The organism is Alloalcanivorax balearicus MACL04 (assembly GCF_025532145.1).
In the GTDB taxonomy this organism is placed as follows: Bacteria; Pseudomonadota; Gammaproteobacteria; order Pseudomonadales; family Alcanivoracaceae; genus Alloalcanivorax; species Alloalcanivorax balearicus.
Genome location: NZ_ARXS01000010.1, coordinates 1 through 57,671, shown reverse-complemented (window position 1 = coordinate 57,671; position 57,671 = coordinate 1). Strand labels below are relative to the sequence as shown.

Below are 57,671 nucleotides of genomic sequence, written 5' to 3'. Positions count from 1 at the left end.
ATGCATACCCGTCAGTGCGCCGACAACCCGCAACTGAGCCCGTGTATTTTCGAGCACGTTTATCTGGCCCGACCGGATTCCATCATGGACGACATTTCCGTGTACAAGGCGCGCCTGCGCATGGGCGAAAAGCTGGCGGAGAAAGTCGAGCGGGAATGGCCGGATCATGACATCGACGTGGTCATCCCGATTCCCGATACCAGCCGTACTTCCGCCTTGCAAATGGCCAACCGGCTTAACGTGAAGTACCGGGAAGGCTTCATCAAGAACCGCTACATTGGCCGCACTTTCATCATGCCGGGCCAGCAGATGCGGCGGAAATCCGTGCGCCAGAAGCTGAACGCCATCGAACTGGAATTTTCCGGCAAGAATGTGCTGCTGGTGGATGATTCCATCGTGCGCGGCACCACCTGCCACGAGATTATCCAGATGGCGCGTGAAGCCGGTGCCCGCAAGGTCTACTTCGCCTCCGCCGCGCCGGCGGTGCAGTACCCGAACGTATACGGCATCGACATGCCCGCCGCCGATGAACTGATCGCCCACGACCGCAGTGTCGACGAGGTTTGCCGGATCATCGGCGCCGACCGTCTGATCTATCAGGATCTGGAAGACCTGGTGTCCGCCTGCAAGGAAGGCAACTCGCGGATCAAGGAATTCGATTGCTCCGTGTTCAACGGCGTCTATTTAGCCGGTAACATCGACCAGGACTATCTCCAGAATCTGGAGCAACGCCGCAACGACCTGGCCAAATCCGCTCGCGAACAGGCCCGGGCCCTGGCGGAAAACGAAGTCATCGACCTGCACAACTCCAATTGAGGTGAACCGAGAACATCATGAGTGATTTTTCTGATCCGAACGAACTGCATACCGATACGCTGGCGATTCGCTGGGCGCAGTTGCGTACCGATCAGATGTCGCACTCCGAGCCGTTGTTCCTGACTTCCAGCTTCGTCTATGACAGCGCCGCCCAGGCGGCGGCGCGGTTCTCCGGCGAGGAGCCGGGCAACGTCTATTCCCGTTTCACCAACCCCACGGTGGCGGCGTTCGAACAGCGCCTGGCCGCCATGGAAGGGGCGGAAAAGGGCGTGGCCCTGGCCTCCGGCATGGCCGCCATCAGCAGTACCTTTTTTGCGCTGCTGGCCCCTGGCGATCATATCGTCAGCTCCCGCAGTGTGTTCGGCACCACCAATGTGGTGTTTGATCGCTATCTGAAAAAATTCCAGGTCGAGACCACCATGGTGGACCTGGCGGACCTGGAGCAATGGCGCGCCGCGATCCGGCCGGAAACCAAAGTGCTGTTCCTGGAGACGCCGTCCAATCCGCTCTCCGAAGTCGGCGACATTCCTGCCCTGGCAAAACTGGCCCATGACAACGGCGCCATTCTTATCGTCGACAACTGCTTCTGTACGCCCGCGTTGCAGAAGCCGCTGGCGCTCGGCGCGGATCTGGTGATCCACAGCGCCACCAAGTACCTGGATGGACAGGGGCGCTGCCTGGGCGGCGCCGTGGTGGGCCCGGCCAAACTGGTGGACGAAGTGCACGGTTTCGTCCGCTCCGCCGGTCCGAGCATGAGCCCGTTCAATGCCTGGGTATTTCTCAAGGGGTTGGAGACCCTCGGCATTCGTATGGAAGCGCATTCCCGCAACACCCTGGTGCTGGCTGAATGGTTGGAACAACAGCCGGGCATCGCGCGCGTGCATTACGCCGGACTCAAATCCCACCCGCAGCATGAACTGGCGGCGCGTCAGCAAAGCGGATTCGGCGCGGTACTGGCGATCGAAGTGGAAGACAGCGATGGTAACCGGGACCGCCAAGCCGCCTGGCGTTTCATCGATGGTACCCGGCTGATCTCGATCACCGCCAATCTTGGCGATACCAAATCCACCATCACCCATCCGGGCAGCACCACCCATGGGCGGGTGGCGGAAGAAGACAAACAACGGGCCGGCATCACGGAAAATCTGATCCGTATTGCGGTAGGCTTGGAAGACTTGGCGGACCTGAAAGCGGATCTGTCCCTGGGGCTGAAAACGCTGGGATTTTGAGGGAAGAGGTCCGACATCGGGTGTAGCCAGCCTCTTTTGGGCTCCTGAATTGGGGGGAGCGCCGTTTTAAAAAACGACGACAAGGCCGTACCCATGCAGGCATTGGAAAAAGCCCTGGCCCAGGTGGGCCGGGTGGTATTGGGGAAACCGGAACAAATCAAACTGGCCCTGGCCTGCATGCTCGCCGGCGGCCATCTGCTGATCGAAGACCTGCCCGGCATGGGCAAGACCACCCTGGCACAGGCCCTGGCGCGGGTCTTCCGGCTCGATTACCGGCGGGTTCAGTTCACCAGCGACATGTTGCCGGCGGACATTCTCGGGGTCTCCGTATTCGATCCGGACAGCCGTGAATTCACACTCCGGGAGGGGCCGGTATTCACGCAACTGCTGCTGGCCGACGAGATCAACCGTGCCACGCCCAAAACCCAGGGGGCGTTGCTGGAGGCCATGGAAGAGCAGCAAGTGTCGCTGGATGGCCTGACCCGGCCGCTGCCTGAACCCTTCTTCGTGGTGGCCACGCAAAACCCGGTGACCCAGGCCGGCACCTTCGTCTTGCCGGAATCCCAACTGGACCGCTTCTTGATGCGTATTTCGCTCGGCTATCCGTCGCCGGAAGTGGAGCGGGATCTGCTCGCCGGCGGTGACCAGCGTGATCGGGTACGGCAACTGGAAGCGGCGATTGAACCTGCGGGGCTGCGGAAACTCTGCCGCTTCGTCGATCAACTGCGTGCCACCCGGGAGCTGATCGACTACGTACAGCGTTTGCTGGACGCCACCCGTGCCGACAGTCGTTTCGTCGCCGGCCTTTCGCCCCGTGCCGGTCTGGGTCTGCTGCGTGCCGCCCGTGCCTGGGCGTTGCTGCACGGTCGTGACTATGTGCTGCCGGAAGATGTGCAGTCGGTCTGGGCGGCGGTGGCGGAGCACCGGCTGCAGCCCCGCGAAGGCGGCAACGTGGCGGCGATGACCCAGTCTCTGTTGCAAACCGTGCCGGTGGTGCGCTGACCGGCGCGAGCGAGGGAGGGCGGCCATGGTAAAACGCGCCTGGCAAAACTGGTTGGCCCGACGTCTGCCGCGTGACCATCAGGTGCAACTGAACCAGCGCCGTATCTTCATACTGCCCAGCGGCTATGGTGTGCTGTATCTGGTGGTGGCGCTGCTGTTGTTTCTCGGTGGTGTCAATTACGAGAACAATCTGATTCTGGCACTGTGTTTCCTGATGGTGTCCTTGTTCGTGATGGGCATCCTGCATACTTTCCGCAATCTTTCCGGTCTGACCCTGCGCGCCGGCGCCGCCCGCAATGGCTTTGTCGGCGGGCATGGTGGTCTGGCAGTGGTGCTGGTGTCCCAGGGACAGCCGCACCGTAGTGTGTGGCTGAGCTGGCCGGGGCAGGATGCGCAGGAAGTCAGTCTGGAAACCGGAGAAGAAAAAGCCGTATGGCTGAATCTGGCGTTGCCGCGGCGCGGCCCGGTTCGGCCCCACCGGTTACGGGTGGAAAGCCGCTATCCGTTGGGCCTGTTGAGGGCCTGGTCACTGGTGGCGCTGGAGCACCATTGTCTGGCCTGGCCCAGGCCTCGGGAGGATGCTCCTTCGCCCTGGGATGGCAGCGGCGGTTCCGGTGGCACCGGCCGCCACGGCAGTGAAGCGTTCCAGGGGCTGCGCGCTTACGTGCTGGGGGATTCCCTTCGCCAGGTGGACTGGAAAGGTTATGCTCGCGGTCGCGGCATGAACACCAAACTGTTCGACGCCGAGGAGGGGGAACGGCTCTGGCTCGGCTACGACCGTCTGGAAGGCCTGCCCGAGGAGCAACGCCTGGCGTTGCTATGCCATTGGGTGTTGCTGCTGAGCGAGGCCGGGCAACCCTTTGGTTTGCGCTTGCCCGCCATGGAACTGGCGCCGGGCAGCGGCGATGAACATCGCCTGCGGGCTCTGGATCTGCTCGCGCTGCACGGCAACGAGGGAGGGCAGCGCTGATGGCCCGCCTTTATCAGGTACCCAGTCACGCCCGGCCCTGGCTGACCGCCGCCATTCTCGCCATTTCCCTGCCGCAGCTTCTGCGTGGACCGTTCTGGCAGGTGCTGTTGTTGCTGGCGATCCTGTTGTGGCGGGCACTGATGGATCGTCAGCGGGCGCCGCTGCCGGGCCGATGGATACGGGTGTTGCTGTTACTCGGCACCGTCGGCGGCATTTATCTGAGTTTCGGTCGCCTGATCGGGCCGGAAGCGGGCACCGCTCTGATCACCAGCCTGTTCGCCTTGAAGTATCTGGAGCTGGTGGGACGCCGCGACGCCTATGTGCTGATCATCATCGGTTATTTCGTCTGCGCCACCATCCTGCTGTTCCAGCAGGGGTTCTTCGTTTTTCTCTATGTCTGTCTGTGTCTGCTGCTGCTTACCGCCAGTCTGGTGGGGATTCACTACAACGATTCCCAGGCACGCTCGCGCCAGCATCTGGGCAAGGCGGCGGTGTTGTTACTGCAGGCGGTGCCGTTGGCGGTGGTGTTGTTCGTACTGGTGCCGCGGCTGCCACCATTGTGGAACGTGCATACCGATCAGAGCCAGGCGCGAACCGGTATGAGCGACACGATGGCGCCCGGGCAGGTCAGCAATCTGGCCGAGTCCAGCGCGATCGCCTTCCGCGTGCAGTTCGATGGCGAGGTGCCGCCTTACCGGCAACGCTATTGGCGTGGCCTGACCTACAGCTGGTTCGATGGCCGTACCTGGAGCCAGGCGCGGCCGGACGACTGGGGTGATGAACTGACCTTCTACAGCGGCCGGGGGACACCGCCGTTGTGGTACCGGGACCTGCTGGAGCGTGCCTCGGATCGCCCTTACTGGGGCTACCAGGTGATCATGGCGCCGAGCCAGCGGCGTTGGTTGTACGCCCTCAATACCCCGGTGCCGGAGTTCGATGGTCTGGTGCTGGCCCGTGACCGGCACCTGGTGGCCACCGAACCGGTCACCGGTAATTTCCGCTATCGGGTACGCAGTTACACCGGGGTGCCACTGACCGAACCGCTGGCGTCGGATCAGCGTGCGTTGATGCTGAGTTTGCCGGAACAGGGTTTCCCGCGTGCCCGCGAACTGGCCGGCCAATGGCGCCGGCAATATCAGGACGATAGCGCCCTGGTGAGCGCCGCCTTGGACTGGTTTGGCAACGAGCCGTTTCATTACACCCTCAGCCCGCCCGCCGTCGGCCCGGATGTGGTGGACGGCTTTCTGTTCAATACCCGCCGGGGGTTTTGTGAGCATTACGCCAGCAGTTTCGTGGTGCTGATGCGCGCCGCCGGTATTCCCGCCCGGGTGGTGGGGGGCTATCAGGGCGGTGAAGCCAACCCCATGGGCCGGCACCTGTTGATCCGTCAATACGATGCCCACGCCTGGGCCGAGGTGTGGCTGCCCGGGCGCGGCTGGGTGGAAGTGGACCCCACTGCCGCGGTGGCGCCGGAAAGGGTGGAGCTGGGCTTGCGTGGCTCCCTCAGCCAGGCCGGCGAGGCCCGGCTTCCCGGCGATGGGATCGGACGTTTGCCGGTGCTGTTTCAATTGCGGCAATGGGCGGACCTGCTCGAATTCCGCTGGCAGAGCTGGGTGCTGGGCTATGACCTGGAGCGCCAGAACCAATGGTTGTCCCGCTGGCTAGGCGCGGTGACGCCCTGGCGGCTCGCCATGCTGTTGCTGACCCTGGCGGCGCTGCTGGTGCTGGTCACGGCGCTAGTGATGTTCCGGGGGCGTGGCCCCCGCTCCGCCACGCCGCTGACCCGTGAATACCGGCGGTTGGCTCGGGGGCTGAGCAGACGGGGAGTGCGGGGGGCGGAGCGCCTGTCCGCCGCCCAATTGTGCGAGCGGATCGCGCGCCGCTGGCCGGCGGCTGAAACGCCGGCACGGACCTGGCGGGAGGCCTTCGAACGGCTGGCCTATCAACAGGACACGGCGCCTTCCATCGGCGCATTGCGAACTTTGCGCCGGCAACGACGGCGGTTGTTGAAGGCGTGTCGTTGACTCTTATCGGGCATCCAGGGGCATTCGCTTGCAGGCAAGCTCCCACAGCGGCTTCGTAGGGTAATCTGTGGGAGCCAGCCTGCTGGCGAATGCGGTCTCTGGTGTGAGGTATTCGCCTGCAGCGGCCCGCCGCCCGGACAAAGCTCCCACAGCGACCTTGTAGCAACCTTCTGAATTCATCTCTCCGGGATCCCGGCATCCACTGGCACAAGCAACAAGAGCGCAGTAGTCTTTATGCCTCGATGATCATAGGAACGGATCAGACAAAAAGGGGAAACCATGTCTGTCGCGCGTTATAAGGAAGCTCTGCAACTCACCGATCACGAACCCTGGGCACACCGCTTTTGGGAAGCGCTGGTGCCCTACAAGGACCGGGTGGTTGAGCATCCGTTGTTTGTGGAAATGGGTGAGGGGACACTGGCGCCGGAGCGGTTTCGTGACGCGCTGCTGCACTTCTACCCCTTGGTGGAAAATTTCCCCAAATACATGGGCCTGGCGTTGGCCAAAACCCGGCCGGGCATTTTTCCCGGCCACGAGGAAAGCAAGAACTGGCTGATCGGTAACATCAAGGTGGAGCAGCGGCACGCCTATTGGTATCAGGACTGGGCCGCCGGCTTCGGCATGGATCAATCCATCCTGGAGAACACCGTGCCGCCCGCCGCCATGGACGCGGTGAACCATTACCTCTGGTCCGTCGGCGAGCGCGGCACACTGGAAGAGAGCATCGCCGCCACCAACCTGGCCATCGAATGGGCCACCGGCGAATGGAGCCAGCGCGTGGTGAAAGGCATGACCCATTACGCGGAGCAGGGGGTGGCGGAGATCAACCGGCACACCATGGCGTGGCTACGCGCCCACGCCAGCTACGACGACGCCCACCCCCATGAAGCAATGGAATTGATCAAACGCGTGGCGATCGACCCGGAATCCCGCCGCCGCGCCTTCACCGCCGCCCGCCGCGGGCTGGAATACTACCTGCTGGCGCTGGACGATTGTTATCGGATGGGCGGGGAAAGAGCGGAAGAGCAGACACCGGAATTCAATGAATAGTTAAGAGTGAATAGTTAACAGCGAAAACCAAAAAGATGGCGCGGCCTCTTCACTCTCAGCACAAACTGTCCGTTCTCGCGCAGCTATTCACTATTAACTGTTAACTATTCGCTGTCTGAAAGTGCAGCACCAGTTCTTCCAGCAGGTCCGGCAGGCCGGTGGCCATTTGTCGGACCACGGCGGAGTTTTCCCACAGCTCGTCCAGGGATGGGTCCTCGTCCACGCCGGAGATCAACACCACCGGCAGCAGCCAGTTGGCCATGGTGTCTTCGTGATCCTGATACCAGTCTTCCTCGCGCAGGAACACGCCGGCGAGGAAGCCCGCGCACCAACTGGCCAGATCATTGCCGTCCTCTTCCCGGTACGGATCCAGCAGGCACGGCAGGGTGGTGCGTTCACCGTTGTACAGGCCGGTCAACAGACGGCCGCGCAGCGACACCAAGGCATCCAGCACCGGCTCCGGCAGCTCGCTCTCCAAGGCGGTGACGAAATCCTCCGGCCCCCCGTAGGGGCCCACCGCCAGGGCGCAGGTCAGGCCATGAATTTCCACCCAGGTAGGAGCGTCCTCGCCCTCACTGGCGAAATGCCCTTCGATGGTTTGCTTGAGACTCGGGTTGCTGACATCGCTCATAGATTCCTCCACATGCGGGCAAGGATACCGGTTTGCGCGGAGGAAGGCAGTATCCTCGTCATGGTGGTGGGACTGAGCCCTGGTTCTCGGTCAGTATGTGAGGCAGTGCGGCTTTCCCCAGTATCGAAAGGCGCGCGGGGAAACCGATGCCGGTGCGCGCACTCGAAGCGGATAAGAGGCCAGGGATTCGAATATGACGAGGAAGAGAGAGCAGGCGGTGATCGCCGTCAATCGATTCGGCCTGGGTGCGCGGCCCGGAGAGTTGGAGGAGGTCGCCAGGGATCCGCGCGAGTGGGTGTTGGCGCAATTGGAGAAACCGGCGTCCGCGGGTAAGGCGCTGGGCGGTTTACCGGACAGTAGGACCTACCAGAAACGGTTCATTGAGTGGCGCCAACGTTATGTTCAGGCGCGTAAGGCGGCGGAAAAGAACGATGGCAAAATCGACGAACCCGGCTTTGGCCAGACCTTTCGCCAGGAGCTGCTAGATGAAGTCAATCTGCGCGCGGCCTGGCAGTGCGAGACGCCGTCGCCGGTGATGGAACGGCTGGTGATGTTCTGGAGCAATCACTTCACGGTGTCGGCGGAAAAGCAGATGTTACGTTTGCTGGCCGGCTCAATGGAACGTGAAGTGATTCGTCCCGGAATGAGTGGCGATTTCGCCAGTATGCTGCTGGCGGTGGAGCAGCATCCGGCGATGCTGTTGTATCTTGACAACATACAGTCCATTGGTCCGGATTCGCCGGCGGGCCGCCGGCAAAATCAGATGGCGGAGAAAAAGGGCAAGCCAAAACGCGGGCTCAATGAAAACCTGGGACGCGAGATCCTTGAGTTGCATACCCTCGGCGTCGATGGCGGGTATCAACAGCAGGATGTGGAGGAACTGGCGCGCGGCATCACCGGCTGGCGGCCCTGGTTCGCATCACGCAAAGCGCCGAAGCTGGGTGAGCACGGCAGTGTTTTCGTGAACAGCCTGCATCAGCCGGGCGAACGGGTTTTGTTGGGGCGGAACTTCGAGCAAAAGGGCGCCGTCCAGGGGCGGTCCATGTTGCGACATCTGGCTTCCCGGCCGGAGACCGCCGGTTTCGTTGCCCACAAACTGGCGCGGCACTTTGTCGCCGATGAGCCTCCCAAAGCATTGGTGAAAAAGCTCGCGACCACTTACCAGAGCCATCAGGGCAAGTTGCTGCCGGTGTACCGGGCGCTGTTTACCTCGGAAGAAGCCTGGCAACCCGGCGCGCCCAAGTTTCGCCGCCCGGACGAATACCTGATCGCCGTGCATCGGGCTCTGAATCATCAGCCCGATGTGAAACGAGGACGTTGGCGCGCGGAGATGAAGTTGTTGGGACAACTGCCATTCCAGCCCGGTGCGCCCGCCGGCTGGGGCGACCGGGCCAGCGACTGGATCGGTGCCGACGGATTATGGAAACGGGTGTGGATGGCGCTGCGCTACGGGCGTTATCTGGACAAGGACATCGATCCCATGGAGCTGGCGCTGGCCAGCATCGGGCCCGCTCTCAGTGAGGAAACCTCACTGGCCATCAGCACCGCCGCCAATCATCGTCAGGGCGCGGCCCTGGTGCTGGCCAGTCCGGAATTTCAATGGAGATGACATGGCAGTAACCCGGCGACAACTTCTTGGTGCCGCGCTGGCCGGCTCCGCCAGTCTGATGGTGTGGCCTTCCCTGACTCTGGCGGCCTCACCGGCGCCGCCGCAACGTCTGGTGGTGGTGCTGTTGCGAGGCGCGGTGGATGGGTTATCCGCAGTGCCGGCTCCCGGCGAGAAACGTTTCGCGGAATTGCGTGGCAGCCTGGACCTGGGGGCGCCGGGCGGCAAGGACGCACCTTTGCCAATGAGTGAAGGCTTTGCCTTGCATCCCAGCCTTGGTTTTGCTCACGGCCTGTTCAAGCAGCGCCAGTTCGCGGTGGTTCACGCCTGCGCTTTGCCCTATCGGGGGCGCTCCCATTTCGACGCTCAGGATTGTCTGGAAAACGGCAGTGACAAACCCCATGGCAGCCGCTCGGGTTGGCTCAATCGGGTAGTGGAGCAATGGCATCAAGGCCAGGGCCTGGCGATAGCCTCCGCGCAACCCCTGCTGGTGCGTGGCCCGGCGCCGTTCATGACCTGGTCGCCGACGCCGGGAAAACTGTCGCCCGCCAATCTGGCGCAGCGGCTGGCGCACAGCTATGGCCGGGACAAGCGGCTCAGCGGCGCCTTCGAGCAGGCCCTGGAAGCACAAAACGTGGCGCCGGAGAAGCAGGGTGGCGCCGGTAATCTGCTCGCCATGATGAAGGCGGCCGGCAACTTTCTGGTGGAGCCGGACGGCCCCCGGGTGGCCATGGTGCAAGACACCGGTTGGGACACGCACGCCAATCAGAACGCCGTGCTGGCGCGCAAACTGCGGCTGCTGGACAACGGCCTGAAAGTGCTAAGGGAAAGTCTCGGCAAGCAGTGGAATCATACCGTGGTGCTGGTGGCCACGGAGTTTGGCCGTACCGTGGCGGTGAATGGCACAAGGGGCACCGACCACGGTACCGGTAGCACGGTAATGTTGGCCGGCGGCGGCCTTAAAAGCGCCGGCGTGGTGGGTGACTGGCCGGGACTGAACAAGCTGCGTGACGACCGTGACCTGATGCCCGCCAATGACACCCGGGCGGTGTTCAAGGGTGTACTGCGTGATCACCTTGGATTGGACAAGAAGGCGCTGGATAACGATATCTTTCCGGGCAGTGCCCGGGTGGCGGCTTTGTCCGGGCTGGTTTGACCCGGCCAATATTCGCGAGTTCACTCGCGAATGGGATCCATGCTGACCCTGTTGCGGCCTTCGGATTTCGCCCGGTACAGGGCCTGGTCGGCCCGTTCCAGCAAGATGCGGGCGGTGTCGCCGGGCTGGTAGGCGGCGAGGCCGCAGGAGAGGGTCACCCGTAGATCCGGGGCGAAGGCGTAGCGCGCCTCGGCGAACCGTTCGCGCAGTCGGGTGATGGCCGCCAGGCAGGCCTCATGGTGGCTGCGTGGAAACAGAATGGCGAATTCCTCGCCGCCATAACGGGCCAGCACATCGGTGCGTCGCAGACAGTGGCTGGCGACGTTGGCGAAGCGCTGCAGCACCGCGTCGCCGGCCTGATGCCCGTAGGTATCGTTGACCGGCTTGAAATGGTCCAGATCCACCAGTGCCAGATACAGCGGTGCCGGCTCCCGGCTGACCCGGCTCAGCTCTTCATCAAACCGTTCGAGAAAATGGCGGCGGTTATAAAGACCGGTGAGTTCGTCGCGCACGGCGATGCGCGCGAGCCGGTCATGGGCTTGCAGCAGCGACTCGCGCTGGGCCCGGAAACGCTGTTGCAGGCTTTGAATGTGGCCGCCCATGGAAACGAACCAGGTCAGGGTAAGCGCCAGAATACCCCAGTGACTGAACATCAGAGTGAACTGCCGTTGAGCCGGCTGGTGCAGCCATTCGTAGATCAGCAGCAAGGTGAAGGCGCTTTGCGCCACCAGCGCCATGGCGATCTGCCGGCGCCGGTGAATCGAGAACACACCGAAGGTCATCAGCATCAGATACAGGCACAGCAGGGCGCCGCGCAGTTCCCGTGCGTAGTGCAGAATCAGCGTGATCATGGCGATACCCACCAGCATTTGCGCCACGGTCAGACTGGGGTCCTTGAAACGCTCGCTGTAACCGCTGCGGATGATCACGAAAAACACCGCGTTGACCGCCAGCAGGACCAATAATAAAGGCAGATGAGGCAGATCCGACGCCACCGCGCCCAGTCTGGTGCCGATCGCCAGCCCGCCCCACATCAGCAAATAGGAATACACCGCCATCAGCAGGCGGCGCAGGCGCAGGGCCCGATCCGGGTGATCCCGGGGTAGCAAACGAAAACCGGGTTCCAATGAATGTCGACTCAAAGACAGCGGCCAGCGGTCACCCAGGGCGAAAAGGCCGGGATGCCGAGGCATGTTAGTAGTTATATAAGCGCCACCCTACACGGAGCGGGGCAGGCGGGGAAGCGGAAAAGGAGGGGGGAGGTATGTGCTATTCGCCGGCAAGCCGGCTTCCCACAGCGGCTTTGTTGCCCTTCTGTGGGAAGCTGGCTTGCCAGCGAATGATGTGTCGGTAAAGACTGCTTTAACCGTAGCGCTTGTCGCTCAGCGCCTGGATCCGATCATCCAGCGGCGGGTGTGAGCGGAACAGGGCGGAGAGTCCCCGGCGCACGCCGCTGTTGATACCGAACGCCACCAGGCTGTCGGGCATCTGGTTCGGCACTTCGGATTCCGCTTTCAGCCGTTGCAGCGCGGCGATCATGTCGCGGCGGTCCGCCAACTGGGCACCGGAGGCATCGGCGCGGTACTCACGGAAGCGGGAGAACCACATGACGATGACGCTGGCGGCGATACCGAAGATGATTTCCGCCACGAACACCACGATGTAGTAGCCGAAGCCCAGGCCGCCCTGGCCGTCGCGGCGCAGGAAGCTGTCGATCACGTAGCCCACCACCCGGGCGGCGAAGATGACGAAGGTGTTGACCACGCCCTGGATCAGGCTGAGGGTGATCATGTCGCCATTGGCCACGTGGCCGATTTCATGGGCCAGCACCGCGCGGGCTTCCTCGGGACGGAAGCGCTGCAGCAGCCCCTGAGACACCGCCACCAGAGCGGCGTTCTTGTTCCAGCCAGTGGCGAAGGCGTTGGATTGCTGGGCGGGAAAGATACCCACTTCCGGCATCTTGATGCCCGCTTTCCGGGACAGCTCATCGACGGTGGCCAGCAGCCAGCGCTCGGCTTCGTTGCTGGGCTGCTCAATCACTTGCACCTTGGCGGACCATTTCGCCATTGGCTTGGAAATGAGCAGGGAAATGAGTGAGCCGGCGAAGCCAAAGACAGCACTGAAAATCAGCAAATTGGTCAGATCCAACCCGGTGCCACTTTGTGCCAGGTAGGAATTCACCCCCAACAGGCTCAAAGTAATGCTGGCGACCACGATAACCGCCAGGTTAGTGAGCAGGAAAAGCGCAATGCGCATCATCGGTATGTTTCTCCACTGACTGATGTTGTTGGCCCTGATGGGTCCGATGTCCGGACACCAGCGTACCCGACGTGGAGGGCCCCCACATCGAGCAAACTTCAATGGAAAATGGGGGCAGGGCGGTTGCCTTCAAGGTCCGGCAGCGGAATACTCCCGCTTTTCCCGGCGTGACTGCGAATGCCCAGGCTATGACCCACTCCTTTTCCATTGACCAGCTCGATCCCTATTTGGTTCCCCCGAAGGACCACCGGCACCGCCTCTTTCATGGGCGGGGCAAAACCCTGCCTGGCTGGGAGGGACTGACTCTCGACCGCTTCCCGCCGGTGTTGATGGCGACCCTGTTCGACGATTACGACGCCGCCACTCTGGAGGCGCTGGAACAGCGGCTGCGGGCGGCCCTGCCGGAACTGGATTGTGACACCCTGGTGTTTCAGCATCGTCATCGCCGGCCGGCCCTGACCCGGGTGATCACCGGCGCTGTGCCGGAACCGCACTGGGCCCATGAAGCGGGCCTGCGCTACCGGCTGGATTTCGAACGGGGCCAGAATCTGGGGTTCTTCGCCGATATGGCGCCCGGGCGGAGTTGGCTGCGGGAACGGGCGGCGGACAAGAAAGTGCTGAATCTGTTCAGTTTCACCTGCGCCTTCTCACTGGCGGCGCTGGCCGGGGGCGCCGAATCGGTGGTGAACATTGATCTGTCCGCCCCGGCGCTGGCCCTGGGGCGCGAGAACCAGGTCGCCAACGGCTTCGCCGACGCCCGGGTGCACTATTTGCCGCACAATATCTTCCGTAGCTGGAAAAAGCTGCATAGCCTGGGCCGCTATGACCTGATCGTGGTGGACCCGCCCAGCGCCCAGCGCGGCAGTTTCATGGTGGAGAAGGACTACCCCAAGGTATTGGAACGGCTATCCAAGCTGCTGGCGCCGGAGGCGGAATTGCTGGTGTGCCTGAACGCGCCCTGGCTGGGACGGGACTGGATCGAGGCGCAGGTGGAGGAACGATTGCCGGGCGCCGTTCTGGAGGCGGTACTGCCGGGAGCGCCGGGCTTCGATGAGGCCGCGGAGCCGGCATTGAAGGCGCTGCATTATCGTTATCGGCGGCCGGCGGTGGAGTGAGCGGCTGGCGGGGCCGAATTCGCTGGCGAGCCAGCTTCCCACAGCGGGGGGCCACGAAGCCGCTGTGGGAAGCTGCCTTGGCAGCGAATGCGTTGTAAGAAAGAACCTACTTTTTGCGAATGCGATCCAGGTAGCGGGCGATGCGGCCGATGGAGTCTTCGAGGTCGTCCACTCGGGGCAGGAACACCACCCGGAAGTGGTCCGGGTCCGGCCAGTTGAAGGCCGTGCCCTGAACGATCAGCACGTGCTCTTCGCGCAGCAGATCCAGGGCAAAAGCCTCGTCGTCCTGGAACGGGAACACCTTCGGGTCCAGCCGTGGGAACAGGTAAAGGGCGGACTTGGGCTTGACGCAACTGACTCCGGGAATGGCACTGAGCATTTCCCAGGCAATGTCCCGCTGCCGGCACAGCCGCCCGCCCGGTGCCACCAGATCATCAATGCTCTGGTAGCCACCCAGCGCCGCCTGGATCGCGTTCTGGCTGGGCACATTGGCGCACAGGCGCATGCTGGCCAGCATCTCCAGACCCTCGATGTAGCTGTCCGCCAGATGCTTGGCGCCGGAGATGATCATCCAGCCGGAGCGGAAGCCGGCGGCGCGGTAGTTCTTGGACAGGCCGTTGAAGGTAATGAACAGCAGGTCGTCCGCCAGAGAGGCAATGGAGGTGTGTTTCTCTTCGTCGTAGAGAATCTTGTCGTAGATCTCGTCGGCGAACACGATCAGGTTGTGTTCGCGGGCGATCTGCAGCATGTCTTCCAGCAGCGCGCGATCATAGTTGGCGCCGGTGGGGTTGTTCGGATTGATGATCACCAGGGCACGGGTGCGGTCGGTGATTTTCGAGCGCAGATCGTCCAGGGCCGGGTGCCAGTCCTGCTTTTCGTCGCACAGGTAATGCACCGGGTTGCCGCCGGAGAGCCGCACCGCGGCGGTCCACAGCGGATAGTCCGGCGCCGGCAGCAGCACCTCGTCGCCGTTATTGAGCAGGGCCTGCATGGCCATCACGATCAGCTCGGAGACACCGTTGCCGATAATGATGTCGTCCACCGAGACATCCTGAATGCCCTTGGTCTGGCTGTACTGCATCACCGCCTTGCGGGCCGGGAACAGGCCTTTGGAGTGGCAATAGCCGGTGGCGTCGGGCAGATTATGGATCACATCCTGGAGCAGTTCTTCCGGTGCCTCGAAACTGAACGGCGCGGGGTTGCCGATGTTCAGTTTGATCACCCGGTGGCCTTCATCCTCGAGCCGATGCGCTTCACGCAGCACCGGACCGCGAATGTCATAGCAAACACCTTTGAGTTTGTCCGACTTACCGATCCTGAAAGGATAACCGCTCATGGAGATCTCTCGCCCTGATCCGCGAAACAGAAGAATGGGAACCGATTCTACATGGGCGTGGAAATGCTGTATATGAAGGGGCGGCCCGCTCACGGGCCGTATTCGCTGCCAAGGCCACTTCCCACAAGGGGGCACGGAGCCGCTGTGGGAAGCAGCCTTGGCAGCGAATACGGCCCCAATAGAGGAGAAGCAATACCATGATCAAGTTCGAGGAACTGATGGCCCTGGCGGTCAACCGCAAGGGCGGCCTCAAAGCGGTGGAGGCGGCGCTGCCGGAAGTGAAAACGCCGGCGCAATTGCGTAAACCGGACGATGCCTTTTACTTCTCCGCCATGACCCGCCGTGTGTTCCGGGCCGGTCTTACTCACCGTCTGGTGGACGCCAAATGGCCGGCGTTCGAGCAGGCCTTCTTCGGCTTCGATCCGGAGAAACTGGTGCTGATGCCCGACACCATGCTGGAAGAGCGCATGCAGGACACCCGTCTGATCCGGCACTGGGGCAAAATGAAAGCGATTCGCCATAACGCGCAACTGGTGCTGGACCTGCGCAAGGAATACGGCGGAGTAGGGCGCTGGCTGGCCGGCTGGCCCGAGGAGGACACCGTCGGCATGTGGCAGTTGCTGAAGAAGCGCGGCAAACAGCTTGGCGGCAATTCCGGTGCCGCCTTTCTGCGCATGGTCGGCCGCGATACCTGGTATCCCACCAACGATGTCATCGCCGTGCTCAAGTCCCACCGCATCATCGACAAGCCGCCGGTCAGTCAGCGCGATCAGGCCGCCGCCCAGGCCGCGTTCAATCAGTGGCAAAAGGAATCCGGCCGCCCCCAGGCGCACATCAGCAAGATTCTGGCCTTCACCGTGGGATAAGCCAAAGTAAAGATCGCAAACCAGAGAAGAACACTTTGACTTTTGCGCATCGGAGCGCGACCATAAATGAGAATAATTCTGCTTTCTTTCGGGCTCCTTATCTCATGACCAGAACCCTTCAGCGCTGGCTGAGCGCTTTCGTTGTACTGTTTTTGCTGTCATCCCTGGCTCAGGCCGCCTCCCAGACCGCTTTGGTGCAATTGGTGGAGTACGTCGGCGCCGACTACATCAATGCCGTGCAGGACGGCACCATCGTCAGCGACGAAGAATACGCGGAGATGGAAGAGTTCTCCCGACTGCTGCATGAAGGGATCGGTCAACTGGACGACGTGGAAGGCCGGGACACCCTGCTGGAGCAGGCCGCCGCCCTGCAACAGGCGGTGGCGGGCAAGGCGCCGGAAGCCGAGGTGAAAGCCCTGGCCCAGTCCATACGCGGTACCCTGGTGGACGTCTACGGCATCCCGGTGATGCCCAAGGCGGCGCCGGATATGGCGCGGGCCGCGGAGGTCTATCAAAGCACCTGTGCCCTGTGTCACGGCGCCGAAGGGCGCGGTGATGGCCCCGCCGGTGCCGCGCTGGAGCCGGCGCCCACCGATTTCCATGAACTGGCCCGTTACGAAGGCCGTTCCCTGCTGGGGCTGTACACCACCATCACCGGCGGTGTGGAAGGCACCGGCATGGCCGCCTATGAAGAGACCCTGAGTGAAGCCGACCGCTGGGCGCTGGCCTTCTATGTCGGCAGCATGGCGGTGACCCCGGACATGGCCGCCAGCGGCAAGACCGCCATCAACAACGAACAGGAACTGAAAACCGCACTGACCTTGGACGCGGTGATCGCCAAGGCGCCGGAAGACGTGCGCAATCAGCTTGGTGACGAAGCCTATGACGCCGCCGGTTACCTGCGTACCGAGCCCCAGGCGCTGTTCAGCCAGAACCGCTTCATCGAGATCAGTGACGGCAAGCTGTCGGAAGCCGAGCAGGCCTATGCCGCCGGCGATACCGGCGCCGCCCGCGCCGCCGCGCTGTCCGCCTACCTGGACGGCTTTGAAATGATCGAGCAGCAGCTCTCCGCCGTGGACCCGGCCGTCATGCGGGGCATTGAACGCCGCTTCATGGCCGTGCGCGAAGGCATCGAGCGTGGCCTGCCGCAAGCGGAAGTCAGTGACCGGGTGGCCCAGGCCCGCGCCGGTCTGCAGGAAGCGGAGGACATCCTCAGTGGTGATGGCCTGAGCGCCACCGCCACCTTCTCCGCCAGTTTCTTCATCCTGTTCCGGGAAGGGCTGGAGGCGCTGCTGATCATCGCCGCGTTGCTGACCTTCACCCGCAAGGCCGACGCCAAAACCGCCACCCGTTACATTCATTACGGCTGGATACTGGCTCTGGCGGCCGGTATTGCCACCTGGTACGTGGCTTCCACCCTGATCAACCTGAGCGGCGCCACCCGGGAAATCACCGAGGGCGTGGCCGGCATTGCCGCCGCCGTGATTCTGTTCTACGTCGGTTTCTGGATGCACAACAACAGCCAGAGCCAGAAGTGGCTGGGTTACATCAAGAACAAGGTCGACAGTGCTCTGGATGGCGGCACGGTATGGGCCCTGGCGGTGGTGTCGTTCATCTCCGTGTACCGCGAGATGTTCGAAACCATCCTGTTCTACCAGGCGCTGTGGACCCAGGTGACCGCGGCGACCCAGTCCTACCTGTTCTATGGCTTCGGCGCCGCCGTGGTGGCCCTGGCCGTGGTCTGTGTGTTGATCTTCCGCATCGGCATGAAGCTGCCGCTGGGGCTGTTCTTCAAGGCCACCAGTCTGGTGCTGCTGGTATTGTCGGTGATCCTGCTCGGCAAGGGCGTGGCCGCGCTGCAGGAAGCCGGTATCCTGAATGCCCGCTATCTGCCGTTGCCAACCATTGAATGGCTGGGCTTCTTCCCAACCATTCAGGGGGCCTTGGCTCAGGCCGCGGCGATCGTGCTGGCGGTGCTGATGTGGCTGCGTAGCCGGGGGCAGGTGAAAAGCAGCTAGAAGAGCAGTTGATAGTTGACAGTGGACAGTTGACAGCGAAAAACAAAAAGACAAAAGGCCTGATCTTTAGCCGCTGTGGGAGCTTGCTTGCAAGCGAATGGGATTCTCTCAAGCGCTTGGCAATATTCGCTTGAAAGCAAGCTTCCCACAGAAGTCCGGTCCACACGGGCCGCGATTTGTTTGTGCGGCGGAACGGATCGAGCCGCTGTGGGAAGCTGGCTTGCCAGCGAATCGGCGTGCAAGCGGGTGGTTCAACAACTGAGGGGCGCGATTGTATTTTAGGCCCGGAACGGATCGGGTAACCTATGGCGGCGCTTTGGTCTGGGAATTCCCGCATGCCCCGTTTCGCCGCCAATCTGACCCTGCTATTCACTGAATACCCCTTTCTGGAACGCTACGCCGCCGCCGCCCGGGCCGGTTTCAAGGGCATGGAGTGTCTGTTCCCCTATGAATGGTCCGCGAAGGTGCTGGCGGAGTGTCTGCGCGAGCACGATCTGCGGCAGGTGCTGTTCAATCTGCCGGCCGGGGATTGGGATGCCGGCGACCGTGGTCTGGCCGCGTTGCCCGGCCGGGAAGCGGAATTCCGCGATGGCGTGGCGCGGGCCCTGACCTATGCCGAAGCGCTGGACTGTCCCCGGGTCAATTGTCTGGCCGGTATTCCTTCTCCGGACGCCGATCCGGAACATTGCTTCGAAACGCTGGTCCACAATCTGCGTTACGCCGCCGATCAATTGGCGGAGCAGGGCAGGGAAGTGACCGTGGAGCCGATCAACACCCGAGTGGATATGCCCGGTTTCTTTCTCGCCACCAGCGACCAGGCGCTGGCCGCGATCACGGCGGCGGACCGGCCTAATCTGCGTTTGCAGTACGATCTTTACCACGCCTGGGTGATGGGCGAGGCGGTGGCGGCTTCCCTTTCCCGCTTGCGGCCCCATATAGGGCATGTACAGTTCGCCGATGCCCCCGGCCGCCATCAGCCGGGCAGCGGCGAGATTCCGCTGGCGGAGCTGTTCGCGCGGCTGGACCAGATCGGTTATCAGGGTTGGGTCAGTGCCGAATACCGGCCCCTGGGACACACCCGGGACAGCCTCGGCTGGCTGCCGGTTTAACCCGCGGGCACTACTAAGGACAGGAGCAAGCGAGTCTTTATGAGAAGTTGGGGTGGCAAGATCATTGTCGGTCTGCTCGGTATGCTGGTGGGCGGCCCCATCGGTCTGGCGGTGGGAGTGTTGATCGGACACTTTCTGGATCGCGGCGTGGAACGGGTGCAGTCGTTCAACCCATTCCGGCCGTACCGGCCCGGTGAGAAGGAAGAGGTACAGGACGCGCTGATGTCGGCGGTGTTTTCGATCATGGGACATCTGGCCAAGGCCGATGGCCAGGTCAGCCGCACCGAGATCCAGCACGCCGAGGCGGTGATGGCGCGCATGCAGTTGAACCCGGAACAGCGCCGTCACGCCATCGACTGCTTCAACCGGGGCAAGGCGCCGGACTTTCCCCTGGACGCCACCGTGGTGGAGTTCCGGCAGCGTATCCGTCACCGCCGCCATCTGGTGCTGGTGTTCCTGGAAATCCTGCTCCAGACCTGCCTGGCGGACGGAGAACTGAAACCGGAGGAAGAACGGATTCTGATCCGGGTGGCCAACGGGCTCGGGGTGCCGCCGGACCAGTTCCGCCAGATCCTCAATATGCTGCTGGCCCAGGCCCGTTTCGCCGGAGCCGGCGGCGGCGCCGGAGGTGCCGGGAGCGGCCAGCCTGGCGCCAGCCGCCCCTCCATCAATGAGGCCTACGGCGTGCTGGGGGTAGAACCTTCCGCCTCCAATCAGGAAATCAAACGGGCCTACCGCAAGCTGATGAGCCAGCATCACCCGGATAAGCTGGCGGCCCGCGGCGTGCCGGAGGAAATGATTCGCATGGCCACGGAAAAGACCGCGGAAATCAGCAAAGCCTATGAAATGATCAAGACCGCGAGGGGCTTCTAGACCCCTCGACAGTACCCGGGCCCTGGGTTAGCGTTGGAGAGACCCGCCCGTCCTTGCGACCGCCCGTTGATGAGGGATCGACATGCTTGGCGAGATACACAGCATTCACCACGAATTTCCCGAACACCACGCCCGGATCGACGACCTGGCCCGCAACGATCCGGGGTTCCGCTCCCAAATCCAGGAACACGATAAACTCGATAAGCAGATCCGTGGCCTGGAGCTACGCGAAAGCCCCATCGGCGATGAAGAAATGGAAGCACTGAAACGCCATCGACTGCAACTCAAGGACCAGATCCTGAAACGCCTGCTCAACGGCGCCTGACCCCGGGCCGGGATTCGCCAGCGGGCTGACTCCCACAGATTGTGCTACGAAGCCGCTGTGGGAGCGGCCTTGGCCGCGAATGGTTTTCCCTGCCGTTGGCAATTCGCTGGCAAGCCAGCTTCCCACAGTGGCTTCGTAGTCTTTTCCGTGACGAGGCGGCTTGCGACTTCATCGCCGATCCCCGCTCACTCCCTCCCGCGTTGGCTGTTCTCACCAACGACACTGGTTTCGCTACTCGTTTCCGCTACCCCCACGCTCAATTTTCCTGCGCCGGACTGTGCGGCTAAGTGAAGGGGCTTGACTTATTTTGTATTTTATATAAAAAATACAAAATAGATTTTTATGTAAAAAAGACGGATAAGACAAACAACAACCGACACAACAATAAAGGAGCGGGCGATGCAGCCGGATCTTGCGTTCTCACGTTTGTTGGCGGAAGGCGACATGGTGTTGGACAGGCTGGATGCCTGTGTCGAGAGACATCCGGACAAGACCTTTATCTATTACGGTGAGGACGATATCTCGCTGTCCTTCACGGCGTTCAAGGAAAAGAGCGATGCCCTGGCCGCCGGGCTGGCCAGCCTGGGAGTGACCGCCGACGACCGGGTATCGGTATTGACGCGCAACTCCCTGATGGCGGCCCTGAGCATGTTTGCCATCTGGCGCGCCGGCGCGGTCTATGCACCGGTGAACTTCAACTATAAAGGGCGGCTGCTTAGCTATCAGTTACGGGACACCGCGCCCAAGGTGCTCATCGTTGATGTCAATCTGGCCCCGGCGGTGGAAGAAGTGCTCGCTGACATCGCCATTCCCCATTATGTGGTCTATCACCCCGGCGCCGGTGATCACGATGATCAGGACGCGAGCCTGCCGGCCGGGCTGTCGCGGGAAAGCGTGCAGGATTTTCATGCCCTGATATCGTCCCGCATGGAGCCGGTGGCCGTGCCGCGTTGCTGTGACGATGTCGCCAACATCATCTATACCTCCGGTACAACCGGCCCTTCGAAAGGGGTGGTGCAAAGCTTCCGCTGGATGAACCAGTACAATTTTCTGCCACGTGCGTTCAACAACGGCGACGACGTGCTGTACTGCGATCTGCCGCTCTATCATGTCGGCGGCGCCTTTTCCCAATTCGTCCGGGCGGTCTGGCACGGCAACACCGTCGGGTTGTGGGACCGATTCAGCCCCTCCCAATTCTGGCAGCGGATCGAACGCTGCCAGGCCACTGCCTGTGTCCTGCTGGATGTCATGGTGCCCTGGCTCATGAGCGCGCCCGAGCGACCCGATGACCGCGACAACACCCTCAACAAAGTCCATATGCAACCGTTGCCACCCTCCAACCGGGAGGTGGCGAGGCGTTTCGGTTTCGATTTCGTCACCGCCGGCTTTGGCCAGACCGAAACCGGTGCCGGATTTCTGGTGGTGATCGATCAGTTCGGTGATCAGGCCGGCACCCCCAAACCGCTCTACAAAGGGCTGTCCAAGCAAGGCGTCAGAGCCGCCGCCGCTGAACTGGATGCATTGATTATCGACGGCGCCAAGGACATTCCCAAGGGGCTAATGGGGCGGCCATCTCCCTTGCTGGAGGCCGCCATCCTGGACGAAAACGACCAACCCTGTGTGCCAGGCAAGGTTGGGCAGCTGTCATTTCGGCCCCGATTTCCCTCGCTGATCATCCGGGAGTACTTCAACAAACCGGAGAAAACCCTGGAGGCGTTCCGCAATCTTTGGTTCCACACCGGAGACGCCTGCTACCGCGATGAACAGGGCTGTTATTTCTTCGTGGATCGCATGGGCGGTTATCTGCGTGTGCGTGGAGAAAACGTCTCCTCCTATGAAGTAGAAGATCTGATCAATACCCACCCACGAATTCAAGTATCCGCGGCCATTCCGGTGCCGGCCAGGGAAGGCCATGAGGAAGACATTGGTGTGTTCATAGAGGCGGTCGAGGGTCAGGATCTGGAGATCGATTCGATACGGGAACATTGCCAAAAGGTCATGCCGAAATACATGGTCCCCCGGCATATCCGTATCGTGCCGAGCATGCCGTTGACGCCCACCGGAAAGATCGAGAAATACAAGTTGCGTCAGCAACTGCTGGAGGAACTGAACCGAGAAAATCATCCCCGCTGATACGCACTTTCCGTATCCCGGGTACCCGATAAGGAGAACAGAAATGGGTATAAGAAGACGTCAATTGTTAGCCGGCGCGACAGGCCTCGGTGCCCTGGCCGCGCTCAATCCCGCCCTGGTATGGGCCAAGGACAGTAAACCAATACGTATTGGTGCCATCTTTCCCATGTCCGGTATCGGCGCGGAAGCCGGCGCCGCCTGGTTACAGGGCTCTCGGCTGGCGGTGGAGCACTGGAATCGTAATGGCGGTGTGCTCGGGCGCCCAATCGAACTGGTGGTCCGGGATGACAAGTACTCCAGCAGTGGTGCCGTTACCGCCGGCAGGGAACTGGCCACCAGTGGCGTCAATCTGATCGTCGGTGCCTGTCAGTCGCCGATGGCGTTGGGGCTGGCGCCTTTGCTGGAAGAATTGAATGCGTTGTGCGTGGCACCCACGCCGGCGGCCATGTCGCTGACCCATGAGAACTACAGCCGCAATCTGTTTCGCCTTTGTCCCAACGCTTACATGCTCTACGCGGGGCTGGGCCGCATGCTCGCGCAAAAGCATCCGGACATTGATCACTGGGCCACCATCGTTTTTGACAGCGAGTATGGCCATGACGCCATCCGCTATTTCGAGTATGGCGTGCGCAGCGCATCAGGAAGCCGGGAGGTAACGTTCGATCGGCCTATCTACACACCGGTTCAGAAGACGGATTTCCAGGTCGAAATCAACCAGTTGATGAACTCACCGGCGAAAGGGCTGTTCTGTGGTTTGATCGCGGCGCCCATTATCAGCTTCCTGCAGCAGGGGCGCAGTATCGGGCTGAATAGAAAGTTCGAAGTGATGGGAGAGTCGGGCACTGACCTGTTGATCGCCAAGGCATTGAAGACCGCCATGCCCGACAATCTCTGGTCGGTCAGCTATTGGCATCCGGAGAATCCCTTCTTCTCGAAAAACGCCCTGAGCCAGCAGTTATTCAAGGATTATGTCGAAGCCACCGATGATCGCTACCCGGTCGGCCTGTTAACCAGCAGTCATCGCGCTACCCAAGCCTTGCTCAGCGGCATCGAAAAGGCAGGTGATACCGACACTCGGGCTGTGGTGGGGGCGATGGAAGGACTTACCTTCGACACCATCACTGGCCCCTATCATATCCGCAAGGAAGACCATCAAGGTTATGGCACCAGCGTTTACGCCCGGGTCGGCCCCAAAGAAGACGAGCCGTACTACGGACTGAATGAGCTGGAAGTGGTGAACGACGAACAGACCATGGAGCCGCCCTCCCCGGGCGAGGCCTTCACATTGCCGGCATGAACGGCGCCATGCCCCGGCGGTTCGGTGCGCTGTTCCGCTTCGGAGCCGTGGACTAACGCATCTCTATGCAGGAGGTCGCAGTGGCTACGCAGATGATTTTGGCGGTATTGAATGCCCTTTCCATGGGTATGGCGATTTTTCTGGTCGCCGCGGGTATCACTCTGATTTTTGGTCTGCTCAAGATTCTCAACATGGCGCAAGGCGCCTTCTTTATGATCGGCGCCTATCTGGCTTTCAGTATTATCGGACATCAACAGCTTTCGCTGCCGGCTTTCATTGGCGTGGCCCTGTTGGCGGGACTGGCGGTGGGGCTGTTGGGCCTGCTCACGGATCGATTGATTTTGTCCAGACTGCGGCATGTGGATTATCACTACATGCTGATCGCCACCTTTGCCCTGATGATGATCTGCCACGGCGTGGTCAAGGTGATCTGGGGCGTGAATTTCTTTTCCGTTTTGCCACCGAAAGGGCTGGATCAGCCCCTGCAACTGGGCACAATTTATCTGTCGCGCTATTCCGTTTTCGTAATCGCCGCGGGCCTGGTGATTTACGCGATTCTGGAAATCGCCATCCACCGGTTATGGGTGGGTAAACTGATGCAGTCCCTGGCCAGTAAACCGTGGATGTGCGCGCTGTTGGGGATCAATGTGTCGCTGGGGCTGACGCTCAGCGTGATGTTCGCGTTCTTCCTGGCCGGCCTCGCCGGTGGTCTGATGTTGCCGCTGCAAAGTCTCTCTCCGCAGTTGGGTGATGCCTATCTCCTGTACGGATTTTTCGCCATCATCATCGGCGGCCTGGGCAACATCCGGGGCGCCATGCTGGGGGCCATTCTGCTGGGGCTGGTCAACAGCCTTAATACCATACTGTTACCGCAGTGGCCGGGGATCGCCATTTATGTGGTGCTGGCGGTTTTCCTGTTCTTCCGCCCGGAAGGGTTGTTCCCAAGCCTTGCCGCCCAGCCGGAGGACAGTAGCGATCAGAACGAAGCCTCCATGTCCGGTCCCGCATCCCATCGCAAGAACTGGTTCCGGGTCGGCTCGCTGCTCTTCATGGTGGCACTCAGCTTACCGTTCTGGGCCGATGGCGGTTTGCTGTACGTCGCCGGCAGCGCGGTGGTCTATGCGTTGTTCGCGTTGTCCTGGAACATTTTGTTCGGTTATACCGGACTGGCGTCTTTCGGCCACGCGGCCTTCTTCGCCATCGGCGCTTATTTTACCGGTGTGATATTGCGAGATTGGCCGCAGGTGCCGTTCCTGCTGATTCTGCTGGGCTGTGGTGTGGCCGGGGCGATGGTCGCCGGCCTGCTGGGTGCTCTGGCGCTACGTCGTTTGGCTGGCATCTTTCTGGCGGTGTTGACCATTGCTTTGGCGGAGGTGACCCGCCTGCTGATCAGCTACAGCGATTTCCTTGGCCGGGAAGATGGTCTGGTGGGTATTCCGCGACCGGTACTGGACGGCCTGGGTATCGATCTGAGTCAATCCGCCGCCTATTACTGGTTCCTGCTGGTGGCAGTGGCCCTGCTGATCGGCGCGTTGTGGTGGATCCTGCATGGGCGATTCGGCCGCGTGTTGCTGATTACCCGTCAGGATCCCGACCGTGCCGCTTTTCTGGGCGTGAATGTGATCCGGGTGCGCACTATGTCCTTCATGTTGTCCGGAGCGGTGGCCGCCATCGCCGGCGGCCTGTACGCGCCCTGGGCACGTATCGTGACACTGGAGCAAGTGAGCTTCCTGGCCTCCACGCAACCTGTGCTGAACGCCATGCTCGGTGGTGTCCATTCGTTCTGGGGGCCGTTGATCGGTGCTGGCATTTTTGCCGCCCTGGAGTATGGGACCCGCACTTTTGTCGGTCTTTCCGAAATGATGATGGGCGCGCTGCTGCTGTTGATCATTCTCGCCGCGCCTAACGGCGTGATAGGGCTGTGGCGTGCCTACGCCTTGGCAAGGCGAGGCGGCGCCGAAGGCCGGAAAGAGGGCGGTGTGAAGCCGGCGGAAAAATCATCGAGGAGACTGGTTGATGGACATTCTCAAAGTTGATCGCGTGTGTAAAAGCTATGGGGCTTTGCAAGTGCTCAAGCAGGTTTCCTTGTCGGTTTCTCAAGGCAGCATCTTCGCCATCATCGGCCCCAACGGTGCCGGTAAGACCACGTTGTTCAAGGTCATGACCGGCGAGAGTCCCGCTAATGGCGGTTCGGTCTGGTTTCACGGCGAGGATATAACTTCCGCGCCGGCCCATCGCCGCGCCCGCGCGGGCATCGGACGAACCTTCCAGGTGGCCAGGGTGTTCAATGACTTTTCCGTGCGTGAGAACGTGATCGCGGCGGTGGAAGCCCGGCGCCGTAATCAGCGTCAATCCCTGGGTCGTTGGTGGGCGATCAAACCGGATTCGGCGGTGGTGTCGGAGGCGGAGGCGTTGATCGATGAGATTGGTCTGGGCGGATCGGAAGAGGTGGCCGCGCGTTTTCTGTCCCATGGGGACCGAAAACGTCTCGAGTTCGTCATCGCCCTGGCTTTGCAGCCCAGGCTGTTGATGCTGGATGAACCCACCGCCGGCATGTCTCCCGCCGACCGGCTGGGAATCGCCGAGCTGATTGTACGGATTCGTGATCGCCTGGGCGTCACCGTGGTGATGACCGAGCACGACATGGACATTGTTTTCAAGTTGGCCGACCGCGTGCTGGTGCTCAACTACGGTGAGGTGGTGGTAACCGGCACGGTCGAGGAAATCCGGGGCAATCCCGCGGTTCAGGAAGTCTATCTCGGCAAGGAGGTGCTGCATGCTTGAAGTGCGAGATCTGAACGCTTTCTACGGCGATGCGCACATTCTTCACGATGTTGCTCTGCAAGTGGAAGCCGGGCAGCGCGTGGCGTTGTTGGGGCGTAACGGCGCGGGTAAGTCCACTTTCCTCAAGAGTGTCATGAACGCCGGGCCCGGCGTGAACGGTTCAGTCCGGTTTGAAGGAAAAAACCTGGGCAATCTGCCGTCGTATCAGCGCGCCCGGCTGGGTATTGCTCTGGTACCGGAGGATCGTCAGATCATCCCCCATCTCAGTGTGCTGGAAAACATCGCCATGGCCAGTCACGCCCGGGCCGGCCGCCCGGCGCTGACGCCGCGCCAGATCGTAGAGCACTTTTCCATGCTGGAGCCCTTGGTGAAACGTTACGGAGGTCAGCTTAGCGGTGGTCAACAACAGCTGCTGGCCATCGCCCGCGCCTTTGCCGGAGGGCCGAAACTGTTGTTTCTGGACGAGCCCACGGAGGGACTGGCGCCAATCATCGTGCAAGGCATGGTGGATGAGATCCTGGACATCTGCGCCAACAATGGCACGGCGCTGTTGCTGTGTGAGCAGAACATCTGGTTTTCCAGAGCCTGCACCGATTATGTCTACATCATTGATACCGGCAAACTGGTGTTTCACGGTGACTGGCGGGCTTTCGACGCCAATCCCGAGATTACCCAACGGTATCTTTCGGTATGACCGGCCAACGGTATCGAAGGAGAGTGGCACCATGAAAGGCGCTTTGAACGGTATACGAGTGCTTGATCTGTCCCGGTTCGTGGCCGGTCCCTATTGCGCGATGATGCTTGCGGACATGGGCGCGGAGGTGATCAAGATCGAACGGCCGGGCCCTGGCGAGGTGGCGCGGGGCATTGAGCCGGGAGTGGATGGCCAGAGTTATTACTCCTTTGTCGTCAATCGCAACAAACTCGGCCTCACTCTGGACTATCGGCAACCCGACGGCCGTGATTTGTTGCGTGAGCTGGTGGCCGAAGCGGATGTATTGGTGGAGAACTTCCGCCCCGGTGTGATGGAAGCCATGGGTTGTGGCTGGGATGTTCTCAGTGCCATCAACCCGCGCCTGGTGATGGCGCGTATCTCCGGCTTTGGTCAAAGCGGACCGCTGGCCAACAAACAGTGTTTCGATGCCGTGGCTCAGGCAATGAGCGGGCTGATGGACATGACCGGCGATCCCGCCGGTCCACCCATGCTCACTGGAACCACGGTGATTGATTACACCACCGGTATGTACGCCGCCATGGGCGTCCTCGCCGCCATTAATGCCCGCCATCAAACCGGGCAGGGGCAGGTGGTGGACGTCGCCTTGCTCGACAGCGCCGTATCCCTGCTGCTCAGTGCCATACCCGAGCGCGCCCACAGTGATACAGCGATTACTCGTCGGGGCAATCGGGATCGCTTCTGCGCGCCTTCCAATACCTTCCAGACCCGGGACCGGCGCTGGGTGCTGATCAACTGTGCCGATGATCCCATGTTCGAACGTCTTGCCGTCGCCATGGGTTGGCCGGATCTGGTCTCGGATCCCCGCTTTGAAAGCCGTCCCCGCCGTGTGGAGAACCGCGACCGGATCGAGGCGATGACCGGACAGTGGGTGGCTGGTCTGACCGCGCGGGAAGTGGAGGCGATATTGGAACAAGCCAACGTGCCCTGTGCCGTGGTGGCCACCATCGATGACGTGCTGGAGAACGAGCAACTGCGGCACCGGGGGCAGATCACCGAAGTCGCTCATCAGAGCGGCGAGAAAGTCGTCACTCAAGGAGTGACGATGCAACTGTCGGACACGCCGTTGAGCATTCGCTCGGCGCTGCCCTACGTGGGTGAACATTCCAGCCAGGTGTTGTCCTCCTGGCTGGGCTATTCGGAGCAGCGCATTGGCGCGCTGGCCGAACAAGGCATCATTTCCGTGACTCGTTCGGAGAAACATTATGCGTCTTAGATTACGACAACTGTGCCTGGTGGCGGACAAACTCGAGCCCGTGGTGGAGGATCTGAAAGCGGTATTCGGCCTTGACGTCTGTTTCAGGGATCCTGGTGTCGGCAAATTCGGGCTGCACAATGCCCTGCTGGCGGTGGGGCCGACTTTCATCGAGATCGTGGCGCCGGTTCAGGAAAACACCACCGCCGGTCGCTACCTGCAAAAGCGCGGCGGTGACGGCGGCTATATGGTGATCCATGACACCGACGATCTGGATGGCTGGGCGGTGCATCTATCCGAGTCAGACATTCGCATCGCCGCGGCCCTGGAACACGGCGATTATCGGGGCCTGCAACTGCACCCCGGCGACACCGGCGGCGCCTTGTTGGAAATCAACACCACCAAGGGAGGCAATCAACTCGACGACGCTTACGGTCCCGCCGGTCCGGATTGGCAATCCCATGTTCGGCAGGAACGGGTTCAGGGCATCGCCGCCGCTGAATTACAGAGCGCGGATCCGGAGCGGCTTGCTCGCCGTTGGGCGGAAGTGCTGCGGCGACCTTGCTCGGAGGTGCCGGGCGGCTTCGAAGTGACACTGGATCACGGCTGTCTCCGGTTCGTGCAAGCCCGCGATGGTCGTGGCGAAGGTCTGGGCGGTCTGGACATTCAAGTGCATGACGTGCGGGCGGTACGGGAGCAGGCTCGCGCCCGTGATTTGCCGGTCAGCGATGACACCGTGGTGATTGGCGGTATGCGCTTTTATCTCGTTTCCCCCTGACCACGGAAAAGCGCTATTGCCGGGAGGCTTTTATGGATCTGAATTACAGCGAAGAACAAAACATGTTGCGGGAAAGCGTGGCCCGCTTCGTCCGCGACCGTTACGACTTCGGCCAGCGGCAGCAACGTCTGAGCGCGGGGGAGGGCGCCGCGTTCTGGCCACGGTTCGCTGAGTTGGGCTGGCTGGCGATACCGTTCAGCGAGGATCATGGCGGCATTGGCGGCGGCACCGTGGAGGTGGGTATTGTCATGGAAGGCCTGGGACGGGCCCTGGCCCTGGAACCCTATCTGGCGCATATGGTGGCCACCCAATTGCTCGCCAGGGTGGCGGAGGAATCAGTGAAAGCACGCTATTTGCCGGCGGCGTTGGGCGGCGAAAGCCGTCTTGCACTGGCCTTTTCTGAAACGGGAGGCCGGTACCATCCTGCCTTTTGTGCCACCACTGCCTCCCCCAAGGGGGACGGCTATGTAATTCAAGGTAGCAAAAATGTGGTCCTGGGCGGACAGCATGCCGACCTCTATCTGGTGGTGGCGCGCACCGCCGGCCAGACCAGGGAAGAACAAGGCCTGACTTTCTTTTTGCTGGAGCGCGATCATCCCGCCCTGCGGGTGCGTGAGTATCAGACTAACGATGGCACTGGTGCCGCGGACCTGACTTTCGACCAGCTTGAGGTGAGCGGCGACGCCCGCATTGGTGACCTCCACGGCGCCTTTGCCGAACTGGAATGGGCGTTGGATCTGGGGGTGGCCTATCAGGGCTGGGAAGCAGTGGGCGCCATGTCGGCGCTGTCCGACGCCACCTTGGAATACCTCAACACCCGCAAGCAATTCGGTAAACCCCTGGGCGCCAATCAAGCTTTGACGCATCGCATGGTGGATCTGTTCATTGCCGTGGAAGAAAGCCGTTCCAGCGTACTGCGCGCCGCCCTGGCCATGGATGCGGAATCACCCTCCCAGCGGCGGCGCGATCTGTCGCTGAGTAAAATCGCCGTTGATCGTTGCGCCCGTTTTGTTGGCCAGACCGCGGTGCAGTTGCACGGCGCCATGGGGGTCACCAACGAACTGGCGGTGGGGCATTACTTCAAACGTCTCACCGCCATCACCGCCACCTTTGGCGACAGCGAATGGCACGCCCGGCGCATCCACCGATTGGATGGCGCCTCCTCCCGTGAAGCAGGAGTGGAACATGGACATTAATCTTTCCCCGGAACAGCAGCGGTTCGCCGAGCAGGTGCGGGAGTTCATCAGCCGGAACCTGCCCCGGGATATCGCTGAAAAAGTGCGCCGCGACCAACATCTGGACCGGGACGATCATATGCGTTGGCAGCGGATCCTCGGCAAACAGGGTTGGCATGCTTTTACCTGGCCGGAGCAATATGGCGGCCCGGGCTGGTCGGTGATACAGCGGTATTTGTTTGAAGTGATCAGCGCGGAAATGGACTGTCCGATTATCCAGCCCTTCGGGCCGCGCATGGCCGGTCCGGTGATCTATACCTTTGGCACGGAGCAGCAAAAAGAGCGGTTTCTGCCCGGTATTCGCGACTCCAGTGTCTGGTGGTGCCAGGGGTATTCCGAACCTCAGGCGGGTTCCGACCTGGCGTCACTGTCCACCTGGGCGGAGGATAAGGGCGATCATTACCTGGTGAACGGCCAAAAAATCTGGACCTCCTATGCCCACCACGCGGACTGGATGTTCTGCCTGGTGCGCACCTCGAAAGGCGAACGGCCACAACAGGGCATCTCCTTTGTGTTGATCGACATGCGCACTCCGGGCGTGGATGTGCAGCCCATTCTAATGCTTGAAGGCACTCATTCGTTCAACACCGTGTTTTTGGAAAACGTCAAAGTGCCCAAGGAAAATCTCATTGGCGAACAGGACAAGGGCTGGACCTACGCCAAATTCCTGCTCGAACACGAACGGGTGGACAACGCCGCCATCGGCGTTACCAAAGCGGCGCTGCGCCGGCTCAAACGTATCGCCAGCGAAGAGGTGGCCGATGACGGGGGACCTCTGATCCGGGATCCGCTATTTCACCGGAAACTGGTGGAGGTGGAAGCGCAACTGCAGTCTCTGGAAGTCACCGCGTTAAGAGTCCTGTCCCAGGTGGCCAGTGGCGAGGCGCCGGGACCGGTGGCATCGCTGTTGAAGATACGCGGTACGGAGATCGCTCAGCGTATCAGCGAGCTGGCTTCCGAGGCGGTGGGTGCGTTTTGTTTGCCTTACCAGCCGGACTATCTTCACGATGCTGGCGCCGAGCAGCCGGTGGGCCCGGCGCATGCCGCCACGGCCGCCAACAACTATCTGTGGCGCCGCTGCATGTCCATCTATGGCGGTACCAATGAGATTCAACGGGAGATCATCGCCAAGCGGGTGCTGGAATTATAGATAGTGTGACGGGCGGGTGACCTGGTGCGGCTCAATCGCGTCCCTGTTCCTCGGAAAGACGTTCCTCGAGATAGCTCAGGATAAGATTGGAACTGGCGAGAATGTCCTCCTGGATACTGTTCCTGGCCTGTTCGCCGTCGCGCTTGCGCAGGGCCTGGAGCACGGCGAGGTGGGGGTGAGTTTCGCGGGGTTGGCAGGGAGGATGGGAGGTGAAGGCGTTAACCGTCGGACCGCATTGCAGCCACAGATTGCGGACAATGCGGGAGAGAAACGGCATGTCCGCCAGGTCGCACAGGCTTTGATGGAAATGCACGTTTTCGCTCATCATCGCCAGGTAATCCTTTGCTTCCTTGGCGTTGCACAACTGGTTATGGATTTGTTCCAGTTGATCGATATCCGTGCCTCTGGCCAATTGGGCGGCACGCCAGGCCGCTTCGCCTTCCAGCATGACGCGCAGGTCGCGGATCTCTTTGTAGCGTTCCGGCGGCAGGATCGCCACCCGCACCGAGCGTCTGTCTACTTGTGAGAGCACTCCGGAAGACACCAGCCGGGCCAGTGCTTCCCGCACCGGTGTCTGGCTAATGCCCAACTCCTCGGAGATTTCCTTCAACTTGATCTTCTCGCCGGGCTGGAAGCGTCCGCTCATCAGTGCCTGCCGGAGATAGCGGTGCGCCTGAGCGCTGAGGCTGTCCTTGGTCAGACCCACCGGGGCCTCGGGCGGGCGAGGCGTCTGTGAAGACATGAAGGCACTCACTTTTATATTTGACAGAAAATTAAGGGCGCGAATCTAGTATGGCGCCCCCGATCCGTCAAGGCACAAACCGGGAAGAGCAGGGCTTGACGGTCAGAAATCGATGGTTTTATATATTGTATAAAATATACAAAATTATCCAGCAACATGCTTCACCCAATGCGGATACCAACAACAAACCCGGCTCCGCAACGGAGCCGCTGGCAACGAGCGAGTACAGTAATGAGTGATCCACAACTTCTTGAACGGCTGGAGCAGGGCGTCCTGTGGCTGACCCTGAATCGTCCGGAGAGCCGTAATGCCCTGACACCGGAGATGATCAGCCAGTTGCGCGAGACCCTGGAAAAGGCAGCGGTGGATCCAGCGGTGCGCGTGGTGGTGCTAGGCGGCGCGGGCAAGGGCTTTTGCGCCGGCGGTGACGTCAAGGCCATGGCAAAAAGGGGCGACCCCGGCCCTATGGAACAGCGCGTGACCGAACTGCGCCAGTCCATGGAAAGCGCGCGGCTGCTCCACGAAATGCCCAAACCCACCATCGCCATGGCCCGCGGTGCGGTGGCCGGAGCCGGCCTGTCACTGGCCTTGGCCTGCGATTTCCTGATTGTTTCCGATCGCCTCAAGCTGACTTCCGCCTTTGTTAACGTCGGGCTTTCCGGTGACTTTGGCAGCACCTACTTCCTGACCCATCGGTTGGGGCATCGTGCCCGGGAACTGGCGCTGCTGTCTCCACTGCTGGATGCCGCCGAAGCGGAACGCCTGGGGCTGGTGAACCGGGTCGTGGCGGATGCCGAGTTGGAAAACGTCACCGCCGATCTGGCCGCCCAACTGGCCGCCGGCCCGGGACTCACCCAGGGCCATATCAAAGCCAACCTCAACGCCGCCGAGCAGGGTGCCACCCTGGCACAACTGCTGGATCAGGAAGCCTGGCGGCACATTCGCTGCAGCCTGACCGAGGATCATCAAGAGGCGGCCAGCGCCTTCGTGGAAAAACGCACGCCCCAATTCCGCAATCGCTGAAAGCACCGCATTGTGGCCCGCCCAATGCCGGGCAGTGGGCATCCGCACTGAACAGGAGAGCACCATGTCTTATCAGGACATTGAATACGGCGTGAGCGGCCATATCGCCACCATTACTCTTAACCGTCCAGACCGCTTGAACGCCTGGACTCATCTGATGGAAAACGAAATGCGTTCCGCCCTTGCCGCGGCCGAGGCGGACGATCAGGTGCGCGCGGTGGTGATTACAGGTGCCGGGCGGGGCTTTTGCGCGGGCGCTGACATGAGCCTGCTCAACAGCGCCGCCAGTGGTGAACGTGATAGCAACGATAAGGAAGACGCACAGAGCACAAGCGCTGATGATCCGGAAGGCAACTTCAGCCGTAAGTTCAGCTATCTGCTGCGGGTGTCGAAGCCCATCATCGCCGCCATCAACGGACCGGTGGCGGGCATTGGTCTGTGCATGACCCTGTTTTGCGATTTCCGCTTCATGGCCGACAACGCCAAGCTCACCACCGCCTTTTCCCGTCGTGGTCTGATCGCCGAGCACGGCGCCTCCTGGATGCTGCCCCGGCTGGTGGGCACCATGAACGCCCTGGACCTGCTTTATTCCGGGCGCCTGGTACAAGCGGACGAAGCACAGAGCATGGGGCTGGTGAAGACCTTTCCGGCGGAAGGCTTTCTGGCGACGGTGGAGAGCATCGTGGAGGAAATGGTGACGCTGTCCTCGCCGCGCTCCATCGGAGTGATGAAACGCCAGGTCTTCGACGGCCTGTTCCAGTCCTTGTCGCAGGCCTGGGACGTGGCGGATCGGGAGATGGTGGCGTCCTTCGACAGTAACGATTTCAAGGAAGGCGTCGCTCATTTCATGGAAAAACGCGCGCCGAACTTCACCGGCTCCTGAATCGCGCCCTTCGATCATGAGGACCCTGCGTTATGGATACTCTCGATTCCACGGAGATGCGCGCTTTTCGCCGGGAAGTGCGTGATTTCGTCGCCGCGAATCTGCCCAAGCCGCTGGAACAACGCTGTCGGCAGGGGTTCCACCCCAGCAAGGAGGACATGCGCGAGTGGACCGCCATTCTCCATGGCAAGGGGTGGTCGGCGCCACACTGGCCGACCCGCTACGGCGGCACCGGCTGGTCACCGCTCAAGCGGATGGTGTTCGATATCGAGCTGGCGGAAGCCTGGGCGCCGGCGCCGAGCCCGTTCGGCTTGCACTTGATCGGACCGGTGATTTACACCTTTGGCACCGAACAGCAAAAAGAGCGCTATTTACCGCGCATCCTGGACGGCTCCGAATTCTGGTGCCAGGGCTATTCCGAGCCTAATGCGGGCTCCGACCTGGCTTCGCTGCGCACCGCCGCGAAACGGGAAGGGGATTGCTATCGGGTCAATGGCCAGAAAATCTGGACCAGCCAGGCGCAATTCGCCGACTGGATCTTCTGCCTGGTGCGTACCGATAACAGCGGCAAAAAGCAAAACGGCATCAGCATGCTGCTGATCGACATGCACAGCCCAGGCGTGACGGTGAAACCCATCATCACCCAGGACATGGATCATTACGTCAATGAAGTGTTCTTCGAGGATGTGCGGGTGCCGGCGGAGAACCTCATCGGCGAGGAAAACGCCGGCTGGCGTTACGCCAAATTCCTGCTGGAAAACGAACGCACCAGCAGTGCCTACCTGCCGCAGGCGAAACAGGATATGAAGCGGTTGCGCGAACTTATCGATCGCATGCGTGATGAGCACAGCGAGGGCATCGACGACGAGGCGCTGGATACGGAATGCGCGGCTCTGGAAATCGAAGTCGCCGCCCACGAGCTGGCCATTTATCGCATCCTCACCGACAACGCCAGCAGCCAGGCCGATACCGCCGCTTCCATGGTCAAGATTCAGGGGGCGCGGCTGCAGCAACGCCTTAGCGCCTTGTGGGTGGAAGTCCTGGGCATGCACGGACTCCCTCTTTTCCAACCGCATCGGGAGCATGACTTTGGTGACCCGGCGGCGATGGGGGCCATGTCCCAGTTCCTGATTCGCCGGGCGGTATCCATCTATGGCGGCACCAATGAAATCCAGCACGGCATCATCGCCAAACGGGGGCTGCATTTATGAGCGACGCAATGGCACAACGGCGGCCGTTGGCACTGGGGCTCAGTGATGACGAACGCCAGCTCCAGGACAGTATCGAGCGCTTCATCGACCACGAATACGATTTGATGCGCCGTCGCGCGGCGCTTGCTGAAGGCGGGGACGACCCCGCCTTATGGCGGCAGATCGCTGAACTGGGTTGGCTGGGTGCCTGCCTGCCGGAAACCGACGGCGGCTACGCCCAGTCTCCCAAGGAAGCCCTGATCCTGCTGGAACAGTTTGGCCGTGGTCTGGTGTTGGCGCCTGTGCTGGATGCCATGCTGGTGCCATCGGCAATTTTACGGGCGGCCGGGCAGGGCGAACGCGAGGCTGGACTGTTGATGGCGATGATGAGCGGGGAACGCCGTCTGGCCCTGGCGTGGGCCGAACCGGGGCGACGCTACGATTTGCGGCCGCTCACCACCCAGGCACGGCACGATGGACACCAATGGCGGCTCCAGGGCACCAAGGCCACGGTATTGGGGGCTCCACAGGCGGACACGCTGTTGGTCTCCGCCGCCACCGAGCAGGGGTCGGTGTTGATGCGGGTGCCGGCGGATGCGCCAGGATTGTCGATGACGTCCTATCTTACCATCGGCGGGCAATCGGCGGCGGACTTGTTTTTCGCTGATGTGCGCGTCGCCGACGACGCCCTGGTGGCCAGCGCGGAAAGCGCCGGTGCGGCGTTGCAGGCAGGGTGGGATTGGGGGGCGGCGGGAGCCTGCGCGGAAGCATTGGGCGCCATGCGAGCGGCCTTGACGTTGACCCTGAAATACGTCGACACCCGCGAGCAGTTCAGCCAGCGGTTGTCGCGATTCCAGGTGATCCAGCATCGTCTGGCCGCCATGGCCCTGGAGTTGGAATACAGCCAGGCGCTGTTGCCCTTACTGACAGCGCACCTGGATCAGCGCGGCCAGCGTTCGTCAGCGGTTATCGCCGGCGTCCGCTCGCGCATCAGCGCGGCGGCACGCATGGTGACCGGCGACGCGGTCCAATTGCACGGCGGCATCGGTGTCACCGACGAGGCGGCGGTGAGTCATTACTTCCGCCGCGTGGTGGCTTTGGATCAAGCCTGGGGAGGGCACCGCTTCCATCTGCAACGCTACCGCCAGCAGCGTCGCGACCACGACTTGATTCACGCCTAGCGGTGGTGCCACAACCGCTAAGCATGCATCAACCCAGGCTACGAAGCCGCTGTAGGAGCTTGCCTTGCAAGCGAATCTTTTCGCAGGAAGCCGAATTCGCTTGCAGGGCAAGCTCCTACAGGGGCTGAGGTTCAGGGGCTGGCGACGGCTTGCGATTTCATCGCCAATCCTTGCCCATTCCTATGCCTGGCGCCCGCCGTACCTGGCTTTTCTTTGACTTTTGCCGCCAACTGCCCCATCTCTTTGCCCATCGTTTGTTCGTTCGGGAGTTTATATGACGGCCTATTCCGTTCTGGATCTCTGTCCCATCCTGCGTGGCGGGGATCCCACCCAATCGTTTCGCCATTCCCTGGATCTGGCCCGCCACGCCGAGCAGTGGGGCTACACCCGCTACTGGGTGGCGGAGCATCACAACATGCCCGGCGTGGCCAGCTCCGCCACCGCCGTGGTGATCGCCCACATCGCCGCTGGCACTCAACGCATCCGGGTCGGTTCCGGCGGTATCATGTTGCCCAACCACGCGCCGCTGGTGGTGGCGGAGCAGTTCGGCACCCTCGCGTCCCTGCACCCTGGCCGCATCGACCTGGGACTGGGGCGGGCACCGGGCACCGACATGGAAACCGCCCGCGCCTTGCGTCGCGACCTGCAATCCAGCGCCATGGAATTTCCCCAGGACGTGCAGGAACTGATGGCCTATCTGGATGACCCGGACCCGGAACAGCGGGTCAAGGCGATCCCCGGCGTGGGCACCAAGGTGCCGGTGTGGCTGCTGGGTTCCAGTTTGTTCAGCGCGCAATTGGCGGCCCGTCTCGGCCTGCCATTCGCGTTCGCCTCCCACTTCGCGCCGGAAGCGCTGCACGACGCCCTGGCGATCTACCGCGACCGCTTCGAGCCGTCACGCTACCTGGACAAGCCCTACGCCGCGGCGGGTATCGGCGTCTACGGCGCTGATGACAACCGTGAAGCTCAGCGGCTGTTTACCTCGGTGCAGCAGCAGTTCACCAACCTGCGCCGCGGCCGCCCGGGGCCGCTGCCGCCGCCGCTGGAAAACATGGATGAATTCTGGTCGCCGCTGGAACGGGCCGGCGTGGAGCAGGCGCTGCGTTGTTCCATGGTCGGCGATAAAACCACGGTCACCGAAGGGCTGCGGGAGTTTCTCGACAAAACCCAAGTGGATGAGGTCATTATTACCTCAGGCATATTCGACCACGACGCCCGTTTGCGTTCATACAAAATGGCGTCGGAGATATTAAGCGAATTGCCATGATGGCGGATTGATATCGCCGATTTGAAGGGTAACCACCATGGATGGCAGGTTACAAACAAATCGTCGGGAACGATTTTTGACGTTGCCTTGGCAACGGCCCGAAGGGTAACCACCATGGACGGTGGTTACAAAAAAGGGGACAGAAACCCTGGACAAAATCAATCGGTCGTTTCAAAGTGAATGACTGCACCGGCGGGTTAAAATCCGCCGGCCTCGGAAAAAAATAACAGCGAAAAAGGGGACGACCATGCCACGGAGCGGGCGGTTGATTCTTCCAGGGTATCCACATCACGTCATGCAGCAGGGATTCCGTGGTCAAACGGTATTCCACACCGATGGGGATTTCCGCAAATACCTGCGCGACATGCGCGAACTAAGAGAGGAACTGGGCGTGCGTATCTATGCCTGGTGTCTGCTCAGCAATCAGGTGCATCTGTTGCTGGACCCGGGCCCCGACCCCGAGGCCCTGCCGGAATTCATGAAGGCACTCTCCCTGCGCACCACACGCTACCGTAACCGGCGGCGCCAACAGAACGGCAGCCTGTGGGAAGGGCGTTACCGTTCCTCCCCGGTACAAACCGGCTATTGGTTTCTCGCCGCCCTGCGTGGCATTGAGCTGCAAGCCGTGGTGCACGGTGAAGCGGCCCACGTGGGCAGCTACCGCTGGTCCAGCTACCGCGAACGAATGGGCAGAGCGGAACCCTATTGCCTCGACCTCCATGCTGATTACCTGGCGCTTGGCCGCACCGATGAAGAACGGCAGGAGAGTTACCGCCTGCTGATACGGCAAGGGCAGAGTGAGCAGGAGTGGCGCCATATTGAGCTGGCGCTGCGTCGCAGCCAGCCCATTGGTGATGATATGTTCACCCAATCCGCCGCCATCAAGGCGTCCAGGACGGTTACATCACGTAACCGAACCCGCCCCCGAAGCCGGAAATCCTGAGCCTTTCAGCTCTCCCCCCGCTCTATGAGCGGGGGCACTGCCTCTCCCGTCCCTTGTTCGCAAACTTCTGACGCTTCGCGGGCCTTTTCCTTGGTCCGCGTTTCGGAACTTTATTTCAGATTTCCATAAAAAACAGCAAGTTAAAGAGATGAAGATGTTTCGAGAGCGAGTAAACCTTTACAGCATAAATGTATCTTTTTTGCCCTGACCTTGGCCCTTTCGGGCCTTTCAGGGAAACAAAAGGGGGACAGGTAACTGAGGCTAAGTGATTGATTTAAGAGCGCCTTTAAAATGTAACTGAACGATAAATGGCGGATTTTGAAAGATCAACTTAAGACACAACTGTGCACCGTTGTAACCTCATAGTCAGTCGGTACGGGGGGCAACACAGCGACCGGTACCGGCCACGGCAAGCCAAGGAAGCAGTAACGACTTGCCACCAACCCAAAATATGGACTTATGAGGAATTTGATCATGAAGAATATGAAGAAAGCTTTGATCATGGCGATCGGCGGTGCGGCTCTGATGGGGGCTGCTAGTGCTCACGCAATTGATGTTCAATATCCGGGTACTTACACCTTCAAAGGTGAAACTACTCTTTCCGCCAGCTTTATCACGGCAACCTGTGATTTGAGCCTGACTGGGGATGTTGACGCCGCCGGTAACGTAACTGTTACTACCGGTTCTGTATCCGGTTCTGCATCTGTTTGCTCGAATATTGTGCTGCAAAACTTCCCTTGGACGGGTACTGCGAACACTAGTAATTACACCTTGCCCCTGTCCGGTATTGAAGTATCCATTTTGGGAGGGTTGGTGACCTGTAGCGGTAATATCGTTGCTGGTTTCTCTAACGGGAGCCCTACCGATGCTGATCCGTCATTCTTTGCTTTGAACAATGCTCAGTTCGGCATCTGTTCCGTGACCGGTGATCTGGTTGTGCAAGGTGGCGCGGATATTAACATCTATCCGTAACTCGAATTGCTAACCTAATGTCTGGGGCCGAATACTTATTCGGCCCCTTTTTTTTGTGCGTGACCCGTCCTGAATAGAGTTGACACGTTCCGGCCCTGACTTTGGGAGAACGTGATGAATCAACGAGTTAAGCGAACACAGCGGGATTACACCCTGGCCTTTAAACAGGCGGTGGTGGATCAGGTGGAAGGCGGTGAGCTGACCTATAAGCAAGCTCAGGCCCGCTACGGTATCCAAGGCCGCTCGACGGTACTAAGGTGGTTACGTCGATATGGCCGCCAGGACTGGAGCCCTGGTGCCTCCCACGGTACGACCCGGAGTGCCACCATGCCGAAGTCACCGCCCACCCCGGAGCAGCGGATCAAGGAGCTTGAGGAGAAGCTGTGGCTGGCCGAACAGAAGGCCGAGTTCTTCGAAGCCGTTGTCGATGTCATGGAGAAGGACTACGGGGTGACCGTAAAAAAGCGGCCTGGCAAGTCCTCACGCAAGACCGCGTTGCCGGATTGACCGTCAGCAGGGCCTGTCGCCTCCTGGGCATCAGTCGCCAAGCCTGGTATCAGGCGGAGCGAGCACAGCAAGCCAGGGAGGATCGGGAACAGCGGGTGGTGGACTTTGTCCGGACCATCCGTCGCCGCCAGCCTCGGATCGGCGCTCGCGAGCTCCAACATCTTCTCCATGGACAACCGGATCACACCCTTCATCTGGGCCGGGATCAACTGCTCCAGGTTAGGTGTCAACCTATTTCAGGACTAGACACCTTTGCCAGGAAGGTAGAGGGAGAGTCTCTTCAAACATGAAGTAGAAGGGGAGCTTGCCGGATCCATAAAAAGGAAATCAGGCAAGTGGTGGAAAGGGGCGGGTTTTCCGGGTGGTGAAACTATGGGGTGGTAGAGATATGGAGGGAGGAAAGGAGGCGGAATCCGCCTCCTTAATCGGGGTTTATTTGATCGGGTCAGTCACGTAACTTAAATGGCTCCCCATTTCGGGAATGAGAAGGTCCAGAAATCCAGCTTGGAATCCCACTGGCGCATAGAATTTCATGTCGATGGGGACGGGCTTGCTGTTGAATTGATGGATGGTCATGCGTCCATCATCAAGAAACTCTATGGGGCCTGTCAGATTCATCGACACAGGGTAGCTGTAGATATTGTGATGGGCGGTAAGACCAAAAAGATTGCCTTCCAGATATGGGGCATCTATATACAAGTCCACATCGGCATTCAGTTCCAGATTACCTAAGCCATCATCCGTTATCCAGCCTTCGACAAGTCGATTCCGGACACCCTGACTGTCTTCCGCGTACCGTATCCTCATCACCTGTGGCCCGGATGGAACAGGGACCATCTGTTCCAGTAGGATTTGATATACCTGGAAGCTGGAACTCATGATCCGGCCGGGATGGATAAGAACTTTAAGCCCTCTGCCTTCCACATACTCACTGGTTACCTCGGCATTGATGCCGCCGCTGATGTAGGTGAACTTTTCTTTTGGACAAACCAAAGGATCCCCGGTGCTATCGTTTGTCAGCTCAGCGCCTTGGGGGTAGTTAAAGCCACAGCCGATTGTTCCGCTGTTCAGAAGCATCCTTTCGGCCTGAGCCTGGCCAAAGGGCTTACCTCCCGGGGTTCTGGTTAAGATCTTGGCGCTGTTGGGAAGAGGACGTACACCGTCAGGGTCCAAAAGGGGATCTGTATAAGGGTCGGGCTCATCGCTCGGTATGGGCTCTTCCAAGGCATACTCAAATGGAACATAGCCAGTGGAGTTGGGGCCGGTTTCCGCCACGGTATGATTCATCTCGTGAAACAGGTTTGCGTTGGTATCCGCGGTAGGCAGGTTGACCAGTGACAACAGCACGCTTCCAGACTCCGCTGTCCCTTTGAAAATCTGACTGAACGGGGCGCCACCGCCGTTCGGTAAAGCGGTCGCTGATGTGGTTATGTAAGTGCCACGGTCCTGACCTGGAACCAAGGCTTGGTTGATTTTCGATTCAGGAAGCTGCCTGGTTTGCAGAGGAAAACCGTCAACCCCACATATCGCTTGCTGGTCGCAGGTATTGGATTGCCAGTCTCCATTGGATACCAGCGTATAGCGGTAAAGCTGGCCGTCTTTCCATTTTTCATCCGGCCAGAATTTGATTACACGACTATTTAGCTCGAGTGCACCGGAAACTTCGGAAGAGGCTGTCCCCTCAGTGTCGATTTCTTCAACGATAAAGTTACGTCCGAGCTCTACGCTTTCAGGGTCGATATCTTTTGAAAAGCGAACAATGATCGGGCGATTCGGAGGTATTGTCGATACCGGTAGGTAATCATCCTCGGGCTGAAGATCGTCTTCCGTTAAGGGGATGCCTGGGAAGTCTTCTTGATATACGCCGGAAAAGCCGCCAGCACAACGACCTGCTATATCGTTGGGCAAGTCTGCAAGAGAGAAGTCGATCAGGCATGCATAACCGGGATATGTACTCAATACGAAAGGAGCCCATTGAGTAAGTACGGGTGGGTTTCCGAAGTTGTCAGCCCCTCCAATAACTTGTTGTACCTGTACTGGTAATTCGATGGTGCGATCAAGAACGCCATTGAATGGGTTGCCCGCGAAATCGGTGATACCACTTTGCAAGCTGATATTGTAGGAGATTCGATCTAGTTCCTTACTTTGTTCTAATGGCTGGTCTGGTTTAATAACCAGGGCACTACCATCTATGTGGAGTGCTACAGGGACATCGCTTTGAGTGCCGCCTTCGTTCTTAACCAATCGAACCCGACCTTGCAGAGATACTGTGTCCAGCGGCTCACTGAAGTTAAGTACTATCGGGTCCCCAGGTTTAGCGAGGGTAATTTTATCCACACCTCCCGTGCTTGAATTATCTCCCAATGTCCAACTTTGCAGAACCGGCGGCTCGTTATCTTCCATCTCAGCCACCGCATCCACCGGCGGATTCTGTTGGTCTTTGTAAGACTGCAGCTGGAAGCTGAGCAAGCCGTAGCCGTATTCCTGGCCGAGCACGTTGGGTTCCACCACGCTGACGGCGTCGATGTTGAGCACGCCTTCGGTGGTGTCCACGGCGGCGGTGCCGATCAGTTCGATGTGCAGAATGTCCTGGGTGAAGGCGCCGTTGGTGCGCGGGTCCTCGGTGGCGATGGCCACGTCCATGAACAGGTGCACGATGCGCAGGGCGTCGCTGCGGTTGCTGTTATAGGGGTTGGGCACCAGGTAGCCGGTGGCGTCGCTGAGCATGCGCATTTCCACCTGGCCGGAGGAGAAGCCCGCCGGTACGTGGCCGCCGATCAGTACGTCGATGCTGCTGCCGTCGAGCACGGTGTTGCGCGGCAGACGGATCGGGGTGACATCCGGGTACTGGGTGACGTCCGCCAGTTCCGCCATGACCGCGTTGTTGCTGGCCTGGGTGATGTTGGCGTCTTCGCCCAGCAGTACGCCGTTCACCGGCACCTCGTTGATTGGCTTGCCGGTCAGCGGTGACAGATTGGTGCGGTTGGCGGAGTCGGTGATGCGTTGCACCAGCACCGCCGGTTCACCACGCGGTGAGGAATCCTTCGGCGTAAAGGCGATTTCGTCGCCGCCGAAGGTCTCGCCATAGACGCTGGTAATGCCATCGCCCAGGCGCAGGGTGTAGGTTTCTCCCGGCGTCAGGTAGGAGAAATACTGGTCTTCGGGATCGTCGGATTGCGGGTTCGGGTCCACCGTCATGTAGCGGTCGTTGACCACCAGCACCGCGTCCACCAGATTGCCCTGGCTGTCGTACAGGCCCACGTTGTCCGCCGGCGCGGTGCTGCTGGCCGGGGCGTCGCCGTAGTGCACGGTGGCCGGGTCGATGGGCTGGCTGAACTGGAAGCGGAAGGTGGAGAAGTCCATCACCGGTTCGCTGCTACCGCCGTCGGGGATGCGCCGCTCGATGACGAAGTCGTCGCTGCTGACCACAAGGGAACGCGGGCCCTCATGCAGCGGCCGGGTGGTGAAGCCCAGCACCTGATTGGCGGCGGTGCCTTTTTCCAGTTTCAGGTTCCTGATCACCACGGTGTAGTCGGTGAGCGGTTTGAGTTTGTCGTCCGGGGTTAGCACCAGGCCGCGCGGTTCGCCGTCCACGGTGGAGAAAGTGGCGGCCAGGGTTGGACCATTGGCGTCGCCTTCATGCAGGGTAATCGCCGCCTCGGCGGCGTCCACGGTGACGGCGCTGGAGAAGCGCAGTACCACCGGGGCCGGGGTCGGCACTTCGGTCTGGCCGTTGTCGGGGTAGGCGTAGAGCAGGCTCTGGCGTTTGCTTTCACCCGCGTCGGGTCCTGGCATGTCGCTGCCGCCACCGCCGCCGCAGGCGCTGAGGATGAGAGCGGAGGCAATCAGCAAGCCCCCCCGCTTCAGGGTCAACGTATTCATGTCTACTCCTTAGAACTGCATGCTGATGGAGGCGGCGAAAACACTAACGTCACCGTCGGTCTTGACGCGGTCGTTGTTGCCGGTCTGGTCGGAGATCAAACGGAAGGCCCGCTCGCCGATGGCGTGGTACTGGTAGGCCAGATCGAAGCGCACCGGGTGTTTGAAGCCGTAGACACGGTTGGCGGTGGCGTGGAAGCCCAGGCCAAAGATGGTGCGGCGGGCGTCCAGGTAATTGATTTCCCGGTTGACGCCGGTTTCCAGCGGGGACTCCTGATAGGCGATGCCGCCGGAGAAGCCGATGCCGGGCTCGAACTCGTATTCCACACCGATACGCGGGGTGAAAGTGTCGCGGAATTGAAGATCGCCGACGTCCTTGATGTCATCGTGGCCACTGGTCAGTTTGTCTTCCAGCTTGGACCATTCCTGGAATTCCAGAGCGACGCCGGTACGCCACTTGCCTTTTTTCACCTGAGTGCCGAACACATAGGTGTTGGGCTGGTAGGAGTCAATGGTGCTCAGATTGATGAACAGGCCGGGTTCCGGGATGGTTTCCGGGATGACCATGTTGGCGTCAACGCTGACACGGGCATAGGAGTAGCCACGGAAGGCAAAGGCGGTTTCCACGCCGTTGTACCAGCACTCGGCGTCGGGGCAGAAGGTTTCCTTCCAGTCCAGGCTCATGCTGAGGATGGGGCGCAGCACCGGCTTGGCAGTAACGTCCAGTTGCTCGTACTGGGTATCACCGGCGAGGTTGCTCCAGGCATAGAGCTTGGCGTCGGAGTGCAGGGTGATGCGGGTGCCGAAGCCGATGGCCAGGCCACGCCAGATATTGGTGCCAATACCGAGGGACAGGAACAGGGGCTCACGGCCATGGCTGAAATACTGGCCATAGGGGGCGGTGCTGGAGTTGAACGCCATCAGTTCCTGGGAGTATTTCTCGGATCCGAGCAGCAGGCCGAGCACGATGGGCTGGCCCAGTTCGGTGATGTCGGAGAGATCAGTGCGCAAGCCGAGCAGGATCTGCTGGGCGGGATCGTCCTGCACCTTGTAGGTGCCGTGGTTCTGGCTGTCCGCCTTGAGGTTGGGATCGGCGTGCATGAGGCCAGCGGTCATCTCACCGCGGGTGTCGCGGGCCAGATAAGCGGGATTGTAGAAGGCGGTGGAGACCTGGGTATTGAACATGGACAGGGCTTGCACGGTGGCGACGTCGCTGGGCATGACGCCGTAGGTGGTGGCCAGGTTACCCATGTTCGCGGAAGCGATCGCGGGGGCGAGCAACAGTGCGCCGGCGCGAATTCCATTTCTCAGGCGGGAGCGTGATGACATTGGTGACAATCCTCCAATTTCTTATGTGATCTTCTTGGCGTTTTTTTTATGTAGTGCCGCCCTCGGATTCGGGAGAGTAAAGGGTTGGAGCGGCGTACAAGGGGTAGGGTAGGACAGAAGTCACTGTGTCCAGAATTTGTCATTGAAAAGAGGCTCTTCAAGACACTTGACGAAATGGAAAAAATTAGAAAAAACAGATAGTTATGATTTTTATGTAAGCGTGGTGTAACGCTCTTTTGGTGCTAAGGTCCAAGGAAAAAAGAAACAAAAATGCCAAAAAAGTTTACCTTGGCGTGGCCAATATGGGGACACAAATCGTATACCCTGTTCGGCGCTGTACTCCGAAAAAGGGGACATGAACGATAAGGCGAAGGGATTAGCGCCGGAATGCCCGTAAAGTAAGGGCTCGGCTCTTGTTCTTGTCCGCCATGCATCATCGATTTTTAAGTAAACACATGTTCACAACCGTGATGACGGCGATTTTTGTCCCGGCTGCCAACCGGGGGAAACGGACTGCTAAGCGTCTGTAGGAGCCAGCCTTGCTGGCGAACCGGCTTGGCATGGCAATATTCGCTTGCAGGCAAGCTCCCACAGCGGCTTCGTAGCATGGTCTGTAGGAGCCAGCCTTGCTGGCGAATTCCGGCCTCTGACGTTGGGATATTCGCTTGCAGGCAAGCCCCCACAGCGGCTTCGTGGAGCGGTGGGGTTTTGAAAGGAGAGGTGGAAAAAATACGATAAAGCCCGTTTCCCGAAGCCCGGATCGGATCTCGGGCTTCAGGCATTGTTTGTCCCCGAGACGGGTCAGTGCTGACTGCCGGTGCCGCGAAGCCAGCTCAGGATCGATTCCCGTGTCAGGTAATGAGGTTTTGCGCGTGGCCGTTGGTCTTGGGCCGTTCGGGCTTTAAACGACCCAGTTTGACGTTTTTTGACGCACGCACCTCACCGTTGGAAAAGGTATAGACGTCTCCGGTTTCGGAGAGAAACACGGTCCAGTAGAGCTCGTGTTCCGGCCCATAGTCGATCAGTACGTGGGCCAGTCCCTCGCCCCTGGGGGTATTCAGGGGAATCGCCGGATTCAACTGAATCATCATCATGGCCAGAACCTCCATGGTTAATGCCAACACCCCGATTGTGGCGTGAGGTGAGGCGGAAACACCATAAAAGGACTGTAAAAGTAGATGAACGGTTACCTGTTTTACCGCATTTGACCGCTTTTCAGCAGTTTTCGATGCAACCTTTGTGTGTGATCGCCGATCACAGGGAAACCCGCCCCGGCTGTCCCACAAACTTCGCGCAGGTGGCTTGGAGCGGAAGTGCGAGAACGGGTAGTTTAAAAGGCGTGTCCAACGGCACGACCGCATAGTGAATGGAGGCTGAAGAATGAATTCAAGGATCAATGCTCTGCTGGGCGGCGTGCTGCTCACCGTTACCTTGCCCGCCCTGGCGGCCGAGTCGGAGCCGCGCCCGCTGGAGCCTCTCCCACTGGAGAAAGTCGCCCCTTATCCGCAAGCGGAGGAAGGTTACCAGCGCTGGGTGATCCGCCTGCCCGAAACGGAGAATCCGGCACGCATGCAAGTGGAGCTGATGCCCGGCAAAATCCAGTCGGTGGACTGCAACCACACTTGGTTTCACGGCAAGCTGGAGCAACAGACCCTGGAGGGATGGGGTTATTCCTACTGGCGGCTGAGCGATGTCAGCGGGCCGGCGTCCACGCTGATGGGCTGTGGCGACGACACTCGCCGTGACGCCTTTGTCGGCGTCAACGGTGACGGCTTCGTGCTACCCTACAACAGCCGTCTGCCGGTGGTGGTGTACCTGCCGGAAGGGTTCGAGCTGCGCTATCGCCTGTGGCGCGCGGATGAGGAGCAGCTGGAGGCGGAGCAGGAGTAGGCGCTATCCCGGCGGTGGGGTGCACGCCCACGTCGTTCGCCGCCAGGGCAGCTCCCACAGCGGCTTCGTAGCCCCTGAGTGGGAGCTGCCCTGGCAGCGAATACAGCGCCCTGGGAACCGATTCACAATTTCGGCGCCAAGCCAAGACAACAACCGCTTGACTGGTGTTCAATGTCAGGCACGATGGAAGAAAAAAGTGCTCAGGAGGAGCCATGTCCCGGACCCAGCGTCCCGTTATAAACGGATATTTCAATTACTTCGAGCAATGCGGAGACGCCATGCGCAGCGTGTTCCGCGATAACCTCGATTGCCGCCGCTATCTCGCCAACCTGTACGAACTCAAACTGCGTTTTGAAGTGCCGATTTATGCCTGGTGCCTGTTGCCCGTGAGCGCCAGCATCCTCACCGGCCCGTTTCGCAGTAGCGACGACGCCACCGAATTCATGCAGTCACTGAGCCTGTTCCAGGTGGAGCCGCGCCGTATGCCGGCTCCGAGCACCGCCAGCCGCCGTTGGGAACAGCGTTTTCAGTTGTGTCAGGTGGCCCCGGGGTACTGGCCGCTGGCGTGCATGCGCTACATGGAATTCCTGCCGGTACGGGCCGGTGAGTGTGACATGCCCTGGAATTACGCCTGGAGCAGTTTCCGGGCGCGCATGGGCATCGAGCCCAGTGCCTTGCTGGATCCCTACCTGGGCTACCTGCGCATGGGGAATGACGAAGAAGATCGCCGGGAATGCTACCGGCTTTTCATGGGGCGCGGCGTGCCGGATGGCGAGGCCGCGACCATCCGTGAAGCCCTGCTCAGAGCATCGCCGTTAAAAGGGTAAAACGACAAAGAGTAACGACGATTTCTGCCTTCCAAGCCAACATTGGCTCTTTCACGGCACCACAGGGTGCCGTTTTTTTTGCTTATCAAACTTGCCTCTCAGGTTTTAACGGCATCTTCAAAGAGCGTTGTTATTATTATTTCAATAGTGTCTTCCGCTATTTTGAAATCGCGTTTTTATACGGAAAAACAAGGTTCGTCGCCTTTTTTTAGGTAGGTTGTCGCGGCACAACAAAAGGGGACAGATAAAATCCGTACTATGGTGCCGATTTCGGGTTGGTATTTTTAGTTTGAAGTGTAAAATTATCGAAACATAATTAAAGACTGTGCAGAGAGCATGGCTATGCCACGGAAGAGGCGTTTTATTCTTCCAGACTTCCCCTGTCATATCATGCAGCGAGCCCGAGCCGGTGAGCGGATATTCCGGGAGGTGGAAGAATTTCATAAATACTTGCTGGATGTTCAGGATCTGCGCACCAAACTGGGTGTGAGGATTTATGCATGGTGCCTGTTGAGCGATCAGGTCAATCTGCTGCTTGATCCCATGGGCGATCCCCAGCGCATTAGCGAATTCATGAAGTCGCTGTCGGTGAGAACGGTGCGTCGGCACAATCGCATCGCCAAGCGTAATGGCCGGCTCTGGGATGGGCGCTATCGCTCCAGTCCGGTGCAATGGGGCCCGTGGTCGTTGTCCAGCATGCGTTATATCGAAACTCTGCCCTTGAGTATGGCGGGGGTGGAGCATATTGATCATTACGACTGGTCCAGCCATGTTATCCGTATGGGATTCATGGCCGGTTATCCGCTGGATAATCATCCGGATTATCTGGCTCTGCACAGCGATGAAACAGAGCGGCAAAAGCTCTACCGCCGGCTTCTGACCCGGGAGATGGAGGACGCCGAATGGTGCCGTATCCATAACGCTATTCACCGCAGCCAGCTTACCGGCGATGACCGCTTTATCGACCAGGTGGAAAAGGCCACTGGTGTCCGCCTGGCCAGCCGCGGCCCCGGCCGCCCCAAGGGCTCGTTGTCCCGAACCCCCCGCCGCCGCAAGGCACGCCGCCGCCGCTGAACGGCCAGCTACAAGGCCAGCCCCATTCGCCAGCAGGCTGTGGTTCCCACAGCCTGCTGGCGAATACCCAACACCAGAAGCCCCATTCGCGTTGCAGGGCCACCATGGGAACCTCCTACAGGGAGCGACGGCAGTGATTGCGATAAAACGCGACCTTGGATAAGGTTTTATTCAATTGATTTATTGATTATTTGAGGTCCGTGCATGCCGGTATCCCGCCAGGAACTGTTTGATGTGCTCTCCCAGCTGGGCCGTGCTTTGGGCAACGGCCATCGGCTGGCGCTGCTGGAGCATCTGGCGCAGAAGGAGGCGCCGGTAGAGGAGTTGGCGGGGGCCAGCGGCCTGTCCATCGCCAATGCCTCGCAGCATCTCCAGCATCTGCGCCGCGCCGGGTTGGTCACCGCCCGCCGGGACGGGCGGCAAATGGTCTATCGGCTCACCGATGAGCGCATTCTGAGGCTGCTGACTCTGCTGCAAGAGGTGGCGGAAACCCATCTGGCTGAAATGGAACGCCTTATGGGGCGGCTGTTCGCCGACGATGATGCCGGCGAAACCCTCGAGCCGATGACTCGTGTTGAATTACAGCGAGCCTTGGAGCAGGGGGCGGTGACCTTGCTGGACGTGCGCCCCAATGCGGAATATCAGGCCGGGCACCTGCCGGGCGCCCTGAACGCACCGATAGCGGAGTTGGAGAGCATGCTTTCGGCGCTGCCACGGGACCGGGAAATCGTTGCCTATTGCCGTGGGGTCTACTGTGCGTTCTCCCATGACGCCGCGCGCCTGCTGCGTGAACGGGGCTTCCAGGTGCGCCGTTATCAAGCGGGCATCCTGGAGTGGCGCGCCGCGGGGCTGCCGTTGGTGGATTAGGGGCTAGCCGGGAGCCTGACATCTGTTAGACTCGAAGTCAGATCATGGAATGTCAAACGCCGTGAGGCGCGGACGAAACTGGCAAGAGGCAAACACCATGCTGGTAGAAAGAATAAAAGAATCGCAACAACAATATCGACAGGCGGGCCTGTCCCAGGGCGTGGCTCAGCAATGGCAACAGGGCGTTGAAAAGGGCGCCACCGATGTCGCCCGGTCCATCCTGCAACGGCAACTGCAGCGCCGTTTCGGTCACGTCCCTCCCCATATCGAAGCGCAACTGAACGCGGCGCGCCTGGACGAGCTGGATCAGTGGATCGATCGCTTGTTCGATAGTCTGACCATTGGCGAAGTATTCCGCTGATCCGGCGTGATGATGTGCCGCCAGATGGCGGTGCTCAAGGGCTCTGGCTCATTTTTCCGAGGTGCTTTGCTGCCGCCAGGCCCAAAGCGCGGCAAGGGCGGGAATGCCGAAAAGAAACAGATGCACCAGCAACTCTTCACCGAGAGCGTAGCCGGCGCGCAGCCCCAGGCTCAGGTTAACGGCACTGACCAGCAGCCACACCACGATGAACCCCAGGGCCGCGCGGCCACGCCAGTGGGGGCGGCTGAATAACTGCAACATCCCCAGCAACAGCAGCCCAGCGGCGATGAAAATAAGCGTACGCATAAGTGTTTCCCCAAATTAATACGCCCGTTCACATGCAATAGAGGGCGGGCTGTGGGAGCTTGCCTGCAAGCGAATATTGCAAACTCATTCGCTTGCAAGCAAGCTCCCACAGCGGCTTCGTGGCATTCTCTGTGGGAAGCTGGCTTGCCAGCGAATACAGCGCGAAATCATATCTCCTGGACCAATAGGCTGGCCACGGACCCTCAGCGCGTGGTGTAGCCGCCGTTGGCGAAAATCGTTTGGCCGGTGATCCACCAGCCTTCGGTGGCGAGGAAGCGAACAATGGGCTCGATGTCCTCGATCCGGGTCAGATCGCCATTCATCGCCTGGGATTTATGAAACTCCACCCGTTCCGGGGTTTCTTGGGGATAGAAGAACGGCGTGTCCATGGGGCCCGGTGCGATGGCGGTGACGGAGATACCACGGGAACCAAATTCCTTGGCGGCGGCCCGGGTGAAATGATCCACCGGCGCTTTACCGCCGGCATAGGTGGAATAGCCGTCGGTGAAGGCCCCCAGCAAGGCGGTGACGATGGTGATGATCTTGCCGTTGTCGTTGAGGGTCCGGCCCGCTTCCTTGATAAAGAAATAAGCCGCTTTGGAATTGATGTCGAACATCGAGTCGTACTCGTCTTCCGACGTTTCCAGGATCGGCTTGCGCAGTACCTTGCCCACCGTGTTCACGGCGATGTCCACGCCGCCAAAGTGGGATCTGGCCTGATCGAACAGAGCGGTGACCTGGTCCGGTTTGCTCAGGTCGCCCTGTACCGCCAGAGCTTCACCGCCAGCGTCCTTGATCGCCTGTACCGTGGCTTCGGCGTCATCCTTGGAGCCGTCGCTGTGGTAGTGCACCACCACCTTGGCCCCGCCTTCCGCCATCTTGCGGCTGATCAGGCCACCCAGGTTCTTGGCGCCGGCGCCGATCACGGCGACTTTGTTTTCCAGAGTCTGCGCGGTCATATCCGTTATCTCCTTTACTGGATTTTAGCTGCGTATGCGATGCGGCGAATCCTCGAATCAAGGGAAGAGGAGGTCACCGTCCTCGTTGAGGTTAACCACCCGCCTTCCCGGGATAATGCCTCCTTTTTCGACAGCAGTGTTCGAACTCAACGAACAATAAGTCCACCCGTCTTGTTTGCCGCAACGCGGATTGCGCTTAACGCAATCGACCCGGGGAAATCGTGCCGCCTAGGATGAGCCTTCCAGAGGGAGAGCATGATTATGAACAATAGTGACCTGGCCGATTTTCTTGTGCGGCGCGACGATCCGCGTACCTTCCGCTGGCAATGGGATAAGCAATTACCCCCTTTGCCAGAGGGCGAAATCGAGGTGGCGGCGGAGAAATTCGCGCTCACCGCCAACAACATCACCTACGCGCGTTTGGGAGACAGCGGCCGTTACTGGGATTTTTTCCCGCAGGCGGACGGTTGGGGTTCGGTGCCGGTGTGGGGGTACGGGCATGTCATCGCCTCCCGGCATGAGGAGATCGCAGTGGGAGAACGGATTTACGGCTACTTCCCAATGAGCAGCCACCTGCGCCTGGCACCGGAAAAAGTGACCGCCCGGCGGTTTTTGGACGGCGCCGGACATCGCCGCGAGCTGCCGTCCACCTATAACGAATACAGCCGTGTAACAGAGCCGGAAACAGAGCGGGAAAACCCCCATCTGGTGTTGCGGCCCTTGTTCAGCCTGTCATTTTTCCTGGCTGACTGGTTACAGCAGCAGCGGGCCTTCGGCGCCGAACAGATCCTGATCTCCAGTGCATCCAGCAAGACCGCCTTGGGATTGGGCTTCATGCTGACTGGAGCGGACCGCCCCGCCGGCGAGGTGATCGGGCTTACCGCGCCGGCCAATCAGTCCTTCGTGGAAAGCACCGGACTCTACGACACGGTGCTGTGTTATTCCGATCTGGATACGGTCCGGCGTCGGCCATCGGTGTATGTGGACATCTCCGGCAACCAGGGCAGCAGGGCGGCGGTGCATCGCCATCTCGGTGATGATCTCCGTCACAGTTGCCGGGTAGGCTTTACGCACTGGGACGCGGCCTCGCCGAACCTGCATGAGCAGGAGCCGGATTTGCCGGGCCCGCCGCCAACCTTGTTTTTCGCGCCGGACCACATTCTCGCCCGGCGGCGGGCCTGGGGCGCGGAACGTTTGGCCGAGACGGTGCGGGATCACTCCGCGCGCTTTTACCGGCACGCGGCACGATGGCTGGAAATCCAGTCGTCCCATGGGCCGGAAGCGGTGGAGCAGGTCTACCGTGAGGTGCTGGAGGGCCGGGCACGCGTCGATCAGGCAAACGTGCTTTACTGGTGATCTCTTGTCGGAGGAGATGCGAATGTGAACCGGCGCTCGCCACCCTGGGGGGCAATAGAGGCGTTCATTGTCGCCGCGCGTACCGGAGGGTTTCGTGACGCGGCGGAGAAGCTGGGGCTGAGCCCATCGGCATTTTCACGCCGCATCCAGGCCTTGGAAGAACACATCGGCGTGCAACTGTTTGATCGCTCCGGGCCCACACCGCAACTCACCGCCGCCGGCCGCCGTTATCTTCTGCGCCTGGAGCCCGGCTATCAGGCCCTGCGCGCCGCCACCGAGTGGATGGCTCCGGATCCATCACACCGTCCATTGCGGGTGGGAATCTCCCAATCTCTTGCTATCAGCTGGCTGTTGCCCCGCCTGCATCGCTTTCAGGCGTGTGAACCGGGCATCGAACTGATCCTGCAAACCCGTTCCGGTGACATTGATCTTCTGGGCGGCGCCGCGGATGTGGGGATTCTCTTCGGTGACGGGCAATGGCGCCATCTGGTCTCGGAGCCGTTGATGGCGGTTACCGCCGAGGTGGTCTGCGCCGAACGGCTGGCCTACGATCTGCCGCCGCCCGCACGGATTGAGGATTTGCCTCGTCACCGCCTGCTTGAAGCGGTGTATCCCGCCAACCAGTGGCGCGACTGGTTCCACTGGGCGGGGCAACCGTCCTGGTCCGGCCAGGAACGGCTTCGTTTCGACAGCTTGCAGGTTTTGTATGAAGCCGCCGCCCGTGGCCTCGGTGTCGCCCTTGGTGTTCGCCCCCTGGTGACCCCGTTTCTGGAAAGCGGGCGCCTCGCCGTGGCCTTTCCCGGCACCTGGGCGATTCCCGGCCATTACCACATCGCCACCGCGCCCGGGCGCCGGCATGACCGGGCCGTGCAAGTGTTCTGGCAGTGGCTGAAGGAGGAGGCAGGCGCGCCGGAGAACGCCTGACGCCGACAATAAACGGTGTCAATATGCCTTTGCGTTGCCCACTGCTATAGAGTGTCTACTGGTATTGCATGACATTCTTTCAAGAAGGTTAATAAAATGAATTCAGGCAAGAACAATAAGGCTTCCATTATAACGGTCCAGCGCGCTGACTTCGGTCGTGTTTCCGTCCTTTTTGGTGAAAAAAGCGGAAAATACCCCGATGGTAACCAGGTGCTTATTCGGGGAACCGATACTCGCGCGGCGTTCGACACTCCGATTGTCTCGAACTATATCGGCGCGGAGTTCGACGCCACCGAACTGGTGGTGATGGGGCACGTGCATGAAGACCATATGGCGGGGCTGCACCGTCTGCCCGAAGCCGAGGTTCATGTGCATGAGGCCGACTTGCCATCGGCGCGCAGCTGGGAGGGCCTGGTGGCCGCCTTTGGCATGACATCGGAGCAGCGTATCGAGCAGACACTGAAGAAGTTCCAACGGGACTTTTTCTACGCGCCCCGGCCCGATGCACAGGGGTACCAGGACGGCGCGTGCTGGGAACTTGGCGGCTCCACGGTTCGGGCCTTCCACATGCCCGGGCATACCGCGGGCCACTGTGTGCTACTGGTGGAACCCGAGGGTGTGGCCTTTATCGGTGATATCGATCTGACCGGGTTCGGCCCTTATTATGGGGACGCCTGTTCGAACCTGGGTGACTTCCGCCGCACCCTGGCGCGGCTGCCGGATATTCCCGCCAAAGTCTGGGTCACCTCCCATCACCGGGGCGTCTACACCGATCGGGAGCATTTCCTCAATGACCTGGCCGCCTTCGCCGCCAAGATCGATCAGCGCGAGCAGCGGCTGCTGGATCTGCTGAGTGAATCTCCGAAAACGCTGGAGCAGTTGGTGGAGCAGCGGCTTCTCTATCCTGCCGGGTTCAACGCCGCCTGGGTCACGGACGCCGAGACCCGCACCATTTCCCAGCACCTGGCCGAACTTACGGCCAATGGGCGGGTGATCATGGACCAACCGGGTATCTATCGGCTGGGGAATTGAGCGCCTTCGCACCCTCTGAAAAACGTCATGCCGGACTCGATCCGGCATCTCCTGCCACGAAGCCATGCTCCCTGCGGAGGGCGATCCCCGGGGTGTTGTCCAAAGATTCCCCTATGCCCATTTTAAGAAAGAGCTGACTTCGCTTTTATCCTTATGAACGGAAGGGCGGTTTTGGCCCCGATCTTATTCCATTTCCTGTAATAAACATAAAAGAAAGGCAGTGAATTGGCGCTATCGCAAAAACCAGATCGAAGAGAATTGCGAAAAATGGAAGCGAAGAGCGAGAGCCTTGAAAAGACGCAGAGCGGCCCCGGAAGTGATCGACGCTAGGATAATTATTTGTTATAAATCGAATTGTATAAAAATAATACAAGAACGCAATTTCCTGTCAGCGCCATACCGGCATGAGGAAGTCAGCGCAGCCACCTGAAAACACAATGATTTCCGATAGGGCCAAAGGCGACTATGGAGCAGGGGCATGTCAAGGAAGAAACGAACTCTGGTGGTGGGGGAAGCTCATCACGTCTTTGAAGAAAGTCATAACCGGGAACCGGTATTCATCGAGGACCAGGATTACCAGGAGTACCTGCGTCTTCTGCAAGTGGCCAAAGCCCGCTTCCAGGTGCGGGTGCATGGTTGGTGCCTGTTGCCCGGTGCCGCCCATTTGCTGCTGCGCCCCATGCGCAGGGCGGATGACCTCAGCTGCTGCGTTCAGTATGTGCAGCGCCGCTACAGTCAGGACTTCAACCACCGCCATGGCCGGGATGGCGCGCTTTGGCATGGACGCTTCCGCAGCGCCTTGGTGGAGCCCGGGCAGTGGCTGTTGGCGGACCTGCGTTACATGGAGCTGTTGCCGGTGATGGAGGGACTGAGCAGGTCGGCGGGGCGTTACCGTTGGAGCAGTCATGGGGCGAGGATGCGCGGCGACCACCCTGGATTGATCGATTTCAACGAAGGTTTCCTGCATCTGGGACCGGACATCAACGGCCGCCGGGACGCCTTCAGGGAACTGTTGTCGATGGGCTGCGAGGAGCGCGAACGGGAGCGTATCGAAACCGCGGTGAAGCGCAATCAATACATCGGTAGCCGGGCCTACGCCGACAAGCTGGAAAAGCTTACCGGGGAGCGTCTTCACTTCCGTGGGCGTGGCCGGCCCAGGAAGAAATAACCGTGGCGGCGCCTTCAATTCGGGCTTTTAATAAGAGCGTAAGTCGCTCTTTTTATTGAAGTTTTTCATTGAAAAAGGTTGTCTGGCCAGGCTGGATAAGCGATAGTGATCCGTATCGATCGGGAGCATTGTGTTTCCAATCGTGGATGAACTTGTTGGTTTTTGCTGTTGTTTATGCACGCTCAGCCAGGGCGCCCTGCCTTCTTCAATATTGGCCCCAAACCAATAAGCCTCTGGCTTGAGCGTTTTTTTCCCCTTTGGAGTACATCTTCGAGGCTCATGGAGCCGGTGTTCGACTAGCACCCACCCGAGATTCATTCCCCAAACCAAAAACCTTCGCTAGCAAGGCTGACTCCTACATGGGATCCCAAAGCTCTAGCTACAACGTGATCTGGTGGTGCTTACCATCCGGTAGCTCTATATCGAGTCGAACTTTTCCACCCGCCGCTTCGATATAGCGCTTCAGGGTAGAGAGCTTCAGGTCCTGCCCCGGCTTTTCCATACCCGCGATGGTGGGCTGCTTCACTCCGAGCGCCCGGGCCATTTCAACCTGCGTTTTGCACATGAGGCCACGGATCTCGTTAAGATGAATGTTGAGAAGGATGGTGTCGGCCTTTTCCTTCGCCTTTCTGACGACCTCGGGCTTTTCGGTCCTCAGAATCTGATTCAGTGTTTTTCCCACTTCAGCCTCCTTCTTTTACCGTATCCGCGTAAGGGCGAGGCAGATAGGGGCCTTTCTGCTCCAGAACGAGCATTGCCGCGATTATATTTACCCGATCAGAATCGCCACGCCCTTTGAACCACTGGTCAAACAGATCCGTTGTTTGAACTTTCCACATTTGGACACTCAATTATAGTTTAAAGACTATATAGGGTGTGGGCTATTGTTAATGCTCATGACGCTCGCGCCAATCTGCCCGTTAGGAGGGCTGCCTGGCGATACTTTCTATTTATGGAAAGAGTATGCTGGAGGTTTAGAAGGGAATCTGTCAGCTCGCGAGGAAATGGGTGTCAGCCGCAGCAGTGCGGATGTAGGAAAAGATCTCCGGGCGAAATAAATCTGGTCGCCGTTGCGTTCTCGACATGCTGCTGCGTCAGCTACGGCGCCGCTTCGGCGAAGTGCCGGCGGAGATCGAAACCAGGCTGAACGGCGCCAGCCGGGAACAGCTGGAAGATTGGATCGACCGCGTTTACGAGGTGGAGACGGTGGCGGCGGTGTTCGACTAGCACCCGCTGTAGGAGCCTGCCTGCAGGCGAATTTTTCTCTCTTCAAAACCTTCGCCAGCAAGCTAGCTCCCACA

General features: G+C 60.3%; 51 protein-coding genes and 1 pseudogene (1 of these 52 running past the window's edge). 41 read left to right on the top strand and 11 right to left on the bottom strand.

Features of this window, described 5'->3' with window-relative positions:
• From purF to MA04_RS10280, 6 genes are all read left to right on the top strand, one after another.
• Positions 1–816, top strand: partial view of an amidophosphoribosyltransferase gene (purF, locus tag MA04_RS10305; RefSeq protein WP_163121694.1) — the 3' portion only. It extends 708 nt beyond the left edge of the window; only the last 816 of its 1,524 coding nucleotides appear in the window; its start codon lies off the left edge, out of view; the stop codon is at positions 814–816.
• Positions 817–833: 17 nt separating this feature from the next.
• Positions 834–2,045: an O-succinylhomoserine sulfhydrylase gene (locus tag MA04_RS10300; RefSeq protein ID WP_262460356.1), complete on the top strand. Its 1,212-nt coding sequence runs from the start codon at positions 834–836 to the stop codon at positions 2,043–2,045.
• A gap of 93 nt (positions 2,046–2,138) precedes the next feature.
• Positions 2,139–3,047: an AAA family ATPase gene (locus MA04_RS10295; RefSeq protein WP_262460355.1), complete on the top strand. Its 909-nt coding sequence runs from the start codon at positions 2,139–2,141 to the stop codon at positions 3,045–3,047.
• A 25-nt stretch (positions 3,048–3,072) separates the two neighbouring features.
• Positions 3,073–4,017, top strand: a complete 945-nt coding sequence (locus tag MA04_RS10290) for a DUF58 domain-containing protein (RefSeq protein ID WP_262460354.1) — start codon at positions 3,073–3,075, stop codon at positions 4,015–4,017.
• Entirely contained in the window at positions 4,017–6,041 is a 2,025-nt protein-coding gene (locus MA04_RS10285; protein ID WP_262460353.1) for a transglutaminase family protein, read from the top strand. The genes MA04_RS10290 and MA04_RS10285 overlap by 1 nt, the downstream gene beginning before the upstream one ends.
• 279 nt (positions 6,042–6,320) lie before the next feature.
• Positions 6,321–7,091, top strand: coding sequence for a TenA family transcriptional regulator (locus MA04_RS10280; protein WP_262460352.1), 771 nt, complete (start codon positions 6,321–6,323; stop codon positions 7,089–7,091).
• Between the two features lie 100 nt (positions 7,092–7,191).
• On the opposite strand, the gene MA04_RS10275 is transcribed toward MA04_RS10280, so the two are convergent.
• A complete protein-coding gene (locus MA04_RS10275; RefSeq protein WP_163121704.1) occupies positions 7,192–7,722 on the bottom strand; it encodes a YecA/YgfB family protein in 531 nt (176 codons plus the stop codon).
• Between the two features lie 193 nt (positions 7,723–7,915).
• Between MA04_RS10275 and MA04_RS10270 the strand changes: the two genes are divergently transcribed.
• Positions 7,916–9,331: a DUF1800 domain-containing protein gene (locus MA04_RS10270; protein WP_163121706.1), complete on the top strand. Its 1,416-nt coding sequence runs from the start codon at positions 7,916–7,918 to the stop codon at positions 9,329–9,331.
• A 1-nt stretch (position 9,332) separates the two neighbouring features.
• Entirely contained in the window at positions 9,333–10,484 is a 1,152-nt protein-coding gene (locus MA04_RS10265; RefSeq protein WP_262460351.1) for a DUF1501 domain-containing protein, read from the top strand.
• Between the two features lie 20 nt (positions 10,485–10,504).
• On the opposite strand, the gene MA04_RS10260 is transcribed toward MA04_RS10265, so the two are convergent.
• Entirely contained in the window at positions 10,505–11,626 is a 1,122-nt protein-coding gene (locus MA04_RS10260; protein ID WP_262460350.1) for a GGDEF domain-containing protein, read from the bottom strand.
• A 220-nt stretch (positions 11,627–11,846) separates the two neighbouring features.
• Positions 11,847–12,743 carry a protease HtpX gene (htpX, locus tag MA04_RS10255; RefSeq protein ID WP_022995962.1) on the bottom strand — a complete coding sequence of 299 codons (897 nt, stop codon included), beginning with the start codon at positions 12,741–12,743 and terminating at the stop codon, positions 11,847–11,849.
• 188 nt (positions 12,744–12,931) lie between these two features.
• On the opposite strand from htpX, the gene MA04_RS10250 reads away from it, so the two are divergent.
• On the top strand, positions 12,932–13,858 hold the full coding sequence (locus MA04_RS10250; RefSeq protein WP_163121712.1) for a class I SAM-dependent methyltransferase: 927 nt from the start codon (positions 12,932–12,934) through the stop codon (positions 13,856–13,858).
• 106 nt (positions 13,859–13,964) lie between these two features.
• On the opposite strand, the gene MA04_RS10245 is transcribed toward MA04_RS10250, so the two are convergent.
• Positions 13,965–15,194: a pyridoxal phosphate-dependent aminotransferase gene (locus tag MA04_RS10245; protein ID WP_163121714.1), complete on the bottom strand. Its 1,230-nt coding sequence runs from the start codon at positions 15,192–15,194 to the stop codon at positions 13,965–13,967.
• 197 nt (positions 15,195–15,391) lie between these two features.
• Between MA04_RS10245 and MA04_RS10240 the strand changes: the two genes are divergently transcribed.
• From MA04_RS10240 to MA04_RS10175, 14 genes are all read left to right on the top strand, one after another.
• Positions 15,392–16,060 (top strand): DNA-3-methyladenine glycosylase I, encoded by a 669-nt coding sequence (locus tag MA04_RS10240; protein ID WP_014994954.1) that lies wholly within the window; start codon positions 15,392–15,394, stop codon positions 16,058–16,060.
• Between the two features lie 104 nt (positions 16,061–16,164).
• The gene (locus tag MA04_RS10235) at positions 16,165–18,078 is read left to right on the top strand and encodes a cytochrome c/FTR1 family iron permease (RefSeq protein ID WP_262460349.1); all 1,914 of its coding nucleotides are present in this window, start codon (positions 16,165–16,167) and stop codon (positions 18,076–18,078) included.
• A 335-nt stretch (positions 18,079–18,413) separates the two neighbouring features.
• Complete coding sequence (gene hyi / locus MA04_RS10230; protein WP_262460348.1) at positions 18,414–19,187, top strand: hydroxypyruvate isomerase; 774 nt, start codon at positions 18,414–18,416, stop codon at positions 19,185–19,187.
• 39 nt (positions 19,188–19,226) lie between these two features.
• Positions 19,227–20,060, top strand: coding sequence for a co-chaperone DjlA (gene djlA / locus MA04_RS10225; protein ID WP_080531124.1), 834 nt, complete (start codon positions 19,227–19,229; stop codon positions 20,058–20,060).
• Positions 20,061–20,142: 82 nt separating this feature from the next.
• Positions 20,143–20,385, top strand: a complete 243-nt coding sequence (locus tag MA04_RS10220; protein WP_262460347.1) for a YdcH family protein — start codon at positions 20,143–20,145, stop codon at positions 20,383–20,385.
• A gap of 399 nt (positions 20,386–20,784) precedes the next feature.
• Positions 20,785–22,518 (top strand): AMP-binding protein, encoded by a 1,734-nt coding sequence (locus MA04_RS10215; RefSeq protein WP_262460346.1) that lies wholly within the window; start codon positions 20,785–20,787, stop codon positions 22,516–22,518.
• A 43-nt stretch (positions 22,519–22,561) separates the two neighbouring features.
• On the top strand, positions 22,562–23,815 hold the full coding sequence (locus MA04_RS10210; protein ID WP_262460345.1) for an ABC transporter substrate-binding protein: 1,254 nt from the start codon (positions 22,562–22,564) through the stop codon (positions 23,813–23,815).
• A gap of 80 nt (positions 23,816–23,895) precedes the next feature.
• Entirely contained in the window at positions 23,896–25,851 is a 1,956-nt protein-coding gene (locus MA04_RS10205) for an ABC transporter permease (protein ID WP_262460344.1), read from the top strand.
• Positions 25,832–26,599, top strand: a complete 768-nt coding sequence (locus MA04_RS10200) for an ABC transporter ATP-binding protein (RefSeq protein ID WP_262460343.1) — start codon at positions 25,832–25,834, stop codon at positions 26,597–26,599. Before MA04_RS10205 ends, MA04_RS10200 begins: the two co-directional genes overlap by 20 nt.
• Positions 26,592–27,293: an ABC transporter ATP-binding protein gene (locus MA04_RS10195; RefSeq protein ID WP_262460342.1), complete on the top strand. Its 702-nt coding sequence runs from the start codon at positions 26,592–26,594 to the stop codon at positions 27,291–27,293. Before MA04_RS10200 ends, MA04_RS10195 begins: the two co-directional genes overlap by 8 nt.
• 31 nt (positions 27,294–27,324) lie before the next feature.
• The gene (locus MA04_RS10190) at positions 27,325–28,548 is read left to right on the top strand and encodes a CaiB/BaiF CoA transferase family protein (protein WP_262460341.1); all 1,224 of its coding nucleotides are present in this window, start codon (positions 27,325–27,327) and stop codon (positions 28,546–28,548) included.
• On the top strand, positions 28,538–29,305 hold the full coding sequence (locus MA04_RS10185; RefSeq protein ID WP_262460340.1) for a VOC family protein: 768 nt from the start codon (positions 28,538–28,540) through the stop codon (positions 29,303–29,305). Before MA04_RS10190 ends, MA04_RS10185 begins: the two co-directional genes overlap by 11 nt.
• A 32-nt stretch (positions 29,306–29,337) precedes the next feature.
• Entirely contained in the window at positions 29,338–30,501 is a 1,164-nt protein-coding gene (locus tag MA04_RS10180; protein WP_262460339.1) for an acyl-CoA dehydrogenase family protein, read from the top strand.
• A complete protein-coding gene (locus tag MA04_RS10175) occupies positions 30,491–31,690 on the top strand; it encodes an acyl-CoA dehydrogenase family protein (protein ID WP_262460338.1) in 1,200 nt (399 codons plus the stop codon). Before MA04_RS10180 ends, MA04_RS10175 begins: the two co-directional genes overlap by 11 nt.
• Before the next feature lie 31 nt (positions 31,691–31,721).
• Here MA04_RS10175 and MA04_RS10170 read toward each other — a convergent pair whose 3' ends face one another.
• A complete protein-coding gene (locus MA04_RS10170) occupies positions 31,722–32,432 on the bottom strand; it encodes a GntR family transcriptional regulator (RefSeq protein WP_262460337.1) in 711 nt (236 codons plus the stop codon).
• A gap of 231 nt (positions 32,433–32,663) precedes the next feature.
• On the opposite strand from MA04_RS10170, the gene MA04_RS10165 reads away from it, so the two are divergent.
• The 8 genes and pseudogenes from MA04_RS10165 to MA04_RS10130 all read left to right on the top strand — a co-directional run.
• Positions 32,664–33,455 carry an enoyl-CoA hydratase gene (locus MA04_RS10165; RefSeq protein WP_262460336.1) on the top strand — a complete coding sequence of 264 codons (792 nt, stop codon included), beginning with the start codon at positions 32,664–32,666 and terminating at the stop codon, positions 33,453–33,455.
• A gap of 64 nt (positions 33,456–33,519) precedes the next feature.
• A complete protein-coding gene (locus MA04_RS10160) occupies positions 33,520–34,338 on the top strand; it encodes an enoyl-CoA hydratase (protein ID WP_055099601.1) in 819 nt (272 codons plus the stop codon).
• Between the two features lie 32 nt (positions 34,339–34,370).
• A complete protein-coding gene (locus tag MA04_RS10155) occupies positions 34,371–35,549 on the top strand; it encodes an acyl-CoA dehydrogenase family protein (RefSeq protein ID WP_262460335.1) in 1,179 nt (392 codons plus the stop codon).
• Positions 35,546–36,709: an acyl-CoA dehydrogenase family protein gene (locus tag MA04_RS10150; protein WP_233916717.1), complete on the top strand. Its 1,164-nt coding sequence runs from the start codon at positions 35,546–35,548 to the stop codon at positions 36,707–36,709. Before MA04_RS10155 ends, MA04_RS10150 begins: the two co-directional genes overlap by 4 nt.
• Positions 36,710–36,983: 274 nt before the next feature.
• Positions 36,984–37,976, top strand: coding sequence for an LLM class flavin-dependent oxidoreductase (locus MA04_RS10145; protein ID WP_014994949.1), 993 nt, complete (start codon positions 36,984–36,986; stop codon positions 37,974–37,976).
• A 247-nt stretch (positions 37,977–38,223) separates the two neighbouring features.
• Complete coding sequence (locus MA04_RS10140; protein ID WP_262460334.1) at positions 38,224–38,919, top strand: transposase; 696 nt, start codon at positions 38,224–38,226, stop codon at positions 38,917–38,919.
• 474 nt (positions 38,920–39,393) lie between these two features.
• Positions 39,394–39,891 carry a hypothetical protein gene (locus tag MA04_RS10135; RefSeq protein ID WP_262460333.1) on the top strand — a complete coding sequence of 166 codons (498 nt, stop codon included), beginning with the start codon at positions 39,394–39,396 and terminating at the stop codon, positions 39,889–39,891.
• Positions 39,892–40,005: 114 nt separating this feature from the next.
• Positions 40,006–40,619, top strand: a pseudogene (locus MA04_RS10130) (helix-turn-helix domain-containing protein); the annotation flags it as partial.
• Positions 40,620–40,830: 211 nt separating this feature from the next.
• Here MA04_RS10130 and MA04_RS10125 read toward each other — a convergent pair.
• From MA04_RS10125 to MA04_RS10115, 3 genes are all read right to left on the bottom strand, one after another.
• Positions 40,831–44,280, bottom strand: a complete 3,450-nt coding sequence (locus MA04_RS10125) for an Ig-like domain-containing protein (protein ID WP_262460332.1) — start codon at positions 44,278–44,280, stop codon at positions 40,831–40,833.
• A gap of 9 nt (positions 44,281–44,289) precedes the next feature.
• A complete protein-coding gene (locus MA04_RS10120; protein ID WP_262460331.1) occupies positions 44,290–45,606 on the bottom strand; it encodes an outer membrane protein transport protein in 1,317 nt (438 codons plus the stop codon).
• Between the two features lie 851 nt (positions 45,607–46,457).
• Positions 46,458–46,700, bottom strand: coding sequence for a hypothetical protein (locus MA04_RS10115; RefSeq protein WP_014994944.1), 243 nt, complete (start codon positions 46,698–46,700; stop codon positions 46,458–46,460).
• A gap of 286 nt (positions 46,701–46,986) precedes the next feature.
• Between MA04_RS10115 and eco the strand changes: the two genes are divergently transcribed.
• The 5 genes from eco (at position 46,987) to MA04_RS10090 (ending at position 50,625) form a co-directional block, all read left to right on the top strand.
• A complete protein-coding gene (gene eco / locus MA04_RS10110; protein ID WP_233925681.1) occupies positions 46,987–47,496 on the top strand; it encodes a serine protease inhibitor ecotin in 510 nt (169 codons plus the stop codon).
• A 212-nt stretch (positions 47,497–47,708) separates the two neighbouring features.
• Complete coding sequence (locus MA04_RS10105) at positions 47,709–48,323, top strand: hypothetical protein (RefSeq protein WP_163126960.1); 615 nt, start codon at positions 47,709–47,711, stop codon at positions 48,321–48,323.
• Positions 48,324–48,713: 390 nt separating this feature from the next.
• Positions 48,714–49,397: a transposase gene (locus MA04_RS10100; protein WP_262460330.1), complete on the top strand. Its 684-nt coding sequence runs from the start codon at positions 48,714–48,716 to the stop codon at positions 49,395–49,397.
• Between the two features lie 204 nt (positions 49,398–49,601).
• Positions 49,602–50,264 (top strand): ArsR/SmtB family transcription factor, encoded by a 663-nt coding sequence (locus tag MA04_RS10095; protein WP_233925680.1) that lies wholly within the window; start codon positions 49,602–49,604, stop codon positions 50,262–50,264.
• A gap of 97 nt (positions 50,265–50,361) precedes the next feature.
• Positions 50,362–50,625 carry a DUF4351 domain-containing protein gene (locus MA04_RS10090; RefSeq protein ID WP_063141604.1) on the top strand — a complete coding sequence of 88 codons (264 nt, stop codon included), beginning with the start codon at positions 50,362–50,364 and terminating at the stop codon, positions 50,623–50,625.
• 48 nt (positions 50,626–50,673) lie between these two features.
• Here the strand turns inward: MA04_RS10090 and MA04_RS10085 are convergent, their stop codons facing one another.
• Positions 50,674–50,931 carry a hypothetical protein gene (locus tag MA04_RS10085; protein WP_262460329.1) on the bottom strand — a complete coding sequence of 86 codons (258 nt, stop codon included), beginning with the start codon at positions 50,929–50,931 and terminating at the stop codon, positions 50,674–50,676.
• A 203-nt stretch (positions 50,932–51,134) separates the two neighbouring features.
• Complete coding sequence (locus MA04_RS10080; protein WP_262460328.1) at positions 51,135–51,890, bottom strand: SDR family oxidoreductase; 756 nt, start codon at positions 51,888–51,890, stop codon at positions 51,135–51,137.
• Positions 51,891–52,151: 261 nt separating this feature from the next.
• Between MA04_RS10080 and MA04_RS10075 the strand changes: the two genes are divergently transcribed.
• From MA04_RS10075 to MA04_RS10060, 4 genes are all read left to right on the top strand, one after another.
• Positions 52,152–53,246, top strand: a complete 1,095-nt coding sequence (locus tag MA04_RS10075) for a DUF2855 family protein (protein WP_262460327.1) — start codon at positions 52,152–52,154, stop codon at positions 53,244–53,246.
• Between the two features lie 24 nt (positions 53,247–53,270).
• A complete protein-coding gene (locus MA04_RS10070; RefSeq protein ID WP_163126965.1) occupies positions 53,271–54,170 on the top strand; it encodes a LysR substrate-binding domain-containing protein in 900 nt (299 codons plus the stop codon).
• A 210-nt stretch (positions 54,171–54,380) separates the two neighbouring features.
• On the top strand, positions 54,381–55,202 hold the full coding sequence (locus MA04_RS10065; protein ID WP_262460326.1) for an MBL fold metallo-hydrolase: 822 nt from the start codon (positions 54,381–54,383) through the stop codon (positions 55,200–55,202).
• A gap of 478 nt (positions 55,203–55,680) precedes the next feature.
• Positions 55,681–56,370 (top strand): transposase, encoded by a 690-nt coding sequence (locus tag MA04_RS10060; RefSeq protein WP_262460325.1) that lies wholly within the window; start codon positions 55,681–55,683, stop codon positions 56,368–56,370.
• Positions 56,371–56,749: 379 nt separating this feature from the next.
• On the opposite strand, the gene MA04_RS10055 is transcribed toward MA04_RS10060, so the two are convergent.
• Complete coding sequence (locus MA04_RS10055) at positions 56,750–57,052, bottom strand: helix-turn-helix domain-containing protein (protein ID WP_262460324.1); 303 nt, start codon at positions 57,050–57,052, stop codon at positions 56,750–56,752.
• Between the two features lie 401 nt (positions 57,053–57,453).
• Between MA04_RS10055 and MA04_RS10050 the strand changes: the two genes are divergently transcribed.
• The gene (locus tag MA04_RS10050) at positions 57,454–57,597 is read left to right on the top strand and encodes a DUF4351 domain-containing protein (protein ID WP_262460323.1); all 144 of its coding nucleotides are present in this window, start codon (positions 57,454–57,456) and stop codon (positions 57,595–57,597) included.
• The last annotated feature ends 74 nt before the right edge of the window (positions 57,598–57,671 follow it).

Excerpts from the sequence above, each read along its gene's own strand:
- MA04_RS10200 (WP_262460343.1), top strand. The coding sequence starts at position 25,832 with ATGGACATTCTCAAAGTTGATCGCGTGTGTAAAAGCTATGGGGCTTTG.
- MA04_RS10285 (WP_262460353.1), top strand. The coding sequence starts at position 4,017 with ATGGCCCGCCTTTATCAGGTACCCAGTCACGCCCGGCCCTGGCTGACC.
- MA04_RS10215 (WP_262460346.1), top strand. The coding sequence starts at position 20,785 with ATGCAGCCGGATCTTGCGTTCTCACGTTTGTTGGCGGAAGGCGACATG.
- MA04_RS10085 (WP_262460329.1), bottom strand. The coding sequence starts at position 50,931 with ATGCGTACGCTTATTTTCATCGCCGCTGGGCTGCTGTTGCTGGGGATG.
- MA04_RS10170 (WP_262460337.1), bottom strand. The coding sequence starts at position 32,432 with ATGTCTTCACAGACGCCTCGCCCGCCCGAGGCCCCGGTGGGTCTGACC.
- MA04_RS10155 (WP_262460335.1), top strand. The coding sequence starts at position 34,371 with ATGGATACTCTCGATTCCACGGAGATGCGCGCTTTTCGCCGGGAAGTG.
- MA04_RS10175 (WP_262460338.1), top strand. The coding sequence starts at position 30,491 with ATGGACATTAATCTTTCCCCGGAACAGCAGCGGTTCGCCGAGCAGGTG.
- MA04_RS10090 (WP_063141604.1), top strand. The coding sequence starts at position 50,362 with ATGCTGGTAGAAAGAATAAAAGAATCGCAACAACAATATCGACAGGCG.
- MA04_RS10240 (WP_014994954.1), top strand. The coding sequence starts at position 15,392 with ATGATCAAGTTCGAGGAACTGATGGCCCTGGCGGTCAACCGCAAGGGC.
- MA04_RS10300 (WP_262460356.1), top strand. The coding sequence starts at position 834 with ATGAGTGATTTTTCTGATCCGAACGAACTGCATACCGATACGCTGGCG.
- MA04_RS10180 (WP_262460339.1), top strand. The coding sequence starts at position 29,338 with ATGGATCTGAATTACAGCGAAGAACAAAACATGTTGCGGGAAAGCGTG.
- MA04_RS10185 (WP_262460340.1), top strand. The coding sequence starts at position 28,538 with ATGCGTCTTAGATTACGACAACTGTGCCTGGTGGCGGACAAACTCGAG.
- MA04_RS10075 (WP_262460327.1), top strand. The coding sequence starts at position 52,152 with ATGAACAATAGTGACCTGGCCGATTTTCTTGTGCGGCGCGACGATCCG.
- MA04_RS10135 (WP_262460333.1), top strand. The coding sequence starts at position 39,394 with ATGAAGAATATGAAGAAAGCTTTGATCATGGCGATCGGCGGTGCGGCT.
- MA04_RS10120 (WP_262460331.1), bottom strand. The coding sequence starts at position 45,606 with ATGTCATCACGCTCCCGCCTGAGAAATGGAATTCGCGCCGGCGCACTG.
- eco (WP_233925681.1), top strand. The coding sequence starts at position 46,987 with ATGAATTCAAGGATCAATGCTCTGCTGGGCGGCGTGCTGCTCACCGTT.
- MA04_RS10220 (WP_262460347.1), top strand. The coding sequence starts at position 20,143 with ATGCTTGGCGAGATACACAGCATTCACCACGAATTTCCCGAACACCAC.
- MA04_RS10095 (WP_233925680.1), top strand. The coding sequence starts at position 49,602 with ATGCCGGTATCCCGCCAGGAACTGTTTGATGTGCTCTCCCAGCTGGGC.
- MA04_RS10050 (WP_262460323.1), top strand. The coding sequence starts at position 57,454 with ATGCTGCTGCGTCAGCTACGGCGCCGCTTCGGCGAAGTGCCGGCGGAG.
- MA04_RS10160 (WP_055099601.1), top strand. The coding sequence starts at position 33,520 with ATGTCTTATCAGGACATTGAATACGGCGTGAGCGGCCATATCGCCACC.
- MA04_RS10270 (WP_163121706.1), top strand. The coding sequence starts at position 7,916 with ATGACGAGGAAGAGAGAGCAGGCGGTGATCGCCGTCAATCGATTCGGC.
- djlA (WP_080531124.1), top strand. The coding sequence starts at position 19,227 with ATGAGAAGTTGGGGTGGCAAGATCATTGTCGGTCTGCTCGGTATGCTG.
- MA04_RS10245 (WP_163121714.1), bottom strand. The coding sequence starts at position 15,194 with ATGAGCGGTTATCCTTTCAGGATCGGTAAGTCGGACAAACTCAAAGGT.
- MA04_RS10295 (WP_262460355.1), top strand. The coding sequence starts at position 2,139 with ATGCAGGCATTGGAAAAAGCCCTGGCCCAGGTGGGCCGGGTGGTATTG.
- htpX (WP_022995962.1), bottom strand. The coding sequence starts at position 12,743 with ATGATGCGCATTGCGCTTTTCCTGCTCACTAACCTGGCGGTTATCGTG.
- MA04_RS10275 (WP_163121704.1), bottom strand. The coding sequence starts at position 7,722 with ATGAGCGATGTCAGCAACCCGAGTCTCAAGCAAACCATCGAAGGGCAT.
- MA04_RS10290 (WP_262460354.1), top strand. The coding sequence starts at position 3,073 with ATGGTAAAACGCGCCTGGCAAAACTGGTTGGCCCGACGTCTGCCGCGT.
- MA04_RS10060 (WP_262460325.1), top strand. The coding sequence starts at position 55,681 with ATGTCAAGGAAGAAACGAACTCTGGTGGTGGGGGAAGCTCATCACGTC.
- MA04_RS10080 (WP_262460328.1), bottom strand. The coding sequence starts at position 51,890 with ATGACCGCGCAGACTCTGGAAAACAAAGTCGCCGTGATCGGCGCCGGC.
- MA04_RS10150 (WP_233916717.1), top strand. The coding sequence starts at position 35,546 with ATGAGCGACGCAATGGCACAACGGCGGCCGTTGGCACTGGGGCTCAGT.
- MA04_RS10210 (WP_262460345.1), top strand. The coding sequence starts at position 22,562 with ATGGGTATAAGAAGACGTCAATTGTTAGCCGGCGCGACAGGCCTCGGT.
- MA04_RS10105 (WP_163126960.1), top strand. The coding sequence starts at position 47,709 with ATGTCCCGGACCCAGCGTCCCGTTATAAACGGATATTTCAATTACTTC.
- MA04_RS10140 (WP_262460334.1), top strand. The coding sequence starts at position 38,224 with ATGCCACGGAGCGGGCGGTTGATTCTTCCAGGGTATCCACATCACGTC.
- MA04_RS10115 (WP_014994944.1), bottom strand. The coding sequence starts at position 46,700 with ATGATGATGATTCAGTTGAATCCGGCGATTCCCCTGAATACCCCCAGG.
- hyi (WP_262460348.1), top strand. The coding sequence starts at position 18,414 with ATGCCCCGTTTCGCCGCCAATCTGACCCTGCTATTCACTGAATACCCC.
- MA04_RS10190 (WP_262460341.1), top strand. The coding sequence starts at position 27,325 with ATGAAAGGCGCTTTGAACGGTATACGAGTGCTTGATCTGTCCCGGTTC.
- MA04_RS10250 (WP_163121712.1), top strand. The coding sequence starts at position 12,932 with ATGACCCACTCCTTTTCCATTGACCAGCTCGATCCCTATTTGGTTCCC.
- MA04_RS10265 (WP_262460351.1), top strand. The coding sequence starts at position 9,333 with ATGGCAGTAACCCGGCGACAACTTCTTGGTGCCGCGCTGGCCGGCTCC.
- MA04_RS10145 (WP_014994949.1), top strand. The coding sequence starts at position 36,984 with ATGACGGCCTATTCCGTTCTGGATCTCTGTCCCATCCTGCGTGGCGGG.
- MA04_RS10195 (WP_262460342.1), top strand. The coding sequence starts at position 26,592 with ATGCTTGAAGTGCGAGATCTGAACGCTTTCTACGGCGATGCGCACATT.
- MA04_RS10235 (WP_262460349.1), top strand. The coding sequence starts at position 16,165 with ATGACCAGAACCCTTCAGCGCTGGCTGAGCGCTTTCGTTGTACTGTTT.
- MA04_RS10165 (WP_262460336.1), top strand. The coding sequence starts at position 32,664 with ATGAGTGATCCACAACTTCTTGAACGGCTGGAGCAGGGCGTCCTGTGG.
- MA04_RS10280 (WP_262460352.1), top strand. The coding sequence starts at position 6,321 with ATGTCTGTCGCGCGTTATAAGGAAGCTCTGCAACTCACCGATCACGAA.
- MA04_RS10125 (WP_262460332.1), bottom strand. The coding sequence starts at position 44,280 with ATGAATACGTTGACCCTGAAGCGGGGGGGCTTGCTGATTGCCTCCGCT.
- MA04_RS10100 (WP_262460330.1), top strand. The coding sequence starts at position 48,714 with ATGCAGCGAGCCCGAGCCGGTGAGCGGATATTCCGGGAGGTGGAAGAA.